This is a genomic window from Leucobacter edaphi (genome assembly GCF_016522535.1).
Classification (GTDB): domain Bacteria; phylum Actinomycetota; class Actinomycetes; order Actinomycetales; family Microbacteriaceae; genus Leucobacter; species Leucobacter edaphi.
Genome location: NZ_JAEHOI010000006.1, coordinates 56,004 through 112,671, shown reverse-complemented (window position 1 = coordinate 112,671; position 56,668 = coordinate 56,004). Strand labels below are relative to the sequence as shown.

Below are 56,668 nucleotides of genomic sequence, written 5' to 3'. Positions count from 1 at the left end.
CTCGAGCGGATCGCGGAGGCGGGCGACTTCGCCGTCGTGCTGTCGCCGGTCGGCGGTCAGGGCTTTGTCATCGGGCGCGGAAACCACCAGCTCACGGCGCGAGTCCTGGAGCGTCTGGAGCGCGAACGGCTGATCCTGGTGGCCGAACCGGCCAAGCTCGGCGAGCTCGCCGGCCGGCTCAGGATCGATGCGCCGACCGCCGAACTCAACGCGAAATTCCGCGGAACCGCGCGGGTCCTGCTCGGCCAGGGCGAGATCGCGGTCGGGCGCATCGAGTAGCCCTCGCGCGGGGAACGCTCCGCTCTGTATACCGGGAGAACCGTGTTCGACCATGTGTACCCCTCGCCGAGCGGCGGCGTCGGAAAGGATGAAACGGGCCGGACGAATCGGCCGCAGACCCCACCTGGCCGCGCCGCGGCCGGTACCCGAAGATCAAGGAGGATCTTGTGAGCGAGACGACCATCAGCCCTGAGCGCAGGCGGCAGGTGAACCGCGTCGCGGCCTCCGCCTTCGCGGGCACCGCGATGGAGTGGTACGACTACATCCTGTACGGCACGGCATCGGCGATCGTGTTCACGAAGCTGTTCTTCCCGGCCGAGGACCTCGCCGTGGCGACCCTGCTCTCGTTCGCGACCTTCGCCGCCGGCTTCGTCGCGCGCCCGCTCGGCGCCCTCATCTTCGGCCACATCGGCGACCGTATCGGCCGCCGCGCCGCCGTCGTCGGGTCGATCGCGCTGATGGGACTGGCGACGGGCCTCATCGGCCTGCTGCCCACCTACGAGGCGATCGGTGTGGGGGCGGCGATCGCGCTCCTCTTCATGCGACTCTGCCAGGGCATCTCCGCCGGCGGCGAGTGGGGCGGGGCGATGGTGCTCGTCCTGGAGCACGCGCCGAAGTCCCGGCAGGGGATCTACTCCGCGATCCCGCAGCTCGGGTCCCCGATCGCGACGCTCCTCTCCACCGGCGCGCTCACGATCGTGTCGACCCTCCCCGATGACGCCTTCTTCTCGTGGGGCTGGCGCATCCCGTTCCTGCTCGCCTTCCCGTTCCTCGCCGTCGGCCTCTACCTGCGCTTCAAGGTCGAGGAGTCGCCCGTGTTCAAGGAGCTGCAGGCGCAGAAGGAGGTCGTGAAGGTCCCGATCCTGAGCGCGATCCGCCACACCGGCGGCCGGATGGTCCTCGGCGGAATGGCCGCGCTGCTCGGCGGCTCGGGGTTCTTCATCGTGACGACCTTCCTCATCAGCTACGGCACGCAGGAGCTCGGCTACGACCGGCAGACGATGCTCACGGCGACGCTCTGGGGCGCGCTCGTGCAGATCGCGGTCATCATCACTTCGGGACGGATCGCAGACCGGATCGGCCCCTGGAAGGTCTGCGCCGCGGGCGGCCTGATCGCGGCAGTGCTCGCGTTCCCCGTGTTCTGGCTCGTGGACACCGGCAACATCGGCCTCGCGACGCTCGGCATCATGATCGGCATGGGCTCGCTCACGATCCCCTACGGCCCCATCGGCTCGCTCCTGTCCGGGCTGTTCCCGGCGAAGTACCGCTACAGCGCGATGGCCGTCTCCTACAACGTGTTCGGCATCATCGGCGGCTTCCTCCCGATCCTGTCGCAGTCGATCCTGATCGCGACCGGGAACCAGTCCTGGGGCGTTTCGCTGCTGCTCGCTGCGGTCGCGCTCACGACCATGATCGGAGCGATCGGCGCTGGCTCGGCGGCGGTCCGCCGCAAGCGAGCGGCGGAGGACGCCGAGGAGGCCGAACTCCTCGGCCAGTAGCCCCGCGCGCGACACACACGGAGGACGGCCCCCGCAACCGCGGGAGGCCGTCTTCCGTGTTTTCTGCGTTGATCAGGAACGATCCGGGCTCCCGGCGCTCCTGTACAGACCGTACGGTTCGGAAAGGCAGGTTGTCCGCATCGTCGGGTCACGATCGCGTCAACCCTCGGAATACTGAAGGTGGCCTCGGTACCCCAGAGGGTTCGGCCGGACGCCGGGCAAGGATTCCGCGAGTGTCGCATCGATGCTCACGGGCAGCACGCGTCAACGATTTCAAGGAGGAAATTGATGAAGAAGAAGCTGATCACCGCAACACTTGCGGCGGCCCTGGTCGTGACCGCATCGCTCGCGGGCTGCTCCAGCGGAGATACCGAGAAGAAGGGCGATGCAGGCGCGGCGAAGGTCGACACCGTCGAGGACGGCAAGCTCATCGTCACGTTCGGCCCGTACATGCCGTACTCGGGCGAGGAGGGCGGCAAGGCCGTCGGTCTCGATGGCGACATGATCAACGAGATCGCGAAGCGCCTCGACCTCGACGTCGAGGTCGCCGTCACCGACTTCGCCGGCATGCTGTCGGGCGTGCAGACGCACCGCGCCGACGTCGCGATCGGCACGATCAACTGGACCGAGGAGCGCGCGAAGACCGCCTTCTACACCGACGACACGTACTACAACCCGCCCGTCGTCGGCAGCAAGGAAGGCGACAACTTCAAGACGATCGACGACCTCAAGGGCAAGAAGATCGGCACGGTGACCGGGTACTCCTTCGTCGACGCTATCCCCGAGATCGACGGCGCCGAGGCCGTGCTGTTCCCGCGCATGGAGGACGTCGTCGAGGCGTTCGCCGGCGGCCGCGTCGACGCGATCCTGCTCGATCCGCTCGTCGTCACCTACACGGCGAAGCAGCGCCCCGACATCAAGCTGCAGACCAACTACCTCGAGGCACCGACCCCCGAGCAGGTCAAGGAGAAGCCCGGCCTCGCCGCGCTGCTCCCCGCGATCACCGCGCTCTACGCCGGCAACGAGTCCGTCGAGGGTGCGCTCACCAAGGAGATCCGCGCCATGTACAAGGACGGCACCATGGCGAAGCTCATCACCGAGGTCGGAGGCGATCCCAAGGAGTACATGAACGCTCCCAAGGAGGTCACCGACCGCCGCATCGGCGTCGACCGCAAGGACGGCTGGACCCCGCCGTCCGCGGAGCTCAAGAGCGAGTAATCGACCGTTGGGCCCGGCGCGCACCGCGCCGGGCCCAACCTCACACGGGAGCATCTGAACATGTTGCAGACAGCCTTTTTCACCGTCTCGTGGGGTGAATTCATCCCCGAGCTCCTCAACGGCCTGCTCACCACGCTGAAATACACGGTCGTCGGATTCGTCGGCGCCGTGATCCTCGGCATGCTCGCCGCACTCATGCGGCGCTCGCGGATCGCGCCACTGCGCATCATTGCCGCGATCTACACCGAGTTCTTCAAGAACATCCCCCTGCTCGTGATCGTGTTCGTGATCTACTTCGGCCTCGCAACGTCGGGGCTGAAGCTCGACGCGTTCACCTCGGGAACGATCGCGCTCGTGCTGTTCTACGGCGCGTACCTGTCGGAGATCTTCCGCGCAGCGATGAACGGCGTCGACCGCGGCCAGACGGAGGGCGCCCAGGCGCTCGGCATGAAGGGCTCGGCGATCTTCTTCCACATCATCGCGCCGCAGGCCGTCCGGCTCGCGCTGCCGGGCATGAACGCCTACCTCGTCGACCTGCTCAAGGGAACCTCGATCCTCGTCACGATCGCCGCCGGCGAGCTGATGGCGAAGGGCCAGGTCATCGCGGCGAAGACGTTCGCGCCGCTCGAGGTGTACATCGTGATCGCGCTGATCTACTTCGTGCTCTGCTACCCGGTCTCGCAGCTGCTGCTGTGGATCGAGCGCAAGGTGCACCGCGGCGATCCGCTCTTCCCCGGCCGGAAGCGCCGCCTGTCGAAGATCCGTCGGGAGCTCGCCGACACCTACAACGTGACGACCGCCGTGATGCGAAGGGTGCCGTGATGACTGAAAAGAAAACCCCGATGACCGGATCGATCGGGCTCGTCGAGCCCGCGATCGAGGTCCGCAACCTCGTCAAGGCGTACGGCGACAACGTCGTGCTCAAGGGCATCGACCTCGCGATCGCCCGCTCCGAGATCGTCAGCGTTCTCGGCGCGAGCGGCGGCGGCAAGAGCACGTTCATCCGCTGCCTGAACCTGCTCGAGACCCCGCGCTCCGGCACACTCGACCTGCTCGGTCAGGAGGTCTTCAACGACGGCCTCGTGCAGGGCGTCGACCTCGCCGGGATGCGGGCGAAGGTGGGCATGGTGTTCCAGCGCTTCAACCTCTTCCCCCACCTCACGGCCGCGGAGAACGTGGTCATCGCGCAGAAGCTGTCGCTCGGGACGCCGGAGGACGAGGCGATCAAGAACGCGCTTCGACTGCTCGACCGGGTCGGTCTCAGCCATCGCGCGATGGCGTTCCCGCCCGACATGTCGGGCGGCGAGCAGCAGCGCGTCGCGATCGCCAGGGCCCTCGCCCTGAAGCCCGAGGTGCTGCTCTTCGACGAGCCGACCTCGTCGCTCGACCCCGAGTCGACGCTCGAGGTGCTGAAGGTCATGGAGGAGCTCGCCGACGAGGGCATGACGATGGTGATCGTGACCCACGAGGTCGAGTTCGCGCGCAACATCTCCGACTACGTGATCTTCATGTCCGAGGGTCGGATCGTGGAGCAGGGCAGCCCGGAGTGGATGGACAATCCGAGCGATCCGCGCGCCCGCCGATTCCTGTCCTCGGACGGCTGACCGCACCGAGATCACCCCAGCGCGGGTCCGGCTCCGGCCGGGCCCGCTGCCATCCCAGCAGGGCCTGCGGCCCGCCACACCCCCGGACCACGCGGTCCCCCAGCGAAGGAAGCACATGCAGCAGTTCTCGGACATCAGCGCCGGCCACCTCATCGTCAAGCAGCTCGAGAACGAGGGCGTCTCCCGGGTGTATTGCGTGCCGGGCGAGAGCTACCTCGACGTGCTCGACGGCCTCTACGACTCCTCGATCCACACGGTCGTCTGCCGCCAGGAGGGCGGCGTCGGCATGGCCGCGATGGCCGAGGGCCGCCTGACGGGCCGCGCCGGAGTTGCGATGGTGACCCGCGGCCCCGGTGCGGCGAACGCCTCGATCGCGGTGCACAACGCGTGGCAGGACGGCACCCCGATCGTGCTCTTCGTCGGCCTTGTCGACAGCCGCGAGCGCGAGCGCGAGGCGTTCCAGGACTTCTCGCTCGGCGGCTGGTACGCGACCACCGCGAAGCGCGTGTTCACGATCGACAACCCGGCGGAGGCGGCCAGGGTGGTCCGCGATGCGTTTGCGATCGCTGAATCGGGGAAGCCGGGCCCCGTGGTCGTCGGCCTCCCCGAGGACCTGCTCAAGCACCGGGTCACCGCGACGACGGAGGATCGCCCGGACGCGCGCCCGGCGGTACCCTCCGCCGCCGATCTCGACGACGTCATCGCGCGCCTCCGCGGCGCGACCGCCCCCGCGATCATCCTCGGCGGCGAGGTCTGGAGCGCCGAGGCGGCCCGCGCGGCCGCCGAGCTCGGCGAGGCCCTCGCCGTTCCCGTCGCGACCGACTTCCGCGCGGCCGACCTCGTCGACAACGACAGCCCCGCCTACGTCGGCATGCTCGGCTACGGCCGCGACCCCGAGCTCAGCGCGCTGATCGCGGACAGCGACGTGCTGCTCTTCATCGGAACGGGCCGCGCCGACGTGCTCAGCGACGGCTACACGATCGGCGGCGACGCGCTCACGATCATCGCGAGCCCCGACCCCGAACTGCAGGGCCATCACGGCCGCGTCGACGTGAGCTTCACGGTCGATCCGAGCGTCTTCACGATCGCGCTCGCGGAGCGCGCCGTCGCCGCGGGCGGTGCCCCCGCCGAGGCGAAGTCCGCGCGGCTCGCCGCGGCGCGCGCCGCCTTCGAGAAGTACTCGACGCCGGCGCCCGACGGCAGCCGCTACGCGGACCTCGGCAGGGTCATGGAGGCCGTGAGCGAGCTGAAGAAGGACGACGCGATCGTGACCTTCGGCGCGGGCAACTACGCGATCTGGCCGCAGCGCTACCTGCCGTCGCGCGCGTACCCCTCGCTCGTCGCGCCGAAGAACGGCGCGATGGGGCTCGGGATCCCCGCCGCGGTCGGCGCCGCGATGTCGCATCCGGATCGCCAGGTGATCTCCTTCGCGGGAGACGGCTGCTTCATGATGAACGGCCAGGAGGTCGCGACCGCCGTCGCCGAGGGCGCGAACCTCACGATCTTCGTCTTCGACAACGGGATCTACGGCACGATCCGCGTGCACCAGGAGCGGGACTACCCAGGCCGGATCAGCGGTACCCGCCTCACGAACCCCGACTTCGCGAAGTACGCCGACGCGTTCGGCGGCACGGGCTTCACGCTCGACGGCACGCAGGACGCGCGCGAGGTCGTCGCCGAGGCGTTCGCCACGCCGGGCGTGACGATCGTGCACGTGAAGGCCGATCCCGAGGTGCGCGAACCGCGACCGCAGGCCTGAGCGGGCGGCAGGAGCGGCGGCGAGCCGACACACCCGGCTTGCCAGATGAGCCGGTCTCGCCTAAGCTTGCTCTTTGGCTGTGCACCGTCCCAGTGCACGCGCCGCGTGGGGTGCGTCCCGTCGCCCGGTTTCGGCCGGGCGGTGAGCGATCCCGTGCAGACAAGAAATCTTGGGTGAGGCCGTCCGGTCTCACGGTATGAGAGGAAAAACCATGGCAGCAGTGTGCCAGGTGACCGGCGCCGTTCCCGGCTTCGGTCACAACATTTCGCACTCGCACCGTCGCACCAAGCGTCGGTTCGATCCGAACATCCAGAAGAAGACCTATTTCGTGCCGTCGCTCGGCCGCAAGGTGACCCTGACCCTCTCGGTCAAGGGCATCAAGGTCATCGATGCCCGTGGCATCGAGGCCGTGGTCGCTGACCTGCAGAAGCGTGGGGTGAAGTTCTAGTGGCTAAGGACAAGGACGTACGTCCGATCATCAAGCTCCGCTCGACCGCGGGCACCGGGTTCACCTACGTGACCCGCAAGAACCGTCGGAACACCCCCGATCGTCTCGTGCTCAAGAAGTACGACCCGGTGGTCCGCAAGCACGTCGAGTTCCGAGAGGAGCGTTAATCATGGCGAAGAAGAGCATGATTGCGAAGAACAAGCAGCGCCAGGCGATCGTCGAGCGCTACGCAGAGCGCCGCGCGGAGCTCAAGAAGGCCCTCGTGGACCCGAACGGGACCGACGAGAGCCGCGAGGCCGCACGCGTCGGCCTCCAGAAGCTGCCCCGCAACGCCTCGCCGGTGCGCGTGCGCAGCCGCGACGTCATCGACGGCCGTCCCCGTGGCGTGCTGACGAAGTACGGCGTTTCGCGTGTTCGCTTCCGCGACATGGCGCACCGCGGCGAGCTGCCCGGCATCACCAAGTCGAGCTGGTAAGCACCGCTTCAGCGTCTCGAACGGGCGCGGATCCCTCGTGGGTCCGCGCCCGTTCGGCGTTTTCGCGACCGGCGGGGCCAAAGTAGTATGGCACTGGTGGAGGCGAGGCCCCACTGGGAACCGAGGAGTCGATCGTGATGGATGGCGTATCAATATCCCCGATCAAGAGTGAATCAACGGCCGCCCTGATCGCGCGGAAGCTTCGCGAGATGATCTCTGACGGCAGTTTCGCTCCCGGCCAGCAGCTGTTCGAGGTCGAACTGGCGAAACGCTTCGGGGTGAGCCGCGGGATTCTCCGCGAGGCGATGCAGCGGCTGACCCAGGAGGGACTGCTGATCAGCCGCCCCAATCGCGGGGTGTTCGTCGCGGAGTTCGGCCCGGCTGAGGTGTTCGATATCTACACGGCGCGGCTCGCGGTCGAGCGCGCCGCCTGCCTCAAGGTGATCGATGTCCTGGGGGCGGGGGAGCAGCTCGCCGATCAACTCGACGCGCTCACCGACCGGCTGGAGGGACTGCTCGCCGGCGAGGCGAGCGATTACGAGCTGCTGAGCCTCGACATCGAGTTCCACGAGTGCATGGTGCGAGCCGCGAAAAGCACCCGCCTGAGCAGAATGCACGCCACGCTCGCGACCGAGAGCCGCATGAGCAGCGCGGTGCTCGACGAGCGGGACTACCCGCTCTCCGACCGCATCGAGGAGCACCGCGAGATCGCCGAGGCGATCAGGGAGAAGAATGTGCCGAATCTGCACAGGCTGCTCGCGGAGCACATGGATCGCGCGGTCGAGACGATCGTCAGGCGCCTCGACCCTGAGGGCGTTTCCGCTCAGGCCTGAAGCGACCGAGCGGCGCCAGGCGTCGCCTCGGCGGAGTGCGGCACGCGCCGCTGCGCGATGACACTCACCTCGACCGGCGCCCCGTCCGGGAGGGAGGCGACGCCGACCGCGGCGCGCGAGTGCCGTCCGGCCTCCCCGAGGCACTCGATGAGCACCTCCGACGCGCCGTCGATCACGGCGGGGTGCGCGGTGAACTCGGGAGTCGCCGCTACGTAGCCGGTGACAGTGACGATTCGGGCGATCTTCTCGAGCCCGCCGAGGTGGGCGCCCAGCGCGGAGAGCGCGTTGAGGGCGGCGCCCCGGGCGAGCCGCCTGGCCTCCTCGGGGCTGACCTCGGCGCCGACGCGGCCTCGGATCGGGAGTTCTCCCGCAATGTGCGGGGTCTGGCCCGCCACGAAGAGGAGCCCGTCCGCCTCGCGCACGGGAAGGTAGTTGGCCGCGGGCGGCGGCGGTGGCGGGAGCAGCGGCTCGATCGCGGAGGGGTCGAAGAATTCAGGGCTGGACATTCTCACTCCCGAGGTTCACAGTAGTTGGTAGGAATGTTGACAATCTAACAAACTGGGGGCCGGAAATGAATGCTCGGGTGGAAACGCGGCGCGGCGGCTTCCGCGGCCCGGCCCTCGGCGTGGTCGTCCCCTTCGACATGGAGCTCGACCGCGAACTCTGGCGCTGGCTGCCGGAGGACGTTGATCTCCTGATCACGCGCACCCCCTACGTCGACGACGCGGTGACGATCGAGTTCGCGCGCGAGCTCACCCACGGCGCGGCGATCCCCGTCGCCGTGCGCAGCGTGGTTGCCGGCCGGGCGCGCGTCGTCGCGTACGCGTGCACCTCCGCGAGCTTCGTGGGCGGTCGCGGCGGCGAGGCCGTGCTGCGCGAGACCATGACCGGGGCTGGGGCGCAGGAGGCGATCACGACCTCGGGGGCCATCATCGAGGCCCTGTCCGCGCTCGGGGCCCGTCGCGTGGCGGTCGCGACCCCGTATCTTCCCGAGCTCTCGGCGCTCCTGGATCGGTATCTCGCCGAGTGGGGGATTGAGGTGGCGGTCCACATGGCGCTCGGGCTCGACCGGGCGATCTGGGAGGTGTCGAGCGCGCGGATCGCGGCGCTCGTGCGCGAGGTGGACCGGCCCGAAGCCGACGCGATCGTGCTGAGCTGCACGAACCTGCCGAGCTACGAGTTGATCGCCCCGCTCGAAGAGGAGCTGGGCAAGCCGATCGTCACGGCGAATCAGGCGACGATGTGGGCGGCGCTCGGGCGGATGGGCCGGGCACCGGTCGGGGAGGGGCAGGCGCTTGCGTCGCGCGAATGGGTCCCGCTCGGGCGATGAGCCGACCGGCCCCGTCCGCGTTCGGGGCCGCCACGACGGACGCTCCCGAAGGTAACGGTTGTATCACGAACTCGCACCAGCGAGTTGACGCGGGTCCAGAAATTCAGAATCGTTGGATTGCAGAATTGTCCGACAGTTCCACAATCAACGTCCGGATCGTTCTTCCGTCCCAGAGTTGTGACCGAATCGAAGGAGCCCGAAATGGCCCACATCATCTCCCAGCGCACCCGCCGCCTCACGGCGGTCATCGTCGGCGGCGCATTCCTCGCCGGCGTCCTCGCCGGCTGTACGACCACCTCCCCTGGCGGCGGTGGCGGCGGATCCGCCGGCGGCGGCGCATCCGGCGTCGGCAAGACCGTCGCGCAGGCCAAGAAGGACGGCTACCTCCGCGTCGCCATCGCCAACGAGCCGCCCTACACGCAGGTCAACGCGGACGGGACGGTCACGGGCGCCGAGCCCGACGTGCTGCACGCCGTCCTCAAGACCATGGACATCCCCGAGATCGAGGGCGTCACGACCCCCTACGAGTCGATGATCCCCGGGCTCAACGCCGGTCGCTGGGACGTCGTCGCGGCCGGCCTGTTCATGAAGCAGTCCCGCTGCGCGGCGGTTGCCTACTCCGAACCCGTGATCGTCTCGACCGAGTCCTTCGGCGTCCCCGTCGGGAACCCGAAGAACATCACGACCGTGAAGAACGTCCTCGACAACAAGGACTTGAAGATCGCGGTGCTCTCCGGCGGCTTCGAGGAGGGCATCCTCAAGACCGCGAAGGTTCCGAGCAACCAGCAGGTCCTCGTGAAGGACGCGCGCAGCGGCATGGAGGCCGTCACGGCGAAGCGCGCCGACGCGTTCCTGCTCCCGACCCTCTCCCTGAATGACCTGGTCAAGAGCGACAAGTCGATCGAGGTGACGAAGCCGATCGAGGACGCGCCGAAGACGGGATCCGGAGCGGCCTTCCGCAAGGAGGACAAGGAGCTGCGCGACGAGTACAACAAGGCCCTCGCGAAGTTCAAGGAGACTCCCGAGTTCGCCAAGATCCTCGAGAAGTGGGGCTTCGACCCCGAGGCGGTGAAGGGCGTCACGTCCGAAGAGCTCTGCAAGAACGAGGGCTGAGCGGCCCTCCCCTCGGAGTTCCCCATGGATGCAGTCATTGAGTACTCGGCCCTGATGGGGCAGGGGCTTCTGGTCACGATCCTCGTGACCGTGCTCGGGGCGGCCCTGACCATCCTCGTCGCGTTCGCGGCGGGGCTGGCCGGGCTGTCCCAGCACGGGTTCCTGCGCTGGCCGTCGTACATCTTCGTCGAGTTCTTCCGCGGATCGGGCCTGCTCGTGCAGATGTTCTGGTTCTTCTACGCGCTCCCGTTTCTCGGCATCGAACTCAATCCGGTCTTCGCTGGCGTGCTCGCGCTCGGCCTCAACGAGGGCGCCTACGCCGCCGAGGTCGTGCGCGGCACGATCCGCTCCCGCCCGCGTGGGCAGACCGAGGCCGCGATCGCGCTCGGCATGGGCCCGGTGAAACGGCTGTGGCGGATCCTGATCCCGCAGTCGATTCCGGCGATGCTGCCCTCGTTCGGCAACGTCATGGTCGATCTGCTGAAGAACACCTCCCTCGTCTCCCTCGTGACGGTCTCGGATCTCACCTGGCGCGCCTTCAACGCGCGCACCGTGACGGGCGCGACGGTGGAGCTCTTCCTCACGATCCTCGTGATCTACTACCTGCTCTCGCTCGGAATCGGGTGGATTACGCGGTTCCTCGAGCGCCGCTTCGCGCTGGACCGGAAGGCGCTGCGCGACACCCGTAAGCGCACCCTGATCGGGGCGGTGTCGCGATGAACATCTGGGATAACAACTTCGTCGCGCAGATTTTCCCCGATCTGTGGAACGGCTTCCTGCTGACGCTGTGGATCACGTTCGTCGCGTTCGTCATCAGCCTCGCGGTCGGCCTCGTCATGGCGGTCCTCCGGTTCATCAGGATCCCCGTCGTGTCGCACCTCGCGGCGTTTTACGTCTCCTTCGTGCGCGGCACGCCGCTGCTCGTGCAGGCGTACATCGCGTACTTCGTGCTGCCCTACTTCGGGATCGCGTTCGACCCGCTTCCGACCGGCATCGTGGTGCTCGGCCTGAACTACAGCGCCTACACCGCCGAGGTGTACCGTTCGGGCATCGAGCAGCTCCCGCAGGGGCAGTGGGAGGCGGCGAAAGCGCTCAGCCTGCCTGCGGCCCGCACCTGGTTCCGGATCGTCGTGCCCCAGGCGGTCCGACCGATCATCCCGGTGCTCGGAAACTACCTGATCATGATGTTCAAGGACTCGGCGATCCTGTCGTCGATCACGATCCTCGAGCTCATGGGCACCTCGCTGCAGATCGGCAGCAACTTCTACCGCTACCTCGAACCGATCACGATCGCCGGGCTGCTGTACCTCGCCGTCAGCTTCCCCTGCTCGCTGCTCATTCGACGATTGGAGCACCGCCTTGTCCCCGCACACTGACATCCTGCACACCCTGAACAACCCCGATGACGACCTCGACGTCGCGATCTCCTTCGAGAACGTGAGCAAGACGTGGGGCGAGAACCGCGTGCTCCGCGGCCTCGACTTCGACGTCAAGCCGGGCGAGAAAGTGTCGATCATCGGGCCTTCCGGCTCGGGAAAGACCACGATTCTGCGCATCTTGATGACCCTCGAAACCCCGGATGTCGGTCTCGTCACCGTCGGCGGCGACGTGCTGTGGGACGTCCGGAAGGGCGATCGGGCGCGGGAGACGAAGCAGACGGCCCGCACCCGCCGCAAGATCGGGATGGTCTTCCAGCAGTTCAATCTGTTCCCGCACATGACGGTCCTGGAGAACGTGATCGAGGCGCCGATCCAGGTGCGGGGCATGTCGAAGGCGGACGCCGTCGCCCGCGCCACCGAGCTCCTCGAGCTCGTCGGCCTGAAGGACCACATGAAGCACATCCCGCCGCAGCTCTCCGGCGGCCAGCAGCAGCGCGTCGCGATCGCGCGGGCGCTCGCCATGCAGCCCGAGGTGATGCTGTTCGACGAGCCGACGAGTGCCCTCGACCCCGAGCTCATCGGGGAGGTGCAGAACGTGATCCGCCGGCTCGCGACGACGACGAACATGACGATGCTGATGGTCACGCACGAGATGCGCTTCGCGCGGGAGATCTCCGACCGCGTGGTGATGTTCGACCAGGGGCAGGTCGTCGAGCAGGGTCCGCCCGATCAGCTGTTCGGGAGCCCGCGCGAGGAGCGGACGCGGCGCTTCCTCGAGGCGGTGACGGGGCACTGACCCCGGAAAGCCGCAGGGGCCGCGGGATCAGGTGATCCCGCGGCCCCGTCGCGTTGCTGGGCGACGCGACGCTCGCGCCTACGCCCGCTCGTAGCGCAGGGTCTCGCCCGAGGCGCCGTTCATCCAGAGGTCCTGGCAGGCGTCGACGAACTCCTCGAAGCCGTCCTCGATCGTGGCGAACACGTTGCCGGGGATCCAGCCGCGATCGCCGTTGATCAGGAGGTTGTTGCGGCCGTAGAAGACCGCGAGGTCGACGATGCCCTCGCCGGTGTCGCCGCCCTCGCCAGCGCGGTAGCCGTAGCCCGGGGCGCCCAGCTCGGTCGCCGTGAAGCTGAAGTAGCACACGTCGCGGGGGATGGGCGTGATCGTGGTGTTCTCGGGGCCCGGTTCCGCGGGGGCGAAGGACGGCACGAGGTTGTAGATCTCGTTGCGGGCGTATTTGCCGTGGTACACCTGCCCCTCCTGGGGGAGGGCGTCCCAGACGGCTCCGGCGGTGCGCGGGGCCTCGTCGTCGAGGAGGCGCGCGCGGCAGCTGATTCCGCGCTGGACGAGGGTGATGGTGATGTATCGGCTCATGGCACTCCTTCGTGTGGGGTCGTCCGGTCAGCGTAGAACCGCGAGACAGAGATTGTCAACAATCCTAATGTTGGATTAGAGTGGCGAGGGCGGACGACGATGTCCGCGAGATCTGGAGGAACACGCAATGCCCACCATCGGATTCCTGTACCCCGGCTACGGGGCCGAGGACGACTACCCCTACTTGCAGTCGATCGTGCCGGGCGACGTGAGGCTCGCCCTCGTGCACACCTCCGTCGGAGTGGACGCGCACGAGGTGGACGCGCTGCTCGATCTCGGGAGGAGCGAGCGGTTGCTCGAGGGCGCCGAGGCGCTGCGCGCCGATGAACCGGACGCGATCATGTGGGCGTGCACGTCGGGGAGCTTCGTCTTCGGCCTCGAGGGCGCGCGACGACAGGCCGCGGAGGTGGGCGATGCCCTCGCGATCCCGGCCTCGTCGACCTCCCTCGCGTTCGTCGACGCGATCCAGCACCTCGGCGCGGAGCGCGTGGCCATCGCGGCGACCTACCCGGAGGACGTGTCGCGGCACTTCCGGAAGCTGCTCCAGGACGCGGGGATCACCGTCGTCTCGCTCGTCAGTCACGACATCGAGACGGCGGCACTCGCCGGCGAGCTCGACGACGACGGCGTGGTCGCCCTCGCCGAGAGCAACAACCCGGAGGAGGCGCAGATCGTGCTGCTGCCCGACACGGCGATGCACACCGCGAGGATCGTGAACCGGCTCGAGGAGGCGCTCGGGAAGCCCGTGCTCACCGCGAACCAGGTGACGCTGTGGCAGGGCCTGCGGCTGGCGGGGATCGCGCCGGTGATCCCCCAGCTCGGTGCCCTGTTCGCGAAGAACACCACAGCCGTTACACAGTGAGGCGATAGCCTCGAAACCGTAGTCCCCAAGTCAGCAACGCAGCTCAGGAGGAGATTCACATGACCCACACCGATATTCCGAGCGCCGGAGGAGGCGCGTCCGGATCGCACCACGAGGTCGACAAGTCCACGCTCCACAAGGCCATCGCCGCCTCGGCGATGGGCAACGCGGTGGAGTGGTTCGACTACGGCGTCTACGCCGTCGCAGCGACCTACATCACCATCAACTTCTTCCCGTCCGACACGGGAGCGGGAACGGTCTGGACGCTCGCGACCTTCGCGCTGTCCTTCCTCGTGCGCCCGCTCGGCGGCATGTTCTGGGGCCCCCTCGGCGACAAATTCGGCCGTAAGCGGGTGCTCGCCCTGACGATTATCCTGATGGCAGCGTCGACCTTCGCGATCGGGCTCTTGCCGACCCACGCGCAGTGGGGCATCGCGGCTCCCGCTCTGCTGATCCTGCTCCGCATGGTCCAGGGCTTCTCGACCGGCGGCGAATACGGCGGCGCGGCGACGTTCATGGCCGAGTACGCTCCCGACAAGAAGCGCGGCTTCTACGGCAGCTTCCTCGAGGCCGGCACGCTCGGCGGCTTCGCGCTCGGCTCGCTGATCGTGCTCGTCACGAGCCTCATCGTCGGCCACGACGCCATGGCCGAGTGGGGCTGGCGCATCCCGTTCCTCATCGCGGGCCCGCTCGGCCTGATCGGCCTGTACCTGCGGAGCAAGCTCGAGGACACCCCGGTGTTCCAGGAGCAGGAGGCGCAGCAGGCCGTGGAGGGCGCGGACGAGCACCGCGGCATCTGGCGGGAACTGTTCACGCACTACGCGAAGGCCATGCTCATCATGGCGGGCCTGGTGATCGCGCTGAACGTTGTCAACTACACGCTGCTCACGTACATGCCCACCTATCTCGAGCACACCGTGAACCTCGACCCGACCGTCGTGCTGATCGTCATGTTCGTCGGCCAGTTCGGCATGATGATCTGCGTGCCGTTCTTCGGCCGGCTCTCTGATCGGGTGCGCCGCAAGCCGATGTGGCTGTTCTCGCTCGCTGGCCTCTTCATCGGCGCGATCCCGCTCTACCTGCTCATGCGGCAGGGGCTCGTGGGCGCGATCATCGCGTTCATCGTGCTCGGCCTGCTGTACCTGCCGCAGCTCTCGACGATCTCGGCGACGTTCCCCGCGTTCTTCCCCACCCACGTGCGCTACGCGGGTTTCGCGATCACGTACAACGTCTCCACGGCCCTGTTCGGTGGAACGGCCCCGATGGTGAACGAGTTCGTGATCGAGAAGACCGGCTTCGTGCTCATGCCGGCCGTCTACATGATGGGCGCCTGCGTGATCGGTTTCATCGCCGCGCTCGCGATGAAGGACACCACGGGCGTTTCGATCCGGACCGCCCCCGTGAGCGTCGTGCCTGCGGGGCAGCGGATCCCGGCCCCCGGCGAGGCCTGATCGCGGGGCGCCGTCCGGGCCCTGAGACCGTCCGCACTGATTCGAGAGGGGGCGCGCGTGCGCGTCGACACGTTGGTCGAGAACGCCAGAGTTCTGACGCTCGCCGAGGGCAGCGAGGGCAGCGAGGGCAACGAGGGCCGCGCGAGCCGCGGGCGCCGCGAGGGAGCGGCGCCCGCCGCCCACGGCCTGGGCCGGCGCACAGCGGGATCCGAGCCGCCGAGCACGATCGCCCTGCTCGGCGGGCGGATCGTGGCGGTCGGCGAAGCGGACTGCGATGGCCTGGAACCGGATCGCCGCGTGGACGCTGGCGGCGCGACCGTGGCGCCCGGCTTCAACGACGCGCACGCCCACTCGGTGTGGTTCGGGCACACGCTCCTCGAGGCCGACCTCTCCGGGCTCGGCAACCTCGACGAGCTGTATCGTCGCCTTGAGCGCGCCGCCACCGGGCTCGGGCCCGAGGAATGGCTGGTCGCAGCGGGTTTCAACCAGATGGACCTCGGCGGGCGGTATCCCGACCCCGAGGCCCTGGACCGCGCGTCGGGCGGGCGGCCCGTCTGGATCAAGCACACGTCCGGCCACGCCTGCATCGTGAGCGCTGGCGCGATGCGGCTGCTCGGGATCGACGGAAGCGAGCGCTTCGACGGCGGTTCCGTGGTGGTCGACGCGTCGGGCCGGCCGACCGGGCTCCTGGAGGAGACCGCGATGGCGCTCGTGCAGGATCATCTGCTGCCCGCGCCGCAGGACCAGATCGTCGCGGCGCTCGCCGCAGCGACCGAGGCGTACGCGGCCGAGGGGCTCACGAGCGTGACCGACGCCGGGATCGGCGGCGGCTGGATCGGGCACAGCCCGCAGGAGTTCGCCGCCTACCAAACGGCGCTCGAGCGCGGCCTGCTGCGCACCCGCATGCAAGCGATGCTGGTGGGCGATGTGCTCCAGGAGGTGCCGCTCGGCGCCGCAGCGGATCGGGGCAGTTTTCAGGGCCTTCCCGGCGGGCTGCGCTCGGGGCTCGGCGACGAGCGGCTGCAGCTCGGGCCCGTGAAGATGTTCCTCGACGGCTCCATCCTCGGAAACACGGCGCGAATGTCGGGCGGATACGACAACTGCCCCGGCAATCACGGCTATTTCCAGGGCGATGTCGCCGAGATGCGGGAGCGCGCGATCGCGACCGGCCGGGCCGGCTGGGCGCTCGCGATGCACGCGGTCGGCGACGAGGCGGTCGAACTCGCGATCGAGATCCTGAGCGCGCTGAGAGCGCAGGGCATTCGGCCCCCGCTCCCGCACCGGATCGAGCACGGCGGGGTCGTCACCGACGGTCAGCTCGCGAGGCTCGCGGAGCTCGAAACCTCGATCGTGGCTCAGCCCTACTTCATGCGCGTGTACGGCGACGGCTTCCGGGACTACATCGGCGCCGAGCGCTCCGCGCAATCGTTCCGGCTCGCGAGCCTGCTCAGGGCGGGCCTGCCCGTCGCGGGCAGCTCGGATCGACCCGTGGCGGACGGGCGGCCGCTCGCGGTGATCCAATCGGCCGTGGAACGGGTGACGCCGAGCGGCGAGGTGTACGGGCCCGACGAGCGGCTCACGCCTCGGGAGGCGCTCCGGGCGTACACGGTCGGCTCAGCGGAGGTGACGGGCTGGGGCGGCAAGAAGGGCGCGATCGTCCCCGGTCAGCTCGCCGATCTGGTCTTCCTCGGTGATGATCCGTGCGCGGTGGATCCATCGCGGATCGCCGGCATCGAGGTGCTCGCAACCGTTCGGGGCGGCGAGGCGAGCTTCGACGGCGCGGGCATCTGGGCTGGAGCCGGGCGATGAGCGGGCGGCCCGAGTCGGGACCCGAGCCGTGCCCTGCAGCGCGGCCGCTGGGAACGGCGCTCGTGACGGGTGGCGCCTCGGGAATCGGGCTCGCGATCGCGCGCGGCCTCGTCGCGCGCGGCTTTGGCGTCGTGGTGACCGGGCGCACGGAACCGGACGCGGATCTTGGGCCCCACCTGGATTTCCTGCGCGTGGATCACGCGGACCCCCGCGCCGCGGACGCCGTCGCGGCGGCTACGGGCGCGCTCGAGCGCTTCGGCCCGCTCACGGCCCTCGTCAACAACGTCGGCCGTCGGCACAACGACGCGATCGCGGACCTCGATCGGGCATCGCTGCTCGAGACGCTCGCGCTGAACACCGTGTCGCCCATGCTGCTCACGAGCCGCCTCGCCCCGCGGCTCGGCGACGCGCGCGGAGCCGTCGTCAACGTGAGCTCGCGTCTCGCGGTCGTCGGGATGCCGGGGGTCGCGGGCTACGCGGCCTCGAAGGGCGCGATCAACGCCTTCACGGTCGCGGCCGCAGTCGAGCTCGCCCCGCTCGGGATCCGCGTGAACGCGGTCGCGCCGGGGATGACGAGGACACCGCTCATCGAGGCCTGGCTCGCCGAGCAGCCGGATCCGGCGGCCGCTGAGGCGCACGTGAGCGATCGCGTACCGCTCGGTCGCCTCGGCCGGCCGGAGGACGTCGCCGGCGCGGTGGTGTTTCTCGCGTCGCCCGAGTCCGCGTTCATCACGGGCGCGGTGCTGCCGGCCGACGGCGGCTACACGGTGTCGTGAGCCTCGATGCGCGCCGCGCCGCGCTGCGCATCGGCGGCTCCCGCGTCCGATCCGGGCCCGCCGAGCGCGGCGGCGAGAGCGTCGGTGATGGCCGCCCGGCAGGCGGCGATCCGGGGTCTCCGCTCGGTGCCGCGGCGCAGGATGAGGGCGTGCGTGCGTCGGAGCGGGCCGGGCAGATCGACCACCTCGCGGATCCGCGACGGCAGACCGTCGGCGACGATCGCGGGGAGGAACGCCGCGGCGACCCCCTGTTCGAGGAGGCTCCTGTGCACGTTCGGATCGGGGGAGACGAAGCGCACCCGCGGTTCGAATCCCGCGGCGCGGCACACCCCGCGAGCCCAGCGGAACGCGTCGCTCGGGGCGGGTTCCATGGCCCAGTCGATCGTCGCGGGATCGCTGGCACCCTCGGGGAGCAGGGCGCGGATCGGCTCGGTGCCGATCGGGATCCGCACGAGGCCGGGCACGGGGGCGAGCGGGTGACCGTCGTACTCGTCGATGACGGCGAGGTCGGCGCGGCGCGAGAGCACCTCGTCGAACGCCTCCTCCGGATCGGCCTGCACGAACTCGAGCTCGAGGCCCGGCGCGCTCGCGTGCAGCCGCGCGATCACGTCGCCGAGCAGGCCGGCGGCGAAGGTGTGGAACCCGGCGAGGCGGACGCTGCCGGCGCCAGCCGAGCGCTCCGCCGCCAGATCGGACTCCGCCTCCTCGAGGATCGCGAGCACGTCCTCGGCGCGACGGACGAGCCGTTCGGCCGCCGGGGTGAGTCCGACGCCTCGACCGCGCGGTTCGAGGAGCGCGACGCCCGCGTCGCGCTCGAGCCGCCGGAGCTGCTGCGACACGTTGGAGGGCGTCATCCGCAGCGCTCGTGCCGCGCTCGTGACTCCCCCGTGGACCGCGACCTCGCGGAGGAGGCTCAGTTTTGCAACGTCGAGCACGGCGCTCCCTTCGTTCACTCAAAGTGAATAATACCGTTCCCTTTTCGCATCTTCACCGAATTGTCGACAGTTCGTATGGTGGGGGGAGAAGCATTCCAAAGGAGGAAGACATGTCTGCAGGCGCGGTGTCCCCGGCCGAACTCGATGCGCGGCTCGAGCGGGTGCGCGGCCGGATGCGTGACGCGGAGCTCACGGGTCTCGTCGTCGCGGACCCGGCGAACATCTACTATCTGAGCGGGTACAACGCCTGGTCGTTCTACACGCCGCAGATCCTGTTCGTGCCGCTCGAGGGTGCCCCGGTGCTCGCGATGCGCGAGATGGACGCGCTCGGCGCGCACCGCACCGCGGTCCGCTACGCGGAGGACGTGCTCGGGTATCCCGAGCGCCTGGTGCATCGGCCGGACGATCACCCGATGGCCTGGGTCGCCGAGCAGCTGCGGGAGCGCGGCCACGCGACCCCTGGCCGCGTGGGCTTCGAGGGCGACGCGCACTTCTTCGCCGTTCGCTCCTTCCTCGCGCTCCGCGACGGGATCCCCGAGTGGGACCTCGTCGAGAGCCGCGAGCTCGTCAACTGGGTGCGGCTCGTGAAGTCCGACTGGGAGATCGCGCAGATGCGGCTCGCCGGCAGGGTCGCGAGCGGAGCGATGCGCGCGGCGATCGACGCGATCGAGGAGGGGCGGCCGCTCAACGAGCTCGCCGCCGAGGTGATGGCGGCGCAGGCGCGCGGCGTCGAGGGCGCCGACGGCGACTACCCCGCGATCGTGCCGATGTTCCTCTACGGCGACGGCGCCGATACGCCGCACCTCACCTGGACCGCCGAGAAATTCGCGGCGAATTCCGCGGCCTCGATCGAGCTCGCGGGCGCGCACCGCAGGTACCACGCGCCGCTCGCCCGCTCGGTTTCGCTCGGCGCGCCGAGCCGGGACCTCGACCGGCTCGCCGGTGCGACCGTCGAGGGCCTGAACGCCGCCCTCGCCGAGCTGCGCCCCGGCAACACCCCTGCCGACGTCACCGCGGCGTGGGACGCGGTGCTCGCGAGGTACGGCCTCGAGAAGAAGTCCCGGCTCGGATACTCGATCGGGATCGGCTACCCGCCGGACTGGGGCGAACGGACCGTGAGTATCCGCCGCGACGACACGACCGAGCTCCAGGAGAACATGACCTTCCACGTGATCGCGGGCATGTGGATGACGGGATACGGCTTCGAGGTGTCGGAGTCGATCCGCGTCGCCCCGGGCGGAGCCGACGTCCTGACCGATGCCCCACGCAAGCTGATCGTGAAGGAGTCCTGATGAGAAGCACCGGACAGCTCGAAATGCCGCGGTCGCGGCGTGAGCTCATCGGGTCGGTGATCGACTCGTCGACGGCGCTCCTCGCGGAGCAGCAGCACGACATCGTGCGCTTCGCAATGGGTGCCCCGAGCGAGGATCTCATGCCGCTCGCCGCGCTCGATGAGGCATTTGCCTCGACTCGCTCCGGACGCTTCGATTACGGCGAGTCGGAGGGCGAGCCCCGGCTGCGCGAGCAGATCCTCCGCCTCGCCGCCGAGGCCGGAGCGCCGACCCGCGACGAGCGGATCGTGGTGACCACGGGCGGCATGCAGGGCCTCGACCTCACGTTCAAGCTCTGCGTCGATCCCGGCGACCTCGTCATCGTCGAGGCGCCAACCTACTCCAACGGACACGCGACGGCGCTCAGCTACGGCGCCGAAGTGGTCGGGGCGCCCACCGACGAGAACGGTCTCGTCGTCGAGGTGCTGCCCGGGATCGTGGAGAGGGCGGGGCGTCCGCCGCGGGCGATCTACACGATCCCGAACTTCCAGAATCCGACGGGCGTGACCCTGAGCCGAGCGCGCAAGGAGCGGTTGCTCGAGCTCGCAGAGCGCTGGGGTGCCGTGATCATCGAGGATGATCCGTACGGCATGCTGCGCTTCGACGGCGACCCCGTTCCGAGCCTCGCCGAGATCGCCCCCGATCACCCGCTGCTGTTCCAGGTGCGCACCTTCTCGAAGACGGTCGCGCCGGGGCTCCGCACCGGCTGGATCGACGTCGACCCCGCAACCCGGGCCCGCGCGATCGCCGCCAAGCAGGCGATGGACACGTGCTCGAGCGTGCCCGTGCAGCACGCCGTTGCCCGCTTCCTGGAGCGCGGAGCCCTGGAACCCCACCTCGCGCGGCTGCAGCCGCTCTACCGGGAGCGGAAGCTCGCAATGCGCCACGAACTGGCGCGCGCCTTCGGCGATCGCGCGATCGCGACCGATCCCGACGGCGGTTTCTTCCTGTGGGTGACCTTCACGAACGATCTCGCGGGGATCGACACGGAGGAGCTGTTCCCCGCGGCGCTCGCCGAGGGAGTCGCCTACATCCCCGGCCCGGCGTTCACGGTCGACGGGTCGATGCGGAACGCGCTGCGGCTCTGCTTTGCCACCTCGTCTCCCGCGCGGATCGCCGAGGGGATCGGGCGTCTCGACCGCGCGATCGCCGGGGCGAACGGCGCGACGGGGGCCGCGCGATGACCGCCGCGGCGCGCGCCCTCGCGCTCATCGACGACGACCGGATCGTCGCCGACACCTGCGAGCTCATCGCGGGCTGGGGCGAGAACCCCGGCGGGACCGAGGCGGAGACGGTGCGCCGCCTCGTGGCGATCTGCGAGCGGATCGGCGCGCGCGTGCAGCTCCAGGAGATCGCGGCCGGACGGCCCAATCTGCTCGCGTCGATCGGCCCGGAGGACGGCCCCGCGGTGCTGTTCCTCGGCCACAGCGACGTCGTGCCCGCTGGCGAGGGGTGGACCGCGGACCCGTTCGTGCCGCGGATCGCCGACGGCATGATCATCGGCCGCGGCGCGACCGACATGAAGGGCGGGCTCGCCGCGGTGCTCGAGGCGATGGCCGCGGTGGCCGCGGTCGCGCCAGGGATCCGGCTCGAGCTCCTGTGCACCGTCGACGAGGAGGATCGCGCGCTCGGCGTGCAGACCTGGCTGGCGGAGCACGGACTGCGCCGGTACCTCGCCTGCATCGTCGCCGAACCGACGGATCTCGAGATCGTCATCGGGTGCCGCGGCGCCGCGAATCTCCACGTCGAGGTGCTCGGCGGTTCGGCGCACGCCGGACGCCCGGAGGACGGCGCGAGCTCGATCTACGGGGCGGCCGCGCTCGTCGACGTGGTGCGCGAGCTCCACGCCGAGGCCGGTGCGGGGGAGGGCGATCCGCTGCTCGGGAACCCGACCTGGAATGTGGGAACGATCGCGGGCGGCTCGGGTACGTCGATGGTGCCGAGGGTCACCGAGCTGACGATCGATCGCCGCACGATGCCCGGCGAGGATCCCGAGCTGATTCTGGCCGAGCTGCTCGCGCAGTCACGCGAGGCGATCGCCTCATCGGGCGCGGCCAATGCCCAGCGGATCGAGGTGCGCGGCGTCGTCGACATGGTGATGCCCGGCTTCCGCACCACGGAGGACGACCCGGTCGTTTCGGCCGCGGCGGACGCGCTCCGCTCGCTCGACCAGGACGTCCGGATCACGGGGTGGACCGCGGCCTGCGAGGGCGGCTTCGTCGCCCAGGCGAGCGGCACGCCGACCGTGATCCTCGGTCCCGGCGACATCACGGGCCAGGCGCACCAGCCGGACGAGCAGGTCCGGATCACCGACCTCGGCGTCGCGGCCCGCGCCTACGCCCTCATCGCGCTCGCCATCGCCGGGGGCGCGGAAGACTGATCGAGGGCCCGCCGCGACCCGGCGGGCAGCTGCGGCGGCGACGCCGCGAGAAAGGAACGACATGCAGCAGGAACGGGTGGCGCTCGTCACGGGTGCGACATCGGGGATCGGCGTGGAAATCGCCAGGCAGCTCGCCGAGCGGGGATTCCGCGTCGTGGTGAGCGGGAGGAGCGCTGAGCGCGGCCGCGAGGTCGAGGAGTCCCTCGGCGAGCGCGTGCGATTCGTGCGCGCCGAGCTCACCGCGGAGGGCGCAGCCTCGCGGCTCGTCGCCGACGCGGTCGCGGCGTTCGGCCGTCTCGACGTGCTCGTCAACAACGCGGCGATCGACCACACGGGGGACCTGCTCGAGGTGGGTGAGGACGAGATCCGCTCCACGTTCGAGACGAACACCTTCGCCGCGATGAATCTCCTCATCGCCGCGGCCAGGCGGATGCGCGATCAGGGCGACGGCGGGGCGATCATCAACATCACCTCGCGGCTCGCGAGCATCGGGGTGCCGACGATGGGGATCTACAGCGCCTCGAAGGGCGCCATGCTCGCGTTCACGCGGGCCGCCGCGATCGATCTCGCCCAGTATGGGATCCGGGTCAACGCGGTCGCGCCCGGCATGACGCGGACCCCGCTCTACCAGGAGTGGCTCGACGGACTGCCTGATCCGGAAGCCGAAGCGGAGCGAGTCGCCGCGGCGATCCCGATGGGCCGGATCGCGGAGCCCGCCGATGTCGCAGCGGTCGTGTCGTTCCTCGCCTCGCCGGAGGCCGCGTACCTCACGGGCACATCGATTCCGGTCGAGGGCGGATATCTGGCGAAGTAGCCGGGTCTCGATGGCCCGGGCGGACGCCGTCCGGGCCATCTTCTCGAAATGAAGGATTGTAGGACAAGGGAACAATGAGTTAGGCTGAGGCCAGCCGGCCGCACCGAAGCGAACCCGCCGTTCCCGCACCAAGGCACGAAGGTAAGGAAGATCCATGACCCTGCTCACCCCGTCAGCGGAGCGCATCGCGGCCTCCGACGCCGCGCTCAAGAGCCTGCCAGGACACGTGAACCACGAGCCGGGAGCCGACGAATTCGCCGTGCTCGACCCGGCGACCGAGGAGCGCATCGCGACCCTCCCCAACCGCGACGCCGCCTACGCGGTGGAACAGCTCGGCATCGCCGACGAAGCGGGGCGCGCCTGGGCCCGCACCACGCCCCGCCACCGCTCCGAGGTCCTCCACCTCGTCTACGACACCCTGATCGCCGAACGGGACCGCCTCGCCTTCGTGATCAGCCGCGAAATGGGCAAGACCCTCGCAGAGGCGAACGGCGAGGTGCAGTACGCGGCCGACTACGTGCGCTGGTACGCGGACGAGCTGCTCCGCCCGGCAGGCAACTACCGGGAGAACCCCGCAGGCGGATCGACGATCCTCACCAAGCGCTCGCCGATCGGCCTCGCCGTGCTCATCGCGCCCTGGAACTTCCCGATGGCGATGATCACACGCAAGATCGCGCCGGCGCTCGCCGCCGGCTGCGGCGCCGTGATCAAGCCCGCCAGCCTCACCCCGCTCACCACGATGCTGACGGTCAAGCTGATGGAGCGGGCCGGCGTGCCAGGGGAACTCATGCGCGTCGTCACCACCAAGGACTCGGGGGCGTTCAGCGAGGCCGTACTCGCTGATCCGCGGGTGCGGAAGCTGTCCTTCACGGGCTCCACCGGCGTCGGATCGACCCTCCTCGGACTCGCGGCGAAGAACGTGGTCAAGAGCTCGATGGAGCTCGGAGGCAACGCCCCGTTCATCGTCTTCGACGACGCGGACCTGGAGCGCGCCGTCGAGAACGCCGTGCAGGCGAAGCTGCGCAACGGCGGCCAGTCGTGCATCGCCGCGAACCGCTACTACGTGCAGGAGGGTATCGCCGACGCGTTCGTCGAGGGATTCACCGAGCGCATGGCGGCCGTCACCCTCGGCCACGGCATCGCCGAGGGCGCGGGGCTCGGCCCCGTGATCAACCGCGCCGCCGTCGAGAACTTCACCCGCCTCGTCGATCAGGCCGTCGAACTCGGCGCCGAACTCCGCACCGGAGGCAGCGCCCCCGAGGGCGCCGGCTACTTCTTCGAGGCGACCGTGCTCGACCGGGTGCCTGCTGTGGCCGACATCGCACGCACCGAGATCTTCGGCCCCATCGCCGCGATCAGCCGCTTCCGCACCCAGGAGGAGGTCCTCGCCGCGGCGAACGACACCCCGTTCGGGCTCGCCAGCTACGTCTGCACCGAAAACCTCGACCGAGCGCTCAACGTCGCGGACGCCCTCGAAGCCGGCCTCGTCGGGATCAACAACGGCGTCCCCTCGAACCCCGCCGCCCCGTTCGGTGGCCTGAAGCAGTCCGGGCTCGGCCGCGAGGGCAGCGGCGAAGGCCTCGAGGAATACCAGGAGATCCGCTTCTACAACATCTCGCGGCGAGAGACCGCCTGATCACCAGCCAATCGGCGACGCACATCGAAGGAGAATCAATGACCAAGACCACGTTCAAGGCGCGGACCAGCACCGAGGTGCCTGGGCCGCGATCCCGCGAGATCAACGAGCAGCGCTCTGCCTACGTGTCGGCGTCGGTGTCGACGCTGCTCCCCGTCTACATCGACCACGCCGAGGGCTCGATCCTCACCGATGTCGACGGCAACGAATTCATCGACTTCGGCTGCGGGATCGGGGTGATCTCCCTCGGCCACGGCAACGAGGCCGTGGTCGACGCGGCCATCGAGCAGACGAGGAAGTACACGCACACCCTGTTCACGATCACCCCGTACGAGAGCTACGTCGAGGTTGCCAAGCTCCTCACCGAGATCACCCCGGGCGACTTTCCGAAGAAATCGGTGCTCTCCTCCACGGGCGCCGAGGCGATCGAGAACGCGGTGAAAATCGCCCGCTCATACACGCGGCGCAACGGGATCGCGGTCGTCGAACACGGCTACCACGGCCGCACCAACCTCACCCTCGGGATGAACTACAAGGCGCAGCCCTACTCGGCAGGCGTCGGCCCCCGACCCGGCGAGATCTACCGCATCAACAACTCCTACCCGTTCCGCGACGGCCTCGACGGCGCCGAGGCAGCCCGCCGCGGCATCGCCCAGCTCGAGAAAATCTCCGGCGCGGAGAACCTCGCGTGCCTCGTGATCGAGCCGATTCAGGGCGAGGGCGGGATCACGATCCCCGCCCCCGGCTACCTCGAAACGCTGCAGGCCTGGTGCAACGAGCACGGCATCGTCGTCATCGCCGACGAAATCCAGACCGGCCTCGGGCGCACGGGCAAGCTGTACGCGAGCGAGCACTTCGGCTTCGTCCCGGACCTCGTGGTGACCGCGAAGGCGATCGCGGGCGGCTTCCCCGTCTCAGCGGTCACCGGCCGCGCCGAGATCATGGACGCGATCCCGGCCGGTGGCCTGAGCGGGACTTTCAGCGGCAACCCCGTCGGGTGCGCCGCGGCCGTGGAGGTGCTGCGCCAGCTGCGCGAGCCCGGCTTCCTGGAGCGCACCCTCGAGATCGGCGAGCGGCTGCAGGCCGGGCTCGCCGAGCTCAAGGAGCGGCACGCGATCGTCGGGGACGTCCGCGGGCTCGGGGCGCTGCACGGCGTCGAACTCGTCGACGCCGACGGCAACCCGAACCCTGGCGCGTTCAAGCGGGTGTCGAAGGCCGCAGCGGACCGGGGGCTGCTCGTGATGGCGGGCGGCAGCGACGGGCACGTGCTGCGGCTGCTGCCGGCGCTCAACATCTCGGACGAGCTCATCGACGAGGCGCTGAGCATCCTCGACGAGGCGCTCGCGGAGGGGTAGCCGCGCGCGGGCGCGCTGCCGCCCGGTCGCGCTGCCGTCCCGCCCCCGGATCCGACCCGGCGGCCTCGCGGCGTGCAATAACTAAGCGATGTGCGTTTAATAAGTCGAAAAACGCGATTTCGGACTTATTAAACGCACATCGCTTAGAAATTGAACGGTTAAGTTCCTGGCGGGTTGGGCGGGCGAGGACCGGCCCGCGGGCGAGGCCGCTACCGAACGCGGCCGAAGCCGCTAAAGGCCCCGGACCGAACGCGGCCGAGGCCGCTAAAGGCCCCGGACCGAGGCCGCGGCCGTTACTCCTGCTCCGCCTCGAGCCGGTTGGTGAGGATCTCGCGCAGGCGGGCGTGGTTCTCCTCGATGTGCTGTTCGAGCAGCGCGTGGGCGAGCTCGCGGTCGCCTGAGATGATCGCGTCGTAGATGCCCTGGTGGCGGCTGACGATCGAGATCTCGGGGTCGATGTATTCCTCGTCCGTGTAGGAGAGCACGGTGAAGTAGAAGACGAGTTCCTTGCAGATCTGGCGGTAGAAGGAGCTGAGTCGTTCGCTGCCGAGCAGGTCGACGATGGCCTGGTGCAGGGCGAGATCCGCGGCGACGATCGGCTCCGCGACCTGGTGGGTCGCCGTGTTCTGGAGCTCCGTGAACGCGGCCGTGATCGCCGCGAGCTGTTCCTCGCTCGGCTCCTGCAGCACGCCGGCGAGTTCGAGCTGGCGGCGGGTGCGGTAGAGGTCCTCGAGGTCGGTGAGAGTCGGGGTGCTCACGATCGCGCCGCGGTGGATCTCGTATTTCACGAGCCGGCTGCGTTCGAGGAGACGGATCGCCTCGCGGAGCGAGTTGCGGGAGATGCCGAGCTTCGTGGCGAGGCTGCTTTCGCGGAGCGGTTCGCCCGCGCGGAGCGTGCCCGACACGATGAGGCCGACGAGCGCGTCGGCGACCGCCTCCGCGGTGCTGACGCGGTGCAGTGAGATATCGGCGAGTTCCGTCATTGTCCGACAAACCTATCAAGTGGCGCGGAGAATCGCCTGTTCCCCGGCCCCTCTCCCCGGCAAAAAACGAGCCCTTCAGTTACGGAAACGATCGCGATCAGGCTTTTTCTGACACGCCGAGGCGCATTGCCGTTCAGAATTCCGCAGAATTCCGCGGAAGTGGGGTAGATTCATACCGATCAACCGATCGGATCCTCCAAACCCGGGGGATACCTGAACTCGATCAGGGGCCGGACCGACGAAACCGTCACTGCCCTGGAAGGACACAACATGGCACTCAACAAGACTGAGCTCGTTGCGAAGATCGCCGCGGAGACCGGCCAGAGCCAGGCCGCTGTTTCGAACGTGATCGACGGCCTCTTCGCCGCCGTCTCCGAGACCGTTGCCGCTGGCGAGAAGGTTTCGATCCCGGGCTGGATCTCCTTCGAGACCGCGACCACCGCTGCACGCACCGGCCGCAACCCCCGCACGGGCGAGACCATCAACATCCCCGCTGGCAAGCGCGTCAAGGTGTCGGTCGGCTCGAAGCTCAAGGCTGCTGTGAAGTAACTCTTCTCGCATCGCACGGAACCCCTGGCGCGCTCGCGTCGGGGGTTCTTTGTGTGTCCGGGCTGCGGTTTCCGTGGTGACCGAGCCCTCAGCGGGGAGGCCGTAGGGTAGAGGGGTGCCCAGATTCCTGCGTGTGCTCGCTCCTGCCGTGCTGCTCGCGGCGACCCTCGCGGCCCTGATCATCGGCCTCATGATCGGCGGCGCGGCCGCCCCGCGCACGCTTGCCGACCCCGGCGCGGTCGTCCGGATCGGCCTGCCGATCGGGCGCACGCTCGTGAACGTCGCGATGGCCGGTCTGATCGGCTCGGTCGTGATGAGTGTCTGGGCGTTCGCGAGCGATCGGCCGGAGACCCGCGTCGCGATGGATCTGGCCGCGGGCTCTGCCGCCGTGCTCACCGTTGCGAGCGCGGCGACGCTGATCTTCACCTACACGGACGTTTCGGGTCTCCCGTTCTCAGGTGACGCCTCGTTCGGCGCGGGTTTTGCCCAGTTCGTCACGGAGATCGAGCTGGGTCAGCTGTGGCTGTTCGAGCTGCTGCTCGCCGCGATCACCACGGTGCTGGCGTTCGCGATCCGAGGGCGCAGGCTCACACTGCTCGTGCTCGTCGCGGCGCTCACCACGACGCTCCCCCTCGCCCAGCAGGGCCACGCGGCCGGCGCCTCGGGGCACGGCCAGGCGGTGAACTCGCTGCTCGTGCACCTGATCGGGGCGGCGGTCTGGCTGGGCGGGCTGCTCACGCTCATTTTCATCGCCCGCACGGTGGATCGCGCGCGGCTCTCGCTGCTCGTCTCCCGCTATTCGTCGCTCGCGCTGCTCGCGTTCATCGGGGTCGCGGCGTCGGGCGTGGTGAGTGCGTGGCTCCGGATCGGGAGCCTGGATGCCCTCTTCGGGACGGGGTATGGGCTCCTTGTCATCATCAAGACCGTCGCGTTGATCGCCCTCGGGGCGTTCGGCGCGTTCCAGCGGATGCGGTTGATCCCGCGGATCGCTGACGCCGAGCGCGGCGCGCGCGCCTTCGCCTGGTTCGTGATCGCCGAGCTCGTGGTGATGGGTATCGCGAGCGGCACGGCCGGCGCGCTCGGCCGCACCGCGACGCCCGTGGTGCTCGAACCCGCGCGCGACGGCGGCGGCAAGATCAGCCCGGCGGAGTGGCTGACGGGCGATCCGCTGCCGGCCCCGCTCACGCCGCTGAGCTACATCACCGAGTGGAAGTTCGATCTGGCCTGGGGCCTCGTGTGCGCGTTCGGCGCCGCCCTGTACCTCGCCGGCGTGATCCGGCTCGCTCGCCGCGGCGACAAGTGGCCGGTCGGGCGCACGATCGCGTGGCTGCTCGGACTCGGTTTCCTGTTCTACACGACGAACGGCGCCCCCAACGCCTACGAGCAGTACATGTTCAGCGTGCACATGATCGCCCACATGCTGCTGACGATGCTCATCCCGCTCGTGCTCGTGCTCGGCGCCCCCATGACCCTCGCGCTGCGCGCGGTGGAGAAGCGGACGGACGGATCCTGGGGCGGACGCGAGTGGATCCAGTGGGCCGTGCACACCCCCTACTCGAAGGTCATTACGCACCCGGCGGTTGCCGCCGTCGTGTTTGCGGGATCGCTGTGGATCTTCTACTTCACGCCGATCGCGCGCTGGGCAGCATCCGAGCATCTCGGCCACCAGTGGATGATCATTCACTTCCTGATCTCGGGGTACCTGTTCAGCCTGTCGATGATCGGCATCGATCCGGTGCCGTACCGCTTCCCGTATCCGTTGCGCATCGTCACCCTCTTCGCGACGATGGCCTCGCACGCGTTCTTCGGCGTCACGCTCATGACGGGCGACGGCCTCATGCTGGCAGATTGGTACGGGGCGATGGGGCGCACCTGGGGTCCGTCGCCGCTCGAGGATCAGTCGATCGGAGGCGGGATCGCGTGGGGCATCGGCGAGTTGCCGACGCTCGCGCTCGCGCTCATCGTGGCCGTGCAGTGGTCGCGCAGCGATGACCGGGAGCAGAAGCGCAAGGATCGCGCCGCGGATCGGCTCGGCGACACCGAGCTCGAGGAGTACAACGCGATGCTCGCGGCGCAGGCGAAGCGCGACGAGCGCGGCGTGAGCAGGGCGCGCCGGTAGCGTTCGGGCGCAGGAGGGGTCGAGCGCCCGAACGCTCGGATCAGGCCGGTGCTGAGTCCTTGCTCGCTGCCGAGCCCCGTCGGGGGCTGTCGGCGAGCTTGAGCCAGATCACACCCGCGATGATGAGCGCGAGCCAGGCGATCTGGGCCGGCGTGAGGGTTTCATCGAAGAAGACGGGACCGAGCGCTGCGGCGCCGACGGCGCCGATTCCGGCCCAGATCGCGTAACCGATCCCTACAGCGATCCGCCGCAGGGCGATGCTCAGGAAGAGCAGCGTGAAGAGGAAGAACACCACGGCGATCGATGACCACACGGGTTCCGTGAAGCCTCGGCTCCCGTTGACGCTGAGCGCGTAGCCGACCTCGAACACGCCGGCGGCGAGGAGGGCGAGCCAGGAGCGGGTGTTGGGGCGCGAGCGGTCCTCGCGGCTGGGAGGCGTTGACGTGGCAGTGGACGGTGTATTCATGATGCGTTTTCTCTCGTTCGTCTGGGGGCTCAGGCGTTTCCGGCAAGGTTGAGGCCGATGACACCGCCGATGATCACGATGATCCCGAGCAGTTTCGGCCACGTCAGTTTCTGGTCGAGGAAGAGGGCCCCGGCGATGACGATTCCCACTCCGGCGAGTGACGTCCACAGCGCGTAGCCGACTCCGACGTCGAAGGTCAGCAGCGCGAAGCTGAGGAATACCGTGGCGATTGCGCCGCTGATCAGCGTGGCGACGGTCCACCAGAGGCGAGTGAATCCGTGGGCTTTGCCAGCGGAGATTCCGACGGCGACCTCGCAGAGGACTGCGATTGCGAGACTGATCCAGTGCATTTTGGGTTCCTTTCTGCGCGCGGCGCAGGGTCAATGGGGAAGGGGGATCGGTGATGGACTCGGTGTGCGATGTATTTGTGTGTACATGCACCTATATGTGTGTGGGGATCGAGGCGGGGGATCGTGCGGCGAGCTCCTGGTCCGGTGGCGAGTGATTAGGGCTGGAGGGCGTCGCCGGTCTGAGTGAACGCCGCGCGAAGGGCCAGCGTGTTGAGGTGGGGGAAATGCGACTGCGGATTCCCCAGCAGGTCTCGTACGCGAGCCTCGAAGGGATCGCGCGCCTCGCGGAGCAGCGCGGCGCCGGAATCGTCGATGACGGCGTAGACGCCGCGCCCGTCTTCCATGCAGACGTCCCGGCGCGCGAGCCCCTTCGCCTCGAGGCGGCTCACGAGTCTGGTGGTGGAAGTCGAGGTGAGTCCGACGTTCTGGGCGAGCGCAGCGATGCGAAGTTCGCGATCAGGGGCCTGCTCCATGAAGTTCAGCGCCCAGTACTCGGTGAGTCCGAGGTTGAAGTGCTCACTGAGCCAGCGATCGAGGTTCGCGTCGAAGGCGGATGCGAACGCAGCCACTCGGGTCCAGGCGCCCGTCAGGTCGTCGGCCATGAGTCCCCTTTCCGAAGCAACTGTGTGTGCATGCACCTAACGTAGCAGAGAGTGCGGCGACACGCAGCCGCGGATCGGTGGTGTCGAGCGGCCACGTGTCGCGATCGGTTCCGCCGCGGTGGAGACGCGAAAGCGGGGCACGACCCTGACCGGTCGTGCCCCGCTCCCGCTTGGCTGGGGTGCTACGCCCGACGACGACGCGCGAGCAGGATCCCGCCCGCGACAACGCCGATTGCGGCGATGATGCCCGGGATCAGGAGTTCCTGACCGCCGGTCCGGGCGAGGGCCGAGGCGCCGCCGTTCTTCCCCGCCGCGGATGCCTGGCGTCCTGGTGCGCCGGAACCGGAAGCGGCGTCCGCTTCCTCCCCGGACCACGGTTCCGTGCCGGCGCTGGTACCGCCGCCGGTTCCGGTCCCGCCGCCGCCCGTGCCGCCGCCGTTGCCGCCGCCGCCGGGCTCAGCGGCTGCCGTCACCTGCAGCGGGAGGGAGAGCTCGCCTCCGTCGGCCCGCCGGACCACCACGGTGTGCGCGCCGACCGGCGTGTCCTTCGGGACGCTCAGCGTCGCGGCGAAGGATCCCGCCGCGTCGGCGGTGAGCCTCTGCGGGGCCGCCGCCTTCGCGGTCGGGGCGTCGGCCTGGGGCGCGCCCTGCGGCGTGCTCGGCGCCTGCGGCTTCGTCTGCGACCCGGGCTGCGCGGGAGCCTGCGGACTCGGTGCCGGAGCCGGAGCCGGAGCCTGCGTCGGCGCCGGAGCCTGTGCCGGAGCCTGCGTCGGAGCGGGCGTCTCGCCCGGGCCAGCCGGTGCCGCGTCGGCCGCGGCGCCCGTTCCCGCGCGGAGCTCGAGCGTCAGCGGCTCGTTCGGCGCGAAGTTCGTGCCGGAGACCGCGGCGGTCCCGCCCTGCGCGACGGAGCCGGACTTAAGCGCGATCTTCGCTTCGGGCTGCGGCTCGGGATCCTTCCCCTGTGCCGGGCGCGCGATGTCGATCTGGTTGACCTGCGTCGCAGCCCCGCCCGTTGCGAAGCGGTAGGCGGTGACGCGGACGCGATCGTCGTAGAGGCCGACACGCAGGCCCACGGATCCCGTGTTGGCGATCGGGGCCGCGCCCCAGTCGCCGAGCGGACCGTACTCGTCGTTGACGGAGACGGTGTTGACGATCGTCGGCCCGTGCTTCGCGGTGGGCGTGAAGCGCTGCTCGACGCTCCAGTCGCCGAGGCCGGGCGAGGAGTGCGTGTGGCTGTTGAAGAGGGTGACGTTCGGGTGCTGCCCGAGGAGTTCGCGGTAGCGCGCCTCGTCCGCGCCGAACTCGCCCTGGTAGAACGACTCGTGCGTGCCGGAAACCGAGTTGGACAGCACGTGGTGGGTGAACAGGAGGACGGGGGTCTTCCGCTCGCTCCAGTGAGCCAGGCGTCCCTGCAGCCAGGAGAACTGCTCGTCGGAGAGCTTCACGAACGGGCCGCCGCCGAGCTCCGCGCCGAAGTTGTAGAACTCGCTGCCGATCCAGAGCACGGGGAGCTTGCCGTCGACGAGCGTCTCGCCCCACAGGCCACCGTGCGCGGGGTTGGACCCGGGAACCGCGAGGCTGCGCATGTTCGTGCGGTCGAGGAAGCGCGTGATCGCGGTCTCGGCGCCGTCGGGACCGTAGAACTCGTGGTTGCCGATCGTCGAGATCTTCGTCTTGTACTGGTCGCCGACCGCGGCGTTGTAGGCGTCGTAGTAGGCCGTGAACTCGCTGTCGGCGCCGAGCGGGGTCAGGTCGCCGTTCGTGACGATCGTCTTCGCGGCGGGCTTCAGGGCGCGCAGGCCGGGAATCACCTGGTCGCGCATGCGCACGTTCGCGTTGGCGCCCTGCACGTCGCTGAACACGTCGACCACGGCGCTCGGCTGGGCCGCCTCGGCGAGCGGGGCGAGCGGGCGCACGAGCTCGACGTCGTCGACCCGCCAGGAGCCGGCGCCCTCCGGTGCGACATACGTGAACTCGAGCGTCACGTTCTTCGCGCCGGTGGGGGCCTGCAGCGGGAGTCGCAGCTGCTCCGACTCGCGATCCGTCGTGCCGAGGGAGACGAGCTCGGTGGGCGTTCCGCCGTCGAACGCCGCGGTGATCTTCGCGGTGGTGGGGCCGTTGCCCCGGCGGAGGAAGTGGCTGTCGAGGCGCAGCTCGACGGGGCCGCCCTCGCCCGCGGCGAGCGAGATCGGCTGCGAGGTGAGCGTGCCGCTGAAGGCGTGATCGTTGGTTTCCGCGACCGCGAAGGTGCCCGAGGCGCGGGAGAACGCCTGACGGCGGTCGGTTCCGTACTTCTCGAGCGATCCCGCGAGGTCCAGGAACTCCCACGCCGAGGTGCCGGCGGACGTCCATTCTGCCGGTGCTGGCGGGTTCTGCTGCTCGAAGCCGCTGTGCCAGAGCTGCGGCTCGGTGGACGCGTAGCCGGTGGGCTCGGCAGCGTTGGCGGGGGTCGCGTCGATCGGGACGGCGAGCAGCCCGCCGGTGATCGCGAGGACGGCGCCTCCGGCGAGAACGCCGCCGCGCAGGCGGGTGTTTCTGGGGTTCGGTGGCCTTGTGGACATGTGCAATTCGTCTCCTTGGGGGGGGGTGAGACACGTGAACAATGAAAATGCCCGGTGACGAGCAGTGCCGCGTGAGGGGTGGCGCGATATTGCTGTGGGCACCCGCGACGCGTGCCGATTCGATCCTGGTGGGATCACTGTCCTGGGGCGTATGCCGCGGCTGAATATTCCGGTGTTGTTCACGCAATCCCGGGCTGGATCCCCTGCCGTTTCCATTCCGTTCGCCTCGGCCGGAGGAGACTTTTGGCCCGGATCGACCGGTGCGCCGGGCCCGCTGAGGCCCCGGAAAACGACGTTGGGCCCGAGCCGAATCCGGCTCGGGCCCAACGCTTCGAGGAGCGGCTACGCGGCGCGTCGGCGCAGCAGCACGACCCCGCCCGCGGCCGCGGCCAGTGCCGCGAGCAGCGCGGCGGTCACGAGAACGGGGCCGCCGGTCGTGGCGAGCCCGCCGCCCGTCTTGGCCGGGACTTTCTCACCCGCAGCGGGCGATCCGGGCGCCGGATCGGTCCCCGCGCCAGCGTCACCGCCATTCTCGGGGGACGGGGTGCCGCCGGGACCCTCTCCCGGGCCCGTGCCGGACGCGGTGACCGCGAACGCGAGCGGAGCGACCGTGGTGCCGTCCGCGCGACGGACGGTGACCTCGTAGGCGCCCGCCGGCGCCTCGGCCGGCACGGTCAGCGTGGCGCGGAACGCCCCGTCGGCGTTCGCGGTGGCCCGAGTCTCAGCGGTGACCGGCGATGCGGCCGGTGCTGCGGCGCGCGCGGACCGGGCGGCGGGCGCTCCGTCCGCGCTCGCGGGGTCGGCGGAGTCGCCGGAGCCGCCGGCCGGCGCCAGGGTGACCGTCAGCTGCTCATCGGCCTGGAACCCGGTGCCCGTCACCGCGAGCTCGCCGCCCTGAGCGACGGAGGTCGCGCCGAGGGAAACCGCGGGCTCCGGCTGCGGCTCCGGATCGACCGGCGCCTCGCCGGGACGCGGGACGTCGATGTGCTTGACCTCCTTGGCGGCGCCTCCGGCGCCGAAGGCGTACGCGGTCACGCGGAGTCGATCCTCGTACAGTCCGACGCGCAGGCCGACGGGATCGGCGCCCGCCACCGGACCCTCCTCCCAGTCGCCGACGGGGCCGTACTGGGTGGTGACGGCCGCCGTGTTCACGATCGTCGGCCCGTGCTTCGCCGCGGGATCGAAGCGCTGCTCAACGCTCCAGTCGTTGAGCTCGGGAGCCCAATGGGTGTGGCTGGTGAGCACCGTGACGTTCGGATTCTGCGCGAGCAGACCCTCGAGGCGCGCCGTGTCCGAGGAGAAGTCTCCCTGATAGAAGCGGGCATACGTGCCCGAGACCGAGTCGTTGAAGACGTGGTGCGAGAAGAGAACAACCGGGGTGTTCTGCTCGCGCCAGTGGGCGAGGCGGCCCTGCAGCCAGGTGAACTGCTGGTCGCTCATCTCCACGAAGGGACCGCTGCCGACGTGCGAGGGATAGTCGTGGTGCTCGCTGCCGATCCACAGGACCGGGAGCTGGCCGTCCACGAGCACCTCGCCCCAGAGTCCCGCGTGCGCGGGATCCGCGCCCTCCGCTCCGAGCGCGCGCATGCCGGTGCGGTCGAGGAAGCGGGAGATGTAGGTCTCCGAGCCGTTCGCGCCGAAGAACTCGTGGTTGCCGATCGTCGAGATCTTCGTCGGGTACTGATCTCCTCCCCCGCGATTGAAGGCGTTGAAGTAGTTCGTGTACTGGAAGTCCGTCCCCTGGCTCGTCAGGTCACCGTTCGCGACGACGGTCTTGGCCGCCGGCTGCAGGGCCCGAAGCCCGGGGAGCACCTGGCTCTGCAGGCGGAGGTTCGACCCCTGCACGTCGCTGAACACGTCCACGACGGCGCTCGGCTGCGCCGCCTCGGCGAGCGGGGCGAGCGGGCGGACGAGCTCGACGTCGTCGATCCGCCAGGATCCGGATCCCTGCGGTGCGGTGAACGCGAACTCGAGCGTCACCGTCTTGGCGCCGGAGGGGATGTCGAGGGGAATCCTGAGCTGCTCGGACTCGCGATCCTCCGCGCCGTAGGCTGCGAGCTCTGCGCGCGCACCCGTGTCGTAGATCGCCGTGATCTTCGCCGACGTCGCGCCATCCCCGCGGCGGAGGAGGTGGCTGTCGAGCCGCAGCTCGAGCGGGCCGCCCGTGGCGCCCGTCACGGGGATCGCGGGGGAGCTGAGCGCGCCGTCGAAGGCCGCCTTGCTCGACTCCGCAACGGCCATGGTGCCCGACGCCCGCGTGAAGGCGTGGCGGCGGTCGGTGCCGTACTTCTCGAGCGATGCGGCTCGGTCGATCATCTCCCAGGCCGAGGCCCCCGTCGACTTCCACTCGCCCTGCGCGGGGCCGCCCTCGAAGCCGCTGTGCCAGAACTGCTGTTCGGACGAGTGATACGCGGGCTGCTTCCCCGCCAGGACGGTGATTCCGAGGTCGAGCGGGTTGGCGTCAGGGCCCGAGATGCGGACGGGGATCACTCCCGGAGCCTGGTCCGCGGGGATTGCCACGTCGAAGGCGGCGCGGCCGTCCGCGTTCGCCGCGGGCACGGGAACCGTGTGCGCGGCGCTTCCGGCCCCGACGGACGCGCTGAGCTGCTGCCCGGCGCGCAGACCGCTGAGTTCGATCCTGGCCGCGCCGCCGGCCGGGGCGACGGGCTTGCGCGCCGACTCGAGCACGGGCGTGACCGCGGCGGGTGCGGCCTCGACGGCGCGCACGTTGTCGATCATCCAGAACCAGTTGTTGGAGCTCTGCAGGTAGCTCCAGCCGAACTGCACGGTCTTCGCTCCTGCGGGAACGTCGACCGTGAACTTGGCCGACTCGTTGAGTCGGTTCGCCGCGAAGTTCTGCACCGTCTTCGCGTCTCCGCCGTCGAAGCGGGCGACCAGGCGGGCGTTCTGCGGGGCCTGGCCCTGCTTGTAGTGGCTGTCGAAGCCGATCTCGACGGCTCTCGCCGAGCTGGAGAGCTGCACCTGCGGCGACCACAGGGTCGAGTCGAAGTTGCCGGTGGTGGGCCTGTTCTTGTCGGATTCCACGACCGCGACGAGGCCCGTGCCCTTGGAGAAGCTCGAGCGATCGCCCGCGCCGTCCCAGGTGGCAACGATCTCGTCGGTCGAGTGGAAGCTCCAGCCCTGCCAGCCCGGCTTCATTCCCGCGGTGTTGGTGTGCTCAACGGTCCAGTCGCCCGGGGCCTGATCTGCGGCCGGTGCTCCGTCGAAATTCTCGACGAACTCCACGGGTGCGGCGCTCGCCGGTGCGGGCGTTCCGGGGACCGCGAGCAGTCCTCCGGCGATGGCGAGGATGGCGCCGCCGGCGAGCACTCCTCGTCGCCTGCCGGTCAGCCGGCTGGTGCGTGTGGTTCTGAACATGAGTGTGCGATTCTCCTGATCGGGGTTGGGGGGATGTCTCTATTTGGTGAGTTGAAAGACCGGCGCGGCGGGGAGGTGTATTCCTTCGTGAGGAGCCGCCCGCGACCGCGCTCTGTTTCGATAGTGGCGGCTGATCGGGACATTAAGCGACATATGTAGCGAAAGTTCTTGGATCGTTCACCCGCGTTTTTCTCCGGGCTACCCGGGCGCTCGCGGCGCCGAAACCGGCGTGCGACGCCCGCGCTTACGAGGGCGCAGAATCGCCGCGGGCGGCTACCCGGGAACGACGCCGACGCGGACCTCGCGCTGCTCCGCGGCACGCGCCAGCGCGGAATCCAGATCGTCCAGCGGGAACCTCGCTCCGACGAGCTCCGCGAAGGGGAACCGGGACCACGACCGCCGCAGGAACGCGACGGAGTCCTCGAGATCGATCGGGGCGTAGTTGTGGACCCCGGTGATCGTGGCCAGCCCCCTGACCACCCGCTCGGCCGCGACCGGGAGTGGCGCGCTCGGGAAGACGCTCCCGATCCACACGGCCGCCCCTCCGACCGCGAGCGCGTCGAGACCGGCCGCGAGCGCGGAACCCGCCCCCGACGCGTCGATCACGACGTCGTACTCGGCAGCGGGATCGCGGTCACCAGGGTCCTCGACCCGGGTGGCGCCGAAATCGAGGCCGAGCGATCGCCGCCCTGGGGCCGGATCGCTCAGCGTGACGACGGCTCCGCGCTCGCTCGCCATCGCGCAGGCGGCGAGCCCGATGAGGCCGCCGCCCGTGACGAGCACGGACGCGCCGTCGAGGCCGACCACGCGCTCTGCCGCTCGGAGCCCGGCCCTCGCCGTGGCGATTCCGCATCCGGCCGGGGCGAGTACCGAAGACGGAACGTCGATCGGCACGGGAATGATCGCGGACCCGGCGGGAAGCAGCGCGTGCGTGGCAAACATCCCGGAGAGCTCCCACGCCCGCTGGAACCGCTCGTGCCCGAACTTGCGGAGCGACCGGCACTTCTGGGGAATGCCCCGCGCGCAGCGATCGCACGATCCGCAGCGAACCGCGAGGGACCAGACGACCCGATCGCCCACTTCGGCGGGCCGTCCGTCGCTGTAGCGCGGCGCGGGATCGCCGAGCGCGACGATCCGGCCGACCGCCTCGTGACCGAGCACGAGCGGCGTCGGCTCGACCCGGTGCCCGAGGCTCGTGTGGACGTCGGAACCGCAGACGGTCGCGAGCTCGATCGCCACGAGGGCCTCGTCCCCCGCGGGCGAGGGGAGCCGCACGGTGCGGGGAGCGTGCGGGAGGCCGGGGCCACGGAACAGCATGACCGTCGCCGACTGCTGATCCCGATCCTGCCCGACCCCGGCGGACGCGGCGTGCGCGCCCGGCACTACCGCGCCTGTGCCGCCTGCGGGAGCAGGACCTCGCGCAGGCCGGTGATGTCGTCGAGGATCAGGTCGGCGCCCGCGCCCTCGAGCGTGGCCCGGTCATGCGCACCGGTGAGCACGGCCCCGACGAGCCCGGCGCCGGCACGACGGCCGGAAGCCACGTCACTGACCGTGTCGCCGAACACGGCGACGTTCTCGACCGCGGTGGCTCCCGTGCGCAGGAGCGCGGTCAGGACCAGATCGGGCGCGGGCCGTCCGCGGCCGGCGTCGACGGGGGACAGGGCGACGTCCACGAGCTCCTCCCAGCCCAGGGCCGCGAGGATCGCGTCGCGGGTCTTGGGGGCGAAACCCGTGGTCAGAGCAACTTTCAGGCCGGAGTCGCGGAGCGTGGAAATGAGCTCGGCCGCGCCGGGGATCGCCTCGACGCCGTCCTCTGCGGCGATCTCGGCGTAGGCGATCTCGAAGGCGTCGGCGGCACGGGCGGCGAGCTCCGTATCCCCGCCCGAGAGGTGGGTGAAGACGTCGAGCTTCGATCGGCCCATGGTGTCGCGGACGTACGCGAGTGCTTCCTCCCACGGCATGCGCGCGGCGACGCCGGTACGCTCGTTGGCCCGCGCGAAGGCGCGCTCCACGACGCCGTCATCGCGGACGGTCGTTCCGGCCATGTCGAGCACGACGAGTTCGATCGCCGAGGCGGCGGGAGTGAGAGCGGCGGGTGCGGAAGCGGCGGGTGCGGTGAGGTCCGACATGGGACTCCTGTTCTGCGAGGGGTGGTGGATCTGAGTGAGGGTGGATGCGCCGCGCGTCGACCGGTGTGCCGGAGATCGCTAGTGCGGCTGCTGCTCGTGCCGCCTGGCGCGGTTCGGTCGATTGCCGGCGAGGGCGGTCTCGAGCGCGTGCTCTGCGAAGCCGAGCCCGGTGGTCATCCCGATCCCGGTCGTGACCGACGCCGCGACGATCCCGTCGGCGAGCGATTCGAGCAGGAACTCCTCCGGGGACTTCGCGTAGACGCCCTGCCAGCGCTCGATCACCCGGGGTGCGGTGAATCCGAACAGGCGGCAGGCCTCATCGATGATCGCCTGCTGGCCGTCCTCCGCCTGGAACGGGGAGGCGGTCGTCTCGGTGGCGTGGGTATCGCCGAGCAGCAGGCTGCCATCGGGGAGCTGCGTGTACATCTGGTTCAGGTCGATGGCCGCGAGATCGGGGCGTTCGCCGTGGAGGCGCGCGCGCACGGTCGCGGCTTCGGGGAGGCCGGCGAAGCGGCCGTACCGGATCAGGGACCAGCCGGTGAGGAGCGGAGCGTCGAGCGGGCGGGAGAGCGCGGCCTGCACGCGCAGCATGTCGAGGGCGCAGCGTTCGACGCCCGCGCGCTCCGCGAGTTCGGGGGCGAGCTCGTCGATGTCGTGGTTCACGGCGAGCACGACGCGGCCGGCGAAGATCGGCCCGCGGCTGGTGAGCAGCGTCGGACTCGTGCCCGTCGCCGCGTCACCGGGCACGAGACCGGTCGCGGCGGTGCGCACGCGGAACTCGACGCCGAGCCGCGCGAGATGCGCCGCGATCTTCTCGCCGGCCTCACGCGGATTCGTTTGCAGGTCGGGCGCGATCTTCGCGCCGCCAACGACCGTGCCGGGGGCGACCGGGGCGGCGGCCGTGAACTCAGCGGCGTCGAGCATGCGGATCCCGCCGTCGGCCGCCGCGGCCTCGAGGAGCGCCAGCTCATCGGCGTGCCGTGCCGCGACGAGCGTGCCCGACTCCCGCAGCCAGAAGCCGGCGTCGCGGGAGAGCGCGAGCCACTTCTCACGAGCGGCGTCGCCGTAACGCCGGGCCGTGCCCGTCTGCGCGCCGATGCAGAGATGGCCGAAGTTCCTGATGCTCGCGCCGGCGATGCGGGTGCGTCGCTCGACGACGACCACGCTCAGGCCGCGCTGCACCGCAGCGTAGGCCACTCCGAGCCCGACGATGCCGGCGCCAACGACGGCGACATCGAAGGCGGACCCGAAGCCCGAGGAGGAACCGGTGCCCGCTCCCGCGCCATTTGTCAGCGGGGCGCCCCGCCGTGCCGCGCTCACCGGAGCACCTTCCGCATCCACATCGCGAGCCCCTCGACGAGCAGCACCGCGATGAGGATCATGATCACGATCGACCCCACGAGCTGGTAGTTGGAGCCCTGGCCGGCATTGAGCAGGTAGTAGCCGACGCCGCCGCCACCGACGATGCCGAGCAGCGTCGCCGCGCGGATGTTCGTGTCGAGCAGGTAGAAGGTGTGCCCGACCAGGGACTGCGCTCCCTGCGGGAGCGTGGCGCCGAAGAACATCTGGAGCCGTGAGGAACCGGCGGCGGTGAGCGCGCGCTCCGGGCCGCGGGGCACCTCCTCGAAGGAGTCGGCGATGAGCTTGCCGAGCAGCCCGATCCCACCAAAGGCGAGCGCGATCGTTCCCGCCTGCATGCCGAGGCCCGTGATCACGATGAGGACGATCGCGAGGATCAGCTCCGGGACGCCTCGGATGCCGACGAGCAGGAGCCGGAACCCGGATCGCGTCGCCGGGTTCGGGGCGACGTTGCGAGCGGCGAGCGAGCCGATCAGGAGGGAGCCGACGAACGCGAGCAGCGTTGCTGCGAGGGCGATCTCGACCGTCTCGACCATTGCGCCGAAGATCACCGCGAAACCGTAGTTGCCGAAGTTCGGCGGCCAGAACGAGGCCGCGACCGGGGGAACCTTCGCCCAGAAGGTGAGGAAATCGCCCCAGTTGATGCCGCTGACGAGGACGCCGGCGACGACGACCGCGACGGCGATCCATCCAGCGGCGAGGTTCCGCGCGCGGCCGATCGTCCAGGGCCGACGCATCGCGGCATCGACGGAGCCGAAGCTCGGCTCCGTCGCAGGGCGCTCGCCGGAGGCGCCCCTGCGGCCGGGATTCGAGCGGCCGCGCGTGAAGAGCTTCACGAACACGCCGCGGCCGGCGTTCTCGCCGAGCATGCCGACGCGCACCGCGCTCGACACGAGCTCCATGAGCACGCAGAGCACGAAGATCACGAGCGCGATCCCCAGGCCGAGCCCATAGTTGAGGGACTTGAAGGCGTTCGACATCGCGAGTCCGAGCCCGGCGACGCCGACGTAGCCGAGCACGACCGAGCCGCGCAGGTTGATGTCGTTGCGGTGCAGGACCGTCGCCACCCAGGAGGGCATCACCTGGGGCAGGATCCCGACGGTGAACTGCTGCAGCTTCGACCCGCCCGCGGCGCGGATCGCGAGCCGAGGGCCCTCATCGATCTGCTCGATCGCGTCGGCGAAGAGCTTCGAGATCATGCCGATGGAGTGGATGCCGATCGCGAGAATGCCGGGGAGCGCGCCGAGCGAGAACAGCAGAACGAACACCATGGCGAGCACAACGTCCGGGAGCGCTCGGGTGAACACCCCGATGAAGCGGGCGATCGCGCGCCAGACCGGGCCGGGGGTGGTGTTCGAGGCTGCGAGGTAGGCGATCGGCACAGAGAGGAGCGCAGCGAGCACCGTTCCCGTCAGCACGAGACCGATTGTGAGCACCGTGAGCTGCAGGAGTTCCAGGGGCTCCGGGAATTTGAGGCTGCCGACGCGAGCGAAGAAGCGCTCGGCGTTGGAGGCGCTCTCGAGCATCCCGGGAATGGAGATGTTGACCTTCGCGAGGGCGGCCCCCGCGAGCACGACGAGGAGGATCAGGGCGATGCCCGCGGCGACGCGCTGCGGATCGAGTCGGCGCTTGGGAGCCCTGGCGGCGATGTCACCCGGGGTGACGGGACCGGGAGCGCGACGGGGCGCTGGTGCGGTTGCGACGCTCACGAGACGAATTCCCCGCGCGCGCTGGGCTGATCCTGGGCTGGCGTCGCGGAAGGATCCCGCGACTCGGACTCCGCCTGGGCCTGCTCGCGCTGCTGCAGCTCGGTGCGAAGCTCCCGGTCGACCGCCTCGAGCTCCTCGGTGCTCGTGGCGACTCGGCCGTAGATCTCCATGACCTCGGCGCGGGTGAGGCCCTCGGCGGGGGTATCGAGTACGAGCTCGCCGTGGCGTAGGCCGACGATGCGGTCCGCCCACGAGATCGCGAGGTCCACCTGGTGCAGGCTGCACACGACCGTCAGCCCGTCGGTCGCTGCGATTTCCCTGATCAGAGCCATGACCTGCATGCTGGACTCGGGATCGAGCGAGGCAACGGGCTCGTCGGCGAGCAGCACCTCGGGATCCTGCATGAGCGCGCGGGCGATCGCGACGCGCTGCTGCTGGCCGCCCGAGAGGGTGTCGGCGCGCTGATAGGCGCGGTCGAGAAGCCCGACCCGCTCGAGATGCCCGAGCGCTTTGCGCTTGAGCGCGGCCGGGTAGGTGAAGAGCCCGAGCCGCGGTCCGCGGAGCGCTCCGAGCGCCCCGCTCAGCACGTTCTCGAGCACCGTGAGCGGGCCGACGAGCTCGAACTGCTGGAAGATGAAGCCGACGCGGCTGCGGAGGCCCCGCAGCTTCGCGCCGGACAGCCGCGACACGGGCTGGCCGAGAACGCCGACCGAGCCCTCGCTCGGCGTCTCGAGGCCGTTGATGTGTCGCAGCAGCGTGGATTTCCCGGATCCCGAGAGGCCGAGCAGGACGACGATCTCGCCCTGACTAACGCGCAGGTCGACTGCGTTCAGCGCGGTCGTGTGCTCGGAGTACCGCTTGGTGAGTCCTGCGATGTCGATCACGGGGGTGGTGAGCGATTCGGTCATGATGCTGGCCTCTCGGGTTCGGGGGAGTGGGTCAGGCCGGTACTAGGCCTGGCACTGCTCCGCTTTGGTCTTCTTGCAGATGTCGCGGATCTGGTCGTAGTACTTGTCGTCGACCGGCTCCGTCGCGTAGAAGGTCTTGCGGAAGGAGTCGGAGTCGGCGCTCTTCACGCCGGACTTGACGATGTCGTCGATCGTCACCTTGCTGAGCGAGTCGGTGAGCTTCTTCTTGACGTCGTCGGGCAGTGCATTCGCGAGGACGATCGGGGCGCCGGGCACCATCGTCTCGCCGATGACCTTGACCTTGTCGGACTTCGCGACCTCGCTGTCCTCGGCGAAGCCCGCCTCGCACTCCTTGCCCTCGCCGGTCTTCGTGACGCTGACGTCGTGCTTGCCCGCGAAGACGGGGGTGATGTCCTTCTTCGGGTCGATGCCGGCCTCGAGGAGGTTGTAGCTCGGGAAGAGGTAGCCGGAGGTCGACGACGGATCGACGAAGCAGACCTTGTGGCCCTTGAAGTCAGCGACGGACTTGAGCGAGCTGTCCTTCGGCACGATCGCCTGCGAGAAGTAGCCGGGCTTCTGGCCCTTCTCGGTGATGATCGAGGAGATCGGGGTGAGCTCCGCGCCGTTGTTGGTCGCGGTGACGTAGGTGAAGCCCGAGAACGAAGCCACGTCGATCTTGCCCGCGATCGCCGCTTCGATGAGCGCGGCGTAGTCGGTCGACTCGTGGTACTCGACCTTCTTGCCGGTCTCCTGGGCGATGTAGTCCATGAGGGGCTGGTAGTTCGTCTCGGTGTCGACGGAGTCGGGGACGACGCCGAAGACGAGGGTGTCCGCGTTGTTCGCGAACTTGCCGGAGACGCTTGCAGCCGACTCGGAGCCGCCAGTGGAGCTGGAGCAGAAGGCGAGGCCGAGGCCCAGGAGGGCGACGCCCACGAGTGCCACGGAGGCCTTGATCGCACGAAGGTTCATGATTGCCTTTCGGAGGGGGGTGGGAAACGAACCGCCACTACCCTCGCACCCCGAGTGGTAACGAATGTACCTATGTGGCAAACGTTCAGGGCATGTTTACCTGTTCAGGGGGGAATCTGAACAGGAAATGACCGTTTCGCCTGAAGTTGAGCCGGTGAATTCGCCGATGTAACATGCCTACGTGAGCAAAGTTGTCTACTTGCAGATCGCGGACGATCTCCGCGCCAGGATCCTCGACGGCCGTCTCGCGCCTGGAGACAACGTCCCGACCGAGGCGGACCTCGCCACGGAGTGGCAGACGTCGCGCGGCCCGGTCCGGAATGCCCTGGGCGCTCTCCGCGCCGAGGGTCTCATCGACACCGGACGGGGCAGGCCAGCGCGCGTCGTGCGCCGCAAGCCGAGCCAGGCCGTCGACGCGGAAATCCCGTTCACGCGCTGGGCCGAAGCCATCGGTGCGGTTCCAGGCGCCGTGACCCAGCAGGTCTCGCTGCGCCGCGCGGACGCCGGCGTCGCCGCCGCATTTGAGATCGACGAGGGCGACCAGGTCGTCGAGGTGCTCCGGCTCCGCTTCCTCGACGGCAGGCGCACCATGTTCGAGCGACTCGCCTACCGGAAGGACGTCGGCCGCGTCCTCTTCGAGCACGACCTCGACTCGCTCTCCATCACCGAACTCCTCGCCGAGAACGGCTTCCCCCGCGTCGACGTGCTGCACGAGATCGACGCGATCGCCGCCGATGAACTCGACAGCGAGATGCTCGGCATCCCGCTCGGCGCCCCGATCCTGCGCCTCCACAGGGTCGCCCGCGACGCGGACGGCCGGGTCACCGAGGTCTCGGACGACCACTACCGGAGCGAGATCGTGCGCTTCACCGCCTCCGCGGCGGGCGTGCCAGCGACGGATCGCGGCACGTACGTGCGTGACGTGCAGCACCTCTGAGCCGAGGGGCCCGGGCGCAGCAGCCTCCGCCGGCTACGCCCCGTTCGCCCCCGCGTCCGTCGCCGTCACGTCGGCGCGGTGGAAGTTGAGGTGCGAGCGCGAGGCCGTCGGCCCGCGCTGCCCGAGGTAGCGGGAGAATGTCGCGCCGGCGCCGTAGGGGCGCTCGGCGGGTGACGACAGCTTGAAGAAGCACAGCTGCCCGATCTTCATGCCGGGCCACAGGCGGATCGGGAGGGTGGCGACGTTCGACAGCTCGAGCGTGACGTGGCCGGTGAAACCGGGGTCGATGAATCCCGCGGTCGAGTGGGTGAGGAGGCCGAGGCGGCCGAGCGAGCTCTTGCCCTCGAGGCGCGCGGCGATGTCGTCGGGGAGGGAGACCTGCTCGAAGGTGGAGCCGAGCACGAACTCGCCGGGGTGGAGGATGAAGCCCTCCTCGGGGTCGACCTCGATGAGCCGGGTGAGTTCCGGCTGCTCCTGCGCGGGATCGATGACGGCGTACTTGTGGTTGTCGAAGAGCCGGAAGTAGCGGTCCAGGCGCACATCGACGCTCGAGGGCTGCACCATCGAGGCGTCGCTCGGGGTCAGCCCGATGCGTCCGGATTCGAGTTCGGCGTTGATATCGCGGTCGGAGAGCAGCACGCCCCCCATCCTAGTTCGGCGCGCTCCCCTCGGGCGATCCGGGAAGGGGGAAGGGGCACTCGGCCCCGGCCGCGTTCGGCGCCGTCAGCGCGAACACGAGTTCTGCGACGCGATCCCCGAGCTCGTTCAGGCCCTCCGGGGCGTCGGCGCCGCGCAGCGCGGTCATGCGGAATGCGCGATCGTAGATCCCTGAGAGCACCGGCATGGCCCGCTCGACGGGGATCACGAAGTGCCTGCCGGCGGCCAGGGCGATCTCCTCGACGAGCGAGCCGAGCTCGCCGCTGAAGCGCCCGACGAAGTCGATGAACTCGGGTGCGCTCTCGGGCTCGCGCATGGCGAGCAGCGTGAACTCGGCCTCGAGTGCGTACCAGAGCGCCTCGTCGCCGGTGGGCGCGAAGAACTCCGAGACGAAGCGTGAGGCGTCCGCTGGCGAGATCGTGCGGCCCTCGCTTCTGATGATCTCCGCCATCGTTGCCGCGCGCTCGCGGATGGAGGCGGCGCGGGTGGCGTATTCGCGGTCGAGGAGGGCGAGGAAGAGTTCTTCCTTGCTGGAGAAGTTCGAGTAAAAGGCGCCGCGGGTGAAGCCGGCGCGCTGCGTGATGCTCTCGACGCTCGCCCCGAGGAACCCCTCCTCGGCGAAGACGAGCGTTGCGGCGTCGAGGAGGCGGGCGCGCGTCTGCTGGCGGCGCGGCGTGAGCACGGGGCCGGTTGCGGGTGCCGCTCCGTGGTGGGGGCTCGGGGGCGGGGCCGCGCCGGTGGCTGCGGGGGAGAGGGTGCCGGGGTCGTGCGCCGCACCCTGAATCGGGCTGTCGCTCACGGCGCCTCCTCTCAGGGCTCCGGCTGCATTTCAGCGATCTCGGAGCGGGTGATGGATACATTACCGTATCGAGTTCGATACACTTCTGTATCGAACGCCTGTTCCTTCGATTCCACCACCCCCGGAAGGCTCGAATGTCGACGCTGCTCTACGCCCTCGGACGCTGGGCCACCCGAGCGAAATACCTGGTCTTGGCCTTGTGGATCGCGATCCTTGCGCTGCTTGGCGCGGGCGCGGCCGTGTTCGGCCAGGGGGCAAACGCCCCAATTTCGATTCCGGGCACCGAATCGCAGGATGCCATCACCTCCCTCAGCCACACTTTCCCCGAGGTGAGCGGCACGCACGCGACCATCATCGTGGTCGCCGCGAAGGGCCACTCGGTCGAGGACCAGCCGTACCGGAGCATCATCGAGGACGCAGAGCACCGCCTCGCCGACGCGAAGGATGTCACCGCGGTGCAGACCCCGTTCAGCGAGCAGGCCAGCGGCGGGCTCTCGAAGGACGGCGCCGCCGCGCTCATCACGCTGACGGTCGACGCCGAGGTGGGCCAGGTGGACCCGAAGACCGAGGAGGCGATCATCCAGGGCACCGCGGACATCCGCGACCGGCTCCCCACCGGCGCCGAGGTCTCCTACGGCGGCGATCTCTTCTCCGCGGCGATCCCCGGCATCAGCCCCACCGAGGCCATCGGAGTCGTCATCGCCTTCGTGGTCCTCATCCTCACGCTCGGCTCACTCATCGCGGCGGGAATGCCCCTGATCATCGCGATCCTCGGGGTCGGCGTCTCGATCGCGGGACTGTTCTTCGTCACGGCGTTCGCGGAACTCACCTCGACGACGCCGATGCTCGCGCTCATGCTGGGGCTCGCCGTCGGCATCGACTACACCCTGTTCATCGTGAGTCGGCACCAGGAGCAGCTGCGCGCCGGGGTTCCCGTGGAGGAATCGATCGCGCGCGCGACGGCGACGTCGGGCTCGGCGGTCGTGTTCGCGGGTCTCACGGTCATCATCGCGCTCGTCGGCCTGTCGGTCGCCGGGATCCCGTTCCTCACGGCGCTCGGCGTCGCAGCGGCGGCAGCGGTCGCCGTCGCCGTGCTCATCGCGGTCACCCTGACGCCCGCGATCATGGCGATGGCCGGCCTCAGGATCCTGCCGAAACGCCAGCGAAAGAGCCTGATCGCAGCTGCGAACGGCGATGAGAAGGCGCGCCCGCACGGGCCGTCCCGCGCCGACCGCTTCTTCGCTGGGTGGGTGCGAACGGCGACGCGACGCCCGATCATCACGATCCTCGTCGTGCTCGTGGGCCTCGGCATCGCGACGGTTCCGGCGGCTCAGATCCGGCTCGCGCTCCCGAACGCGACCTCGCTCCCCGCCGACGATCCGGCGAAGATCACCTACGACCTCACGGGGGAGCACTTCGGTGAGGGCGCCAACGGCCCGCTGCTGCTGACCGGCTCGATCATCGGCAGCACCGACCCGCTCGGGCTCATGGAGGACCTCGCCGACGAGGTCCGCAAGGTGCCCGGCGTCGCGTCGGTGCCGCTCGCGACCCCGAACCAGGGCGCGGACACCGGCATCATCCAGGTCGAGCCGGAGGAGGGACCGCACGCGCAGAGCACCGCCGAGCTCGTGCAGGCGCTCCGCGATAAGCACGACGAGTGGGAGAAGAAGTACGACGTGAGTCTCGCGGTGACGGGCTTCACGGCGGTCGGGATCGACGTCTCGCAGATGCTGCTGCAGGCCCTCGTGCCGTTCGGGATCCTAGTGGTCGGGCTGTCGCTCGTGCTGCTCGCGATGGTGTTCCGCTCGGTCTGGGTGCCGATCAAGGCGACGCTCGGCTACCTGCTCTCCGTCGGCGCGGCGTTCGGTGCCGTGATCGCGGTCTTCCAGCTCGGCTGGGGCGCCGCGCTGTTCAACGTGCACGAGCCCGGCCCCGTGCTCAGCTTCATGCCGATCATCCTGATGGGCGTGCTGTTCGGGCTCGCGATGGACTACGAGGTGTTCCTCGTGTCCCGCATTCGCGAGGAGTACGTGCACGGCGCGGACGCCCAGCAGGCGATCCAGCGCGGTTTCGTGGGCAGCGCGAAGGTCGTCACGGCCGCAGCGCTCATCATGTTCGCGGTGTTCGCGGCGTTCGTTCCGGAGGGCGATCCGAGCATCAAGGTGATCGCGTTCGGCCTGGCCGTCGGCGTGTTCGTCGACGCCTTCATCGTCCGCATGACCCTCGTGCCCGCGGTGCTGTCGCTGCTCGGGAATCGCGCCTGGTGGATGCCGCGCTGGCTCGCGAAGATCCTGCCGTCCTTCGACGTCGAGGGCGAGGGCCTGGCGCGCGAGCTCGCCCACGCGAACTGGCCCGAGGACATGCCGGACGCCGCGATCGCGGCAGATCGCCTGCTCCTGCCAGGGAACCTGCGCGTCGACGCGCTGCGCGTCCCCGGCGGTGCGGTGCTGCTGCTCGATCCGCGCGACCCCGTCTCGCTGCCGCTCGCCGAGGCGGTCACCGGTCGCGGCGCGATCGTCGCCGGGACGATGACCGTTGACGGCCTGCTCCTGCCCGAGCGCGCGGGATCGCTGCGCGGCAGAGCGGCCTGGACCGATGTCGAATCGCTGCGCGAGACGCTGCAGGATCAGCCGGCACTCGTGCTGCTCGATCTGCGCGACGCCGCGCACGCGCCCGTCACGGGTGAGCGGCTCGACGCGCTGCGATCGGGGATCGCCGCCGCGAATGTCGAGGCGCAGCACCGGGGCGCGGCGCCGCTCACCTTCGTGGTCCTCGGCGAGCGCGGGGCTGTCGAACCGTTCCTCCCCGCGGGTACCGAGCTCGTGCAGCCCGCTCGGGAGGCGCAGGGCGGCCGGGAAGCGGCCGCCGCTGAGCCGCACGGCCCGGCTCCCGCCCTCGCCGGGGCGCACGCGGCCCCTGGCCCGGACGGGCCCACCACGTCCAACAACCCGATCAACCCGGAAGGGGGTGCGCGATGAGTGCTCCGCTCGAACGCCTCAGCGGACGCAAGCCCGTGCGCTGGACCACGATTCTCGGCCTCCTGCTCGTGCCGCTCACGGTGGCTGGCGTGCTGCTGTGGGGTCTGTGGCAGCCGACCGACCGCCTCGAGCAGGTCACAGCGGCCGTCGTCAACGAGGACAAGCCCGTTGAGGTGGACGGCCAGCTCGTGCCGCTCGGCCGCGTCCTCGCGAGCGAGCTCATCGCGGGGGACGCCGAGACGAACTTCACGTGGGTGCTCACCGACGCGGAGGACGCGAAGGCCGGCATGGACGAGGGCCGCTACGCGACCTCCGTGACGATCCCCGAGAACTTCTCCGCGGCCGCGACCTCGGCGAGCAAGGGCCCGGATGAGGTGCAGACCGCGCGCATTGAGATCGCGGAGAGCGATCGCGGCCGGCTCATCGACTCGGCGCTGTCGAGCATCGTGACCCAGACCGCGACGAGCATGCTCAATCAGAAACTCGGATCGCAGTTCGTCGGCAACGTATTCGTCGGCATGAACAAGCTCCACACCGGGATCTCGGACGCCGCCTCCGGCGCCGGGAAGCTCGCGGCGGGCGGTACGCAGCTCGCCGACGGCACCACGAAGCTCGCCGACGGGACCACCCAGCTCGCCGACGGCACCCAGCAGCTCGCGAGCGGCGCCGGCACCCTCGCCGACGGCGCGGGGAGCCTCGCGGGCGGCGCTGGGACCCTCGCCGACGGCGCGCAACAGGCCGCGGACGGGCAGGCGAAGATCGCGGACGGCGTCACGGAGTACGCGAACGGCGCGCGGGATCTCGCGAAGAGCTACCAGGAGATGCTCGGCGGTGTACGATCCGCCGTCGCGGAATTCACGAAGCTGTCGCAGTGGATTGCCAGTCTTGTGCAGGAGCTCAAGGGCCCGACCCAACGGATCGCCAACGGCATCGGGACCACGATGGCCGGGTCCGAGTCGCTCAAGGCGCACGTTCCCTATCTTGACGCTCAGTGCCGCACCTCCGGGGCGACCCCCGAGTTTTGCAACGAGATGACCGACACGCTGACCCGAGATTCTGGGCAGATCAGCGGTGGGATCGGAGAAGTGCAGGCTGGCGCGGCAGAGATGCAGGAGCGGATCGCGGCCGCTGGGAGCCAACCCGGTGGCATCGGCGGGAGCGGTGGCGACCCCACCAAGAAACTCAAACAGCTGCAGGCACTCGCCAATGGCTTCGAGCAGTTCGGCGGCGGCCTCAACACCTTCGCGGCGAAGGGGCAGCAGCTCGCGACGGGCGCGCACCAGTCGGCGGACGGTGCCGCCAAGGTCGCCGGCGGTGTCTCGGAGCTCGCGGGCGGCGCCTCGCAGCTCGCGGGCGGCGCATCCGAACTCTCCTCCGGTACCGCGGCGCTCGCCGCGAAGACGCCCGAGCTCGCGGACGGTGCGAAGGAGCTCGCGAACGGTGCGAAACAGTCGGCGAAGGGGTCGAAGGATCTCGCGAAGGGCCTGGGCGCGGCAGCGAGCGGGATCCCCGACTACTCCGAGGCGCAGCGGAACACGCTGGCCGATCACGCCGTTACCTCAGTGAAGGCGGAGGGCGGGAGCGACGAACTCTTCAACTCCTCCGGGGTACCGCTGTTCGCGGGGATCGCCCTGTGGGCGGGAGCGCTCGCCGCGTTCCTCGTGCTGTCGCCGCTGTGGCGCCGCACCAGGGACGCTGCCCGCGGGGTCGGCGCGATCACGCTGCGCAGCGCGCTGCCCGCGATCGGGCTGGGTGCGCTGCAGGGCGCGATCGCCGGAATCGTGTTGCCGATCGCGCTCGGTTACGACCTCGGGAAGGGGGCCGCGTTCTTCGGCCTTGCCCTGCTCGCCGGGGTGGCGTTCTCCCTGCTGGTGCAGGGACTGTCGGCGCTGCTCGGCGGTTTCGGCCGGTTCCTCGCGTTTGCTCTGCTGGTCGTGGCGTTCGCCGTGGGGATCGTTTCCACCGTGCCTGGTCCCCTGGCCGCGCTCGGAGACGCGAGCCCGATCGGATCCGCGCTCGGCGGATTCCAGGCGATCGCGATGGACGCCTCCGGCGTCGGCGGCGCCGCGGTGCTGCTCGTCCTGTGGGGCGGGCTCGGGCTCGCGCTCACGGCCCTCGCCGTGGCCCGCGCTCGCCGCAGCCGAGAGCGCTGATCGCCGGCCGGGGGCGGGCGACACGGAGTTCCTCCGGAGCTGCCCACCCCCCCCGGCCAGGTGGGCGTCTCATTCGCCCTGGCGGGCCGGAGGCCGCCGCGCGTAGGCTCGATCGTATGAGTATCAGAGCGATCGTCGCGGTGGAGCCGGGTGGGCCGGAAGTCCTGAAACTGGCTGAAGTTCCTGATCCCGTCGCAGGTCCTGGCGAGATCCTCGTCGAGGCCGCCGCGACCGGCGTCAACTTCATCGAGACGTATCAGCGCTCGGGACTGTACCCGGTGTCCTTCCCCTTCACCCCGGGCGCCGAGGGCGCCGGGCGGGTGCTGGCGGTCGGCGACGGGGTCGCGGGGCACGCCGTCGGCGATTTCGTCGCGACGGCGGAGGCGCGCGCCACCTACGCCGAGCGGTTCGTCGTTGCAGCGGAGGGCGCCGTGCGGGTGCCAGACGGCATCGCTCCCGAGATCGCGGCGGCGATCCCGCTCCAGGGCCTCACCGCCCACTACCTCGCGAACTCCGCTGCGCACCCCGAGCCGGGCGAGACGGTGCTCGTGCACGCGGGCGCCGGGGGCGTCGGTCTGCTGCTCACGCAGCTGCTCGCCGCGCGCGGCGTTCGCGTGATCACGACCGTGTCCTCCGAGTCGAAGCGCGAGCTGAGCCTCGCTGCGGGCGCCGCGACCGTGCTCGACTACCCCGGTTTCCCCGAGCGGGTTCGGGAGCTCACCGACGGGGAGGGCGTCGCGGTGGCCTACGACGGCGTCGGCCGGGCGACCTTTGACGGATCGCTCGACTCGCTCCGGGTGCGCGGCGAGCTCGTGCTGTTCGGCGGAGCGAGCGGCCCCGTTCCCCCGTTCGATCTGCAGCGCCTCAACTCCGGCGGCTCGCTCTCCGTGACGCGCCCCACACTCACCCACTTCCTGCGCGACGCCGAGGAGCGCGCGTGGCGCTACGGCGAGCTGTTCGCCGCGATCGAGGCGGGCACGCTCGACGTGCGCGTGGGCGCGACGTTCCCGCTCGCCGAGGCCGCCGCCGCCCAGACCGCGCTCGAGGGCCGCGCGACGACCGGAAAGGTGCTGCTCACCCCATGAGTCGTGAGGATGCGGTGCGCCAGTCGACCATCGGAGGGGCGCAGTTCCCGTGGCTTCCGGGCGAGGTCGGGGAGTGGCTCGTTCCCCGCTTCGCGGAGTGGGACTCCGGCCGCGCGGCCGACGAGGGGGTCTCCGATCCGGGCGCGGCGGCCGCAAGGGCGGCCAGCGCTGACGCCGCGGGCATCCCGGACCCGGATCGTGAGGAACTCGACCACATCGTGCCGTCCGGCTTCGCTGCGCTCATCAGGGTGTTGCACCCGTTCACGCGGACGCGCCCGGTGCATGGCAACTGGGCCGAGTACGAAGCCCTGTTGAGCGACCCAAGCACCGCGAGGATCCCCGAGACGATCGAGGAGAACGCCGGCTGGAAGCAGACGGCGAGCGCGCTCGGCAACTCTGAGGCATTCGGACCGGCCGCGCTCTCCTGGCGTCTGGCCGGCGCCGCGTGGGGCGAGCAGCTCGACGCCGTCGACGCCGAAGGCTGGCGGTACTCCGAGCCGGCCGATGGGTCCCTCTCGGAGGGCGTGCTCGAGCGCGTCGCGGCCGTGCTTGCCGCCCGCACGTCAACGCCCGGTCAGGGTGTCGCCGCGATCTGGGACGGTTACGGCGGGCTCGTGTCCGCGCAGGGCGTCGGGTTCTTCGCCTTCGCCCCGCTGCCGCGGACCCCGACCTGGCTGAGCCGGATCGGCGCGCGGGCGTACAGCCGTCTCGCCGCGTTTGCGATCCGCCGAAAGATATTCGGAACGGAGCCCGCGATCAGGGCCGCCCTGTTCCCGCGCGCGGAGCAGGCCCCCGGATCCGGGTACCTGTCCCGGGAAGCAGCAACGGGCTCGCGCCTCGAACTCCCCGGGCGCGACTACATCTGCTTCGCGGCGGGCATTGCGGACTTCCGCACCCCGCGGTGGAAGGTGCGCGCCCCGTGGCTCGGCCCGGACGGCTATCGCGAGGAGAGCCCCCAGACCCCGAACCTGATCTGGCCGCGGGGCCGCGAGTGGGTGCTCGTGAGCGAGATCGACCTCGACTCGACCCTCATCGCCTGCTCCCGCGACGCGGCCGACGCGCTCCTCGCGGCGCCGGGAATCGAGGCCGTGGAGATCACGCGCGATACGGCCCTCTGGGAGGACTCGTAATCAGCGAGCCCCCTACGGCACCCTCCGCAGCCACTCCTCCGTCATGAACTTCTCCTTGACCAGGCGTTCCGCCGCATCCCATTCGCCCTCGGTGACCTCGCTGCGGGTGCCTCCGTGGCGCTGCACGAACACCTCGATCATGCGCTCGATGATCGCCTCGCGGGTGAGTCCGGTCTGGCTGCGGAGCGGGTCGACGCGCTTCTGCGCGCTCGCGGTGCCCTTGTCGGAGAGCTTCTCGCGGCCGATCCGGAGCACCTGGGTCATGGCCTCGGCGTTCATGTCGTAGGCCATGGTGACGTGGTGGAGCACGGCGCCCGAGCCGAGCCGCTTCTGGGCGGCCCCGCCGATCTTGCCCTGCGGGCTCGTGATGTCGTTGAGGGGCTTGTAGACGGCGTCGATCCCGAGCGATTTGAGGGCTTCGAGCACCCACTCGTCGAGGTAGGCGTAGGAGTCGGCGAAGCTCATGCCGCGCACGAGCTCGCCGGGCACGTAGAGCGCGTAGGTGATGGACGATGCCGGCTCCATGTACATCGCGCCGCCACCGGAGATCCGACGCACGATCTGGGCGTTGTGGGCCGCTGCCTGCTCCTCGTCGACCTCGTTCTTGACCGACTGGAAGCTGCCGATGATCACGGCGGAGGAGTCCCACTCCCAAATCCGGAGGGTGGGACCGCGCAGCCCCTCGCCCACGGCCGCGGTGAGCACCTCGTCGAGTGCGGCGTTCAGCACGGGCGAGACGGGCGGTTCGTGGACGATCTGCCAGTCGTAGTCGCGCCAGTGCGCCGCACCGGTGACGGCGCGTCGGATCGCGACGCCCACGGACTCGGGCGTGAAGCCGAGCAGGTGGACCTCGCTGGGCAGCCGATCGTGGATCGCCTTCGCGAACTCCTCGATCGTGCCGTTCGGGCTCATCCCCTCGACGGCCTCGTTGATGCACTCGAGGGCATCGTCGGGCTCGAGGAAGAAATCGCCGGACAGGCGGAAATCGCGGATCCGGTCGTCGACCAGGGTGAAGTCGACCACGACCAGCTTCCCGCCGGGAACCTTGTACTCGCCGTGCATGCTCATGCTCTCAGGCTACGCCCTGACGCGGTCGTGCGGGAGATGCCAGCGGGAACGTAACGCGGAAACGAGAGGTGGCGACGATGCACAATGCCAGTTCCGTCCGGATCACGCTGCGGGGCGTATCGAACGCGTTGAACGAGCCGCCGAAACTCTTCCCAACGTGCGATGAAAGTACCCGAATGGCAGACACCGTGTTACCTTAAAAAAATGAGTCGGAACAATCATTTATATTCAAGAGGATTAACGTGACGGCTGGAATGGTTGTTTTTTCAGGTGACGGTGGGGTTGTCTTCCATGACGCAGCGGGTGAAGAAATTGGCGGATTCGCTGCGCCCTGGGCGAAGGACGCGAAGAACCGACCGGTGCCCACTCGCTTTGACATTGATGGCCAACGCGTGCACCAGGTCATCGATACCTCCAACTTGACCCCTGCGGACTTTCCCGTGGTGGCCGATCCGCCTGTCTATGTGAACTACACAAGGACGAGCGGCACGCTCACTTCGTACAAGCCGAACGGAAAATATGCCTGCGTATAAGACACGCATCTGGTCGATGCTCAGTATCGTCGTCTTGATCCTTGGCGTAGCAATTTTCGGAGTCTTTCTCGTAGATCTCCCGAATATCGAACAGGCGTGTTCAGGCGAGGTTATCGATTCCGCTTTCTGTGACCCTGCCCGTATGGCACGGCGGGTGTTTGGATCCGTGTTGACTGGCAGCGGAGTTTTGGCGCTGGCGATCGTCGCTGGCGCATGGATACTTGCTACGAAGCACATCGACCGCGGTGAACCCTCGAAACTGGACCCCGAGAACTAACTGCTCACACGGGAGAGCTCTCGGCCGGGGAAACCGATTCCAGTTCGGGGGTGGGACAGGGTGTTCACGACGGGAACGAGGGAAGTTGCACCCTAACTCTCGTCGACGCGGTCGAGCATCCAGGTCAGGACGTCGGCGAACACCTCGTCGCGGTTCGTCTCGTTGAGTGTTTCGTGGCGCGCTCCCGGGTAGAGCTTCAGCGTCACGTCGCGCACCCCGCGCTTGCGGTAGGCGTCGGCGAGGAGTTTCAGGCTGTCGCCCTTGCTCAGCGGGTCCTCGGATCCGGAGACGATGAGGATCGGCATGTCGGG

At 69.6% G+C, this 56,668-nt stretch carries 52 protein-coding genes (2 of these 52 only partly in view); 33 read left to right on the top strand and 19 right to left on the bottom strand.

Annotated features, from left to right (window positions below):
• The 10 genes from JD292_RS07530 to JD292_RS07485 all read left to right on the top strand — a co-directional run.
• Window positions 1–279: the 3' end of an ATP-NAD kinase family protein gene (locus JD292_RS07530; protein WP_200132125.1), read on the top strand. Its footprint begins 966 nt before the window's first position; 279 of the gene's 1,245 nt are visible here — the last part of the coding sequence; its start codon lies beyond the left edge, outside the window; the stop codon is at window positions 277–279.
• A gap of 167 nt (window positions 280–446) precedes the next feature.
• The gene (locus tag JD292_RS07525) at window positions 447–1,778 is read left to right on the top strand and encodes an MFS transporter (protein ID WP_200132124.1); all 1,332 of its coding nucleotides are present in this window, start codon (window positions 447–449) and stop codon (window positions 1,776–1,778) included.
• Window positions 1,779–2,066: 288 nt separating this feature from the next.
• A complete protein-coding gene (locus tag JD292_RS07520) occupies window positions 2,067–2,996 on the top strand; it encodes a substrate-binding periplasmic protein (protein ID WP_200132123.1) in 930 nt (309 codons plus the stop codon).
• 60 nt (window positions 2,997–3,056) lie between these two features.
• Entirely contained in the window at window positions 3,057–3,818 is a 762-nt protein-coding gene (locus tag JD292_RS07515) for an amino acid ABC transporter permease (RefSeq protein WP_200132122.1), read from the top strand.
• Window positions 3,818–4,600 carry an amino acid ABC transporter ATP-binding protein gene (locus tag JD292_RS07510; protein ID WP_304599287.1) on the top strand — a complete coding sequence of 261 codons (783 nt, stop codon included), beginning with the start codon at window positions 3,818–3,820 and terminating at the stop codon, window positions 4,598–4,600. Before JD292_RS07515 ends, JD292_RS07510 begins: the two co-directional genes overlap by 1 nt.
• A 115-nt stretch (window positions 4,601–4,715) precedes the next feature.
• Complete coding sequence (locus JD292_RS07505) at window positions 4,716–6,359, top strand: thiamine pyrophosphate-dependent enzyme (RefSeq protein WP_200132121.1); 1,644 nt, start codon at window positions 4,716–4,718, stop codon at window positions 6,357–6,359.
• A 211-nt stretch (window positions 6,360–6,570) separates the two neighbouring features.
• Complete coding sequence (rpmB, locus tag JD292_RS07500) at window positions 6,571–6,807, top strand: 50S ribosomal protein L28 (protein WP_025134215.1); 237 nt, start codon at window positions 6,571–6,573, stop codon at window positions 6,805–6,807.
• The gene (gene rpmG, locus JD292_RS07495) at window positions 6,807–6,974 is read left to right on the top strand and encodes a 50S ribosomal protein L33 (RefSeq protein WP_046454849.1); all 168 of its coding nucleotides are present in this window, start codon (window positions 6,807–6,809) and stop codon (window positions 6,972–6,974) included. Before rpmB ends, rpmG begins: the two co-directional genes overlap by 1 nt.
• 2 nt (window positions 6,975–6,976) lie before the next feature.
• Entirely contained in the window at window positions 6,977–7,282 is a 306-nt protein-coding gene (rpsN, locus tag JD292_RS07490; protein ID WP_200132120.1) for a 30S ribosomal protein S14, read from the top strand.
• A 137-nt stretch (window positions 7,283–7,419) separates the two neighbouring features.
• Window positions 7,420–8,115: a GntR family transcriptional regulator gene (locus tag JD292_RS07485; protein ID WP_200132119.1), complete on the top strand. Its 696-nt coding sequence runs from the start codon at window positions 7,420–7,422 to the stop codon at window positions 8,113–8,115.
• On the opposite strand, the gene JD292_RS07480 is transcribed toward JD292_RS07485, so the two are convergent.
• Complete coding sequence (locus JD292_RS07480) at window positions 8,106–8,621, bottom strand: RidA family protein (protein WP_200132118.1); 516 nt, start codon at window positions 8,619–8,621, stop codon at window positions 8,106–8,108. The two genes, JD292_RS07485 and JD292_RS07480, sit on opposite strands and share 10 nt — an antisense overlap.
• Before the next feature lie 65 nt (window positions 8,622–8,686).
• On the opposite strand from JD292_RS07480, the gene JD292_RS07475 reads away from it, so the two are divergent.
• From JD292_RS07475 to ehuA, 5 genes are all read left to right on the top strand, one after another.
• Window positions 8,687–9,445 (top strand): maleate cis-trans isomerase family protein, encoded by a 759-nt coding sequence (locus JD292_RS07475; protein WP_200132117.1) that lies wholly within the window; start codon window positions 8,687–8,689, stop codon window positions 9,443–9,445.
• A gap of 201 nt (window positions 9,446–9,646) precedes the next feature.
• A complete protein-coding gene (gene ehuB, locus JD292_RS07470) occupies window positions 9,647–10,558 on the top strand; it encodes an ectoine/hydroxyectoine ABC transporter substrate-binding protein EhuB (RefSeq protein WP_200132116.1) in 912 nt (303 codons plus the stop codon).
• 24 nt (window positions 10,559–10,582) lie between these two features.
• Window positions 10,583–11,278: an ectoine/hydroxyectoine ABC transporter permease subunit EhuC gene (ehuC, locus tag JD292_RS07465; protein WP_200132115.1), complete on the top strand. Its 696-nt coding sequence runs from the start codon at window positions 10,583–10,585 to the stop codon at window positions 11,276–11,278.
• Window positions 11,275–11,934: an ectoine/hydroxyectoine ABC transporter permease subunit EhuD gene (gene ehuD / locus JD292_RS07460; protein ID WP_200132114.1), complete on the top strand. Its 660-nt coding sequence runs from the start codon at window positions 11,275–11,277 to the stop codon at window positions 11,932–11,934. Before ehuC ends, ehuD begins: the two co-directional genes overlap by 4 nt.
• A 13-nt stretch (window positions 11,935–11,947) precedes the next feature.
• Window positions 11,948–12,733, top strand: coding sequence for an ectoine/hydroxyectoine ABC transporter ATP-binding protein EhuA (ehuA, locus tag JD292_RS07455; protein WP_233613842.1), 786 nt, complete (start codon window positions 11,948–11,950; stop codon window positions 12,731–12,733).
• Window positions 12,734–12,811: 78 nt separating this feature from the next.
• On the opposite strand, the gene JD292_RS07450 is transcribed toward ehuA, so the two are convergent.
• Window positions 12,812–13,309 (bottom strand): DUF3830 family protein, encoded by a 498-nt coding sequence (locus JD292_RS07450; protein ID WP_200132113.1) that lies wholly within the window; start codon window positions 13,307–13,309, stop codon window positions 12,812–12,814.
• Between the two features lie 127 nt (window positions 13,310–13,436).
• On the opposite strand from JD292_RS07450, the gene JD292_RS07445 reads away from it, so the two are divergent.
• The 4 genes from JD292_RS07445 to JD292_RS07430 are packed head-to-tail and all read left to right on the top strand — an operon-like array spanning window position 13,437 to window position 18,207.
• Complete coding sequence (locus JD292_RS07445) at window positions 13,437–14,171, top strand: maleate cis-trans isomerase family protein (protein ID WP_200132112.1); 735 nt, start codon at window positions 13,437–13,439, stop codon at window positions 14,169–14,171.
• Window positions 14,172–14,230: 59 nt separating this feature from the next.
• Window positions 14,231–15,622 (top strand): MFS transporter, encoded by a 1,392-nt coding sequence (locus JD292_RS07440; RefSeq protein WP_233613799.1) that lies wholly within the window; start codon window positions 14,231–14,233, stop codon window positions 15,620–15,622.
• A gap of 57 nt (window positions 15,623–15,679) precedes the next feature.
• Window positions 15,680–17,431, top strand: coding sequence for an amidohydrolase (locus JD292_RS07435; protein ID WP_200132111.1), 1,752 nt, complete (start codon window positions 15,680–15,682; stop codon window positions 17,429–17,431).
• Entirely contained in the window at window positions 17,428–18,207 is a 780-nt protein-coding gene (locus JD292_RS07430; RefSeq protein ID WP_200132110.1) for an SDR family NAD(P)-dependent oxidoreductase, read from the top strand. Before JD292_RS07435 ends, JD292_RS07430 begins: the two co-directional genes overlap by 4 nt.
• On the opposite strand, the gene JD292_RS07425 is transcribed toward JD292_RS07430, so the two are convergent.
• On the bottom strand, window positions 18,192–19,160 hold the full coding sequence (locus JD292_RS07425; RefSeq protein WP_200132109.1) for a LysR family transcriptional regulator: 969 nt from the start codon (window positions 19,158–19,160) through the stop codon (window positions 18,192–18,194). The two genes, JD292_RS07430 and JD292_RS07425, sit on opposite strands and share 16 nt — an antisense overlap.
• A gap of 92 nt (window positions 19,161–19,252) precedes the next feature.
• Here JD292_RS07425 and JD292_RS07420 point away from each other — a divergent pair, with 92 nt between their 5' ends.
• From JD292_RS07420 to JD292_RS07395, 6 genes are all read left to right on the top strand, one after another.
• Window positions 19,253–20,434, top strand: coding sequence for a M24 family metallopeptidase (locus JD292_RS07420; RefSeq protein WP_200132108.1), 1,182 nt, complete (start codon window positions 19,253–19,255; stop codon window positions 20,432–20,434).
• Entirely contained in the window at window positions 20,434–21,657 is a 1,224-nt protein-coding gene (locus JD292_RS07415) for an aminotransferase-like domain-containing protein (protein ID WP_200132107.1), read from the top strand. The genes JD292_RS07420 and JD292_RS07415 overlap by 1 nt, the downstream gene beginning before the upstream one ends.
• Complete coding sequence (locus JD292_RS07410; protein ID WP_200132106.1) at window positions 21,654–22,853, top strand: M20 family metallopeptidase; 1,200 nt, start codon at window positions 21,654–21,656, stop codon at window positions 22,851–22,853. The genes JD292_RS07415 and JD292_RS07410 overlap by 4 nt, the downstream gene beginning before the upstream one ends.
• Window positions 22,854–22,914: 61 nt before the next feature.
• Window positions 22,915–23,667: an SDR family NAD(P)-dependent oxidoreductase gene (locus JD292_RS07405; RefSeq protein ID WP_200132105.1), complete on the top strand. Its 753-nt coding sequence runs from the start codon at window positions 22,915–22,917 to the stop codon at window positions 23,665–23,667.
• Between the two features lie 154 nt (window positions 23,668–23,821).
• Window positions 23,822–25,303, top strand: coding sequence for an NAD-dependent succinate-semialdehyde dehydrogenase (locus JD292_RS07400; RefSeq protein ID WP_200132104.1), 1,482 nt, complete (start codon window positions 23,822–23,824; stop codon window positions 25,301–25,303).
• A 38-nt stretch (window positions 25,304–25,341) separates the two neighbouring features.
• The gene (locus tag JD292_RS07395; RefSeq protein WP_200132103.1) at window positions 25,342–26,658 is read left to right on the top strand and encodes an aminotransferase class III-fold pyridoxal phosphate-dependent enzyme; all 1,317 of its coding nucleotides are present in this window, start codon (window positions 25,342–25,344) and stop codon (window positions 26,656–26,658) included.
• 293 nt (window positions 26,659–26,951) lie between these two features.
• Here JD292_RS07395 and JD292_RS07390 read toward each other — a convergent pair whose 3' ends face one another.
• Window positions 26,952–27,641 carry a GntR family transcriptional regulator gene (locus JD292_RS07390; protein ID WP_200132102.1) on the bottom strand — a complete coding sequence of 230 codons (690 nt, stop codon included), beginning with the start codon at window positions 27,639–27,641 and terminating at the stop codon, window positions 26,952–26,954.
• Between the two features lie 270 nt (window positions 27,642–27,911).
• Here JD292_RS07390 and JD292_RS07385 point away from each other — a divergent pair, with 270 nt between their 5' ends.
• A complete protein-coding gene (locus JD292_RS07385) occupies window positions 27,912–28,190 on the top strand; it encodes an HU family DNA-binding protein (RefSeq protein ID WP_130453227.1) in 279 nt (92 codons plus the stop codon).
• A 115-nt stretch (window positions 28,191–28,305) separates the two neighbouring features.
• Complete coding sequence (locus tag JD292_RS07380; protein WP_200132101.1) at window positions 28,306–30,309, top strand: bifunctional copper resistance protein CopD/cytochrome c oxidase assembly protein; 2,004 nt, start codon at window positions 28,306–28,308, stop codon at window positions 30,307–30,309.
• A 40-nt stretch (window positions 30,310–30,349) separates the two neighbouring features.
• On the opposite strand, the gene JD292_RS07375 is transcribed toward JD292_RS07380, so the two are convergent.
• The 11 genes from JD292_RS07375 to JD292_RS07325 form a co-directional block, all read right to left on the bottom strand.
• The gene (locus JD292_RS07375; protein ID WP_200132100.1) at window positions 30,350–30,775 is read right to left on the bottom strand and encodes a DMT family transporter; all 426 of its coding nucleotides are present in this window, start codon (window positions 30,773–30,775) and stop codon (window positions 30,350–30,352) included.
• Window positions 30,776–30,804: 29 nt separating this feature from the next.
• Window positions 30,805–31,125 carry a DMT family transporter gene (locus tag JD292_RS07370; RefSeq protein WP_200132099.1) on the bottom strand — a complete coding sequence of 107 codons (321 nt, stop codon included), beginning with the start codon at window positions 31,123–31,125 and terminating at the stop codon, window positions 30,805–30,807.
• 155 nt (window positions 31,126–31,280) lie between these two features.
• A complete protein-coding gene (locus JD292_RS07365; RefSeq protein WP_200132098.1) occupies window positions 31,281–31,727 on the bottom strand; it encodes a MarR family winged helix-turn-helix transcriptional regulator in 447 nt (148 codons plus the stop codon).
• A gap of 182 nt (window positions 31,728–31,909) precedes the next feature.
• A complete protein-coding gene (locus JD292_RS07360) occupies window positions 31,910–34,288 on the bottom strand; it encodes a metallophosphoesterase family protein (protein ID WP_200132097.1) in 2,379 nt (792 codons plus the stop codon).
• A 342-nt stretch (window positions 34,289–34,630) separates the two neighbouring features.
• On the bottom strand, window positions 34,631–37,666 hold the full coding sequence (locus tag JD292_RS07355; RefSeq protein ID WP_200132096.1) for a metallophosphoesterase family protein: 3,036 nt from the start codon (window positions 37,664–37,666) through the stop codon (window positions 34,631–34,633).
• 273 nt (window positions 37,667–37,939) lie between these two features.
• Window positions 37,940–39,049, bottom strand: a complete 1,110-nt coding sequence (locus tag JD292_RS07350; protein WP_369411188.1) for a zinc-binding dehydrogenase — start codon at window positions 39,047–39,049, stop codon at window positions 37,940–37,942.
• Complete coding sequence (locus JD292_RS07345) at window positions 39,049–39,795, bottom strand: HAD family hydrolase (RefSeq protein WP_200132095.1); 747 nt, start codon at window positions 39,793–39,795, stop codon at window positions 39,049–39,051. Before JD292_RS07345 ends, JD292_RS07350 begins: the two co-directional genes overlap by 1 nt.
• Before the next feature lie 78 nt (window positions 39,796–39,873).
• The gene (locus JD292_RS07340) at window positions 39,874–41,115 is read right to left on the bottom strand and encodes a TIGR03364 family FAD-dependent oxidoreductase (protein ID WP_369411187.1); all 1,242 of its coding nucleotides are present in this window, start codon (window positions 41,113–41,115) and stop codon (window positions 39,874–39,876) included.
• Window positions 41,112–42,863 carry a PhnE/PtxC family ABC transporter permease gene (locus tag JD292_RS07335; RefSeq protein ID WP_200132094.1) on the bottom strand — a complete coding sequence of 584 codons (1,752 nt, stop codon included), beginning with the start codon at window positions 42,861–42,863 and terminating at the stop codon, window positions 41,112–41,114. The genes JD292_RS07340 and JD292_RS07335 overlap by 4 nt, the downstream gene beginning before the upstream one ends.
• On the bottom strand, window positions 42,860–43,771 hold the full coding sequence (phnC, locus tag JD292_RS07330; RefSeq protein ID WP_200132093.1) for a phosphonate ABC transporter ATP-binding protein: 912 nt from the start codon (window positions 43,769–43,771) through the stop codon (window positions 42,860–42,862). The genes JD292_RS07335 and phnC overlap by 4 nt, the downstream gene beginning before the upstream one ends.
• A 42-nt stretch (window positions 43,772–43,813) precedes the next feature.
• A complete protein-coding gene (locus JD292_RS07325; protein ID WP_200132092.1) occupies window positions 43,814–44,740 on the bottom strand; it encodes a phosphate/phosphite/phosphonate ABC transporter substrate-binding protein in 927 nt (308 codons plus the stop codon).
• Window positions 44,741–44,921: 181 nt separating this feature from the next.
• Between JD292_RS07325 and JD292_RS07320 the strand changes: the two genes are divergently transcribed.
• Window positions 44,922–45,677, top strand: coding sequence for a GntR family transcriptional regulator (locus JD292_RS07320; protein ID WP_200132091.1), 756 nt, complete (start codon window positions 44,922–44,924; stop codon window positions 45,675–45,677).
• Between the two features lie 33 nt (window positions 45,678–45,710).
• Here the strand turns inward: JD292_RS07320 and dcd are convergent, their stop codons facing one another.
• Both dcd and JD292_RS07310 read right to left on the bottom strand, forming a co-directional pair.
• Window positions 45,711–46,316: a dCTP deaminase gene (dcd, locus tag JD292_RS07315; protein ID WP_200132090.1), complete on the bottom strand. Its 606-nt coding sequence runs from the start codon at window positions 46,314–46,316 to the stop codon at window positions 45,711–45,713.
• A gap of 10 nt (window positions 46,317–46,326) precedes the next feature.
• Window positions 46,327–47,133, bottom strand: a complete 807-nt coding sequence (locus JD292_RS07310) for a TetR/AcrR family transcriptional regulator (protein WP_369411186.1) — start codon at window positions 47,131–47,133, stop codon at window positions 46,327–46,329.
• Between the two features lie 134 nt (window positions 47,134–47,267).
• Here JD292_RS07310 and JD292_RS07305 point away from each other — a divergent pair, with 134 nt between their 5' ends.
• From JD292_RS07305 to JD292_RS07290, 4 genes are all read left to right on the top strand, one after another.
• Window positions 47,268–50,111 (top strand): MMPL family transporter, encoded by a 2,844-nt coding sequence (locus tag JD292_RS07305; protein ID WP_200132089.1) that lies wholly within the window; start codon window positions 47,268–47,270, stop codon window positions 50,109–50,111.
• On the top strand, window positions 50,108–52,264 hold the full coding sequence (locus tag JD292_RS07300) for a YhgE/Pip domain-containing protein (RefSeq protein ID WP_200132088.1): 2,157 nt from the start codon (window positions 50,108–50,110) through the stop codon (window positions 52,262–52,264). Before JD292_RS07305 ends, JD292_RS07300 begins: the two co-directional genes overlap by 4 nt.
• A gap of 116 nt (window positions 52,265–52,380) precedes the next feature.
• The gene (locus JD292_RS07295; protein ID WP_200132087.1) at window positions 52,381–53,349 is read left to right on the top strand and encodes a quinone oxidoreductase family protein; all 969 of its coding nucleotides are present in this window, start codon (window positions 52,381–52,383) and stop codon (window positions 53,347–53,349) included.
• Window positions 53,346–54,479 (top strand): hypothetical protein, encoded by a 1,134-nt coding sequence (locus tag JD292_RS07290; protein ID WP_200132086.1) that lies wholly within the window; start codon window positions 53,346–53,348, stop codon window positions 54,477–54,479. The genes JD292_RS07295 and JD292_RS07290 overlap by 4 nt, the downstream gene beginning before the upstream one ends.
• 12 nt (window positions 54,480–54,491) lie before the next feature.
• On the opposite strand, the gene lplAB is transcribed toward JD292_RS07290, so the two are convergent.
• Window positions 54,492–55,541 carry a lipoate-protein ligase LplAB gene (lplAB, locus tag JD292_RS07285; RefSeq protein WP_200132248.1) on the bottom strand — a complete coding sequence of 350 codons (1,050 nt, stop codon included), beginning with the start codon at window positions 55,539–55,541 and terminating at the stop codon, window positions 54,492–54,494.
• Between the two features lie 248 nt (window positions 55,542–55,789).
• On the opposite strand from lplAB, the gene JD292_RS07280 reads away from it, so the two are divergent.
• Window positions 55,790–56,080: a hypothetical protein gene (locus JD292_RS07280; RefSeq protein ID WP_200132085.1), complete on the top strand. Its 291-nt coding sequence runs from the start codon at window positions 55,790–55,792 to the stop codon at window positions 56,078–56,080.
• Between the two features lie 369 nt (window positions 56,081–56,449).
• Here JD292_RS07280 and JD292_RS07275 read toward each other — a convergent pair whose 3' ends face one another.
• A protein-coding gene (locus JD292_RS07275; protein WP_200132084.1) for an alpha/beta fold hydrolase crosses the window boundary here: on the bottom strand, window positions 56,450–56,668 show its final stretch. 669 nt of this gene lie beyond the right edge of the window; 219 of the gene's 888 nt are visible here — the last part of the coding sequence; its start codon lies beyond the right edge, outside the window — the gene reads right to left on this strand; its stop codon occupies window positions 56,450–56,452.

Bases quoted from the DNA above. Each gene is read 5' to 3' on its own strand.
- JD292_RS07520 (WP_200132123.1), top strand. From the start codon at position 2,067: ATGAAGAAGAAGCTGATCACCGCAACACTTGCGGCGGCCCTGGTCGTG.
- JD292_RS07515 (WP_200132122.1), top strand. From the start codon at position 3,057: ATGTTGCAGACAGCCTTTTTCACCGTCTCGTGGGGTGAATTCATCCCC.
- JD292_RS07510 (WP_304599287.1), top strand. From the start codon at position 3,818: ATGACTGAAAAGAAAACCCCGATGACCGGATCGATCGGGCTCGTCGAG.
- JD292_RS07505 (WP_200132121.1), top strand. From the start codon at position 4,716: ATGCAGCAGTTCTCGGACATCAGCGCCGGCCACCTCATCGTCAAGCAG.
- rpmB (WP_025134215.1), top strand. From the start codon at position 6,571: ATGGCAGCAGTGTGCCAGGTGACCGGCGCCGTTCCCGGCTTCGGTCAC.
- rpsN (WP_200132120.1), top strand. From the start codon at position 6,977: ATGGCGAAGAAGAGCATGATTGCGAAGAACAAGCAGCGCCAGGCGATC.
- JD292_RS07485 (WP_200132119.1), top strand. From the start codon at position 7,420: ATGGATGGCGTATCAATATCCCCGATCAAGAGTGAATCAACGGCCGCC.
- JD292_RS07480 (WP_200132118.1), bottom strand. From the start codon at position 8,621: ATGTCCAGCCCTGAATTCTTCGACCCCTCCGCGATCGAGCCGCTGCTC.
- JD292_RS07475 (WP_200132117.1), top strand. From the start codon at position 8,687: ATGAATGCTCGGGTGGAAACGCGGCGCGGCGGCTTCCGCGGCCCGGCC.
- ehuB (WP_200132116.1), top strand. From the start codon at position 9,647: ATGGCCCACATCATCTCCCAGCGCACCCGCCGCCTCACGGCGGTCATC.
- ehuC (WP_200132115.1), top strand. From the start codon at position 10,583: ATGGATGCAGTCATTGAGTACTCGGCCCTGATGGGGCAGGGGCTTCTG.
- ehuD (WP_200132114.1), top strand. From the start codon at position 11,275: ATGAACATCTGGGATAACAACTTCGTCGCGCAGATTTTCCCCGATCTG.
- JD292_RS07450 (WP_200132113.1), bottom strand. From the start codon at position 13,309: ATGAGCCGATACATCACCATCACCCTCGTCCAGCGCGGAATCAGCTGC.
- JD292_RS07445 (WP_200132112.1), top strand. From the start codon at position 13,437: ATGCCCACCATCGGATTCCTGTACCCCGGCTACGGGGCCGAGGACGAC.
- JD292_RS07440 (WP_233613799.1), top strand. From the start codon at position 14,231: ATGACCCACACCGATATTCCGAGCGCCGGAGGAGGCGCGTCCGGATCG.
- JD292_RS07430 (WP_200132110.1), top strand. From the start codon at position 17,428: ATGAGCGGGCGGCCCGAGTCGGGACCCGAGCCGTGCCCTGCAGCGCGG.
- JD292_RS07420 (WP_200132108.1), top strand. From the start codon at position 19,253: ATGTCTGCAGGCGCGGTGTCCCCGGCCGAACTCGATGCGCGGCTCGAG.
- JD292_RS07415 (WP_200132107.1), top strand. From the start codon at position 20,434: ATGAGAAGCACCGGACAGCTCGAAATGCCGCGGTCGCGGCGTGAGCTC.
- JD292_RS07410 (WP_200132106.1), top strand. From the start codon at position 21,654: ATGACCGCCGCGGCGCGCGCCCTCGCGCTCATCGACGACGACCGGATC.
- JD292_RS07405 (WP_200132105.1), top strand. From the start codon at position 22,915: ATGCAGCAGGAACGGGTGGCGCTCGTCACGGGTGCGACATCGGGGATC.
- JD292_RS07400 (WP_200132104.1), top strand. From the start codon at position 23,822: ATGACCCTGCTCACCCCGTCAGCGGAGCGCATCGCGGCCTCCGACGCC.
- JD292_RS07395 (WP_200132103.1), top strand. From the start codon at position 25,342: ATGACCAAGACCACGTTCAAGGCGCGGACCAGCACCGAGGTGCCTGGG.
- JD292_RS07390 (WP_200132102.1), bottom strand. From the start codon at position 27,641: ATGACGGAACTCGCCGATATCTCACTGCACCGCGTCAGCACCGCGGAG.
- JD292_RS07385 (WP_130453227.1), top strand. From the start codon at position 27,912: ATGGCACTCAACAAGACTGAGCTCGTTGCGAAGATCGCCGCGGAGACC.
- JD292_RS07375 (WP_200132100.1), bottom strand. From the start codon at position 30,775: ATGAATACACCGTCCACTGCCACGTCAACGCCTCCCAGCCGCGAGGAC.
- JD292_RS07370 (WP_200132099.1), bottom strand. From the start codon at position 31,125: ATGCACTGGATCAGTCTCGCAATCGCAGTCCTCTGCGAGGTCGCCGTC.
- JD292_RS07365 (WP_200132098.1), bottom strand. From the start codon at position 31,727: ATGGCCGACGACCTGACGGGCGCCTGGACCCGAGTGGCTGCGTTCGCA.
- JD292_RS07360 (WP_200132097.1), bottom strand. From the start codon at position 34,288: ATGTCCACAAGGCCACCGAACCCCAGAAACACCCGCCTGCGCGGCGGC.
- JD292_RS07355 (WP_200132096.1), bottom strand. From the start codon at position 37,666: ATGTTCAGAACCACACGCACCAGCCGGCTGACCGGCAGGCGACGAGGA.
- JD292_RS07345 (WP_200132095.1), bottom strand. From the start codon at position 39,795: ATGTCGGACCTCACCGCACCCGCCGCTTCCGCACCCGCCGCTCTCACT.
- phnC (WP_200132093.1), bottom strand. From the start codon at position 43,771: ATGACCGAATCGCTCACCACCCCCGTGATCGACATCGCAGGACTCACC.
- JD292_RS07325 (WP_200132092.1), bottom strand. From the start codon at position 44,740: ATGAACCTTCGTGCGATCAAGGCCTCCGTGGCACTCGTGGGCGTCGCC.
- JD292_RS07305 (WP_200132089.1), top strand. From the start codon at position 47,268: ATGTCGACGCTGCTCTACGCCCTCGGACGCTGGGCCACCCGAGCGAAA.
- JD292_RS07300 (WP_200132088.1), top strand. From the start codon at position 50,108: ATGAGTGCTCCGCTCGAACGCCTCAGCGGACGCAAGCCCGTGCGCTGG.
- JD292_RS07295 (WP_200132087.1), top strand. From the start codon at position 52,381: ATGAGTATCAGAGCGATCGTCGCGGTGGAGCCGGGTGGGCCGGAAGTC.
- JD292_RS07290 (WP_200132086.1), top strand. From the start codon at position 53,346: ATGAGTCGTGAGGATGCGGTGCGCCAGTCGACCATCGGAGGGGCGCAG.
- lplAB (WP_200132248.1), bottom strand. From the start codon at position 55,541: ATGCACGGCGAGTACAAGGTTCCCGGCGGGAAGCTGGTCGTGGTCGAC.